This is a genomic window from Nocardia nepalensis (assembly GCF_048910785.1).
Classification (GTDB): Bacteria; Actinomycetota; Actinomycetes; order Mycobacteriales; family Mycobacteriaceae; genus Nocardia; species Nocardia nepalensis.
This window is the reverse complement of the sequence record NZ_JBKBET010000004.1, coordinates 60,964-117,861: the sequence shown is the minus strand read 5'-3', so window position 1 is coordinate 117,861 and position 56,898 is coordinate 60,964. Positions and strand designations below refer to the sequence as shown.

Annotated in this window: 51 protein-coding genes and 1 tRNA gene (2 of these 52 cut by a window edge); 27 read left to right on the top strand and 25 right to left on the bottom strand. The window is 66.5% G+C overall.

What is annotated here, in order from left to right; all coding sequences use genetic code 11:
- Nucleotides 1–294: the beginning of an oligoribonuclease gene (gene orn / locus ACHQ4I_RS03925; protein ID WP_420770279.1), read on the bottom strand. It extends 357 nt beyond the left edge of the window; the window shows 294 of its 651 coding nt (coding positions 1–294); its start codon is at nt 292–294; the stop codon falls past the left edge of the window.
- Nucleotides 295–527: 233 nt separating this feature from the next.
- Between orn and ACHQ4I_RS03920 the strand changes: the two genes are divergently transcribed.
- Together ACHQ4I_RS03920 and ACHQ4I_RS03915 are read left to right on the top strand one after the other, a co-directional pair.
- On the top strand, nt 528–2,363 hold the full coding sequence (locus ACHQ4I_RS03920; protein WP_420770278.1) for a helicase HerA-like domain-containing protein: 1,836 nt from the start codon (nt 528–530) through the stop codon (nt 2,361–2,363).
- A 145-nt stretch (nt 2,364–2,508) separates the two neighbouring features.
- The gene (locus ACHQ4I_RS03915; protein WP_420770277.1) at nt 2,509–4,152 is read left to right on the top strand and encodes a S8 family peptidase; all 1,644 of its coding nucleotides are present in this window, start codon (nt 2,509–2,511) and stop codon (nt 4,150–4,152) included.
- Between the two features lie 87 nt (nt 4,153–4,239).
- Here the strand turns inward: ACHQ4I_RS03915 and lysA are convergent, their stop codons facing one another.
- From lysA to ACHQ4I_RS03895, 4 genes are all read right to left on the bottom strand, one after another.
- Nucleotides 4,240–5,583, bottom strand: coding sequence for a diaminopimelate decarboxylase (gene lysA / locus ACHQ4I_RS03910; RefSeq protein ID WP_420770276.1), 1,344 nt, complete (start codon nt 5,581–5,583; stop codon nt 4,240–4,242).
- A 360-nt stretch (nt 5,584–5,943) separates the two neighbouring features.
- Nucleotides 5,944–6,747, bottom strand: a complete 804-nt coding sequence (cmrA, locus tag ACHQ4I_RS03905; RefSeq protein WP_420770275.1) for a mycolate reductase — start codon at nt 6,745–6,747, stop codon at nt 5,944–5,946.
- 199 nt (nt 6,748–6,946) lie between these two features.
- The gene (locus ACHQ4I_RS03900) at nt 6,947–8,977 is read right to left on the bottom strand and encodes an FAD-dependent oxidoreductase (protein WP_420770274.1); all 2,031 of its coding nucleotides are present in this window, start codon (nt 8,975–8,977) and stop codon (nt 6,947–6,949) included.
- Nucleotides 8,974–9,555 carry a PadR family transcriptional regulator gene (locus tag ACHQ4I_RS03895; RefSeq protein WP_420770273.1) on the bottom strand — a complete coding sequence of 194 codons (582 nt, stop codon included), beginning with the start codon at nt 9,553–9,555 and terminating at the stop codon, nt 8,974–8,976. The genes ACHQ4I_RS03900 and ACHQ4I_RS03895 overlap by 4 nt, the downstream gene beginning before the upstream one ends.
- A gap of 156 nt (nt 9,556–9,711) precedes the next feature.
- Between ACHQ4I_RS03895 and ACHQ4I_RS03890 the strand changes: the two genes are divergently transcribed.
- A complete protein-coding gene (locus ACHQ4I_RS03890; RefSeq protein ID WP_420770354.1) occupies nt 9,712–11,040 on the top strand; it encodes an MFS transporter in 1,329 nt (442 codons plus the stop codon).
- On the opposite strand, the gene ACHQ4I_RS03885 is transcribed toward ACHQ4I_RS03890, so the two are convergent.
- Nucleotides 11,037–11,657 (bottom strand): TetR family transcriptional regulator, encoded by a 621-nt coding sequence (locus ACHQ4I_RS03885; RefSeq protein WP_420770272.1) that lies wholly within the window; start codon nt 11,655–11,657, stop codon nt 11,037–11,039. The genes ACHQ4I_RS03890 and ACHQ4I_RS03885 overlap by 4 nt on opposite strands.
- 264 nt (nt 11,658–11,921) lie before the next feature.
- On the opposite strand from ACHQ4I_RS03885, the gene ACHQ4I_RS03880 reads away from it, so the two are divergent.
- Genes ACHQ4I_RS03880 through ACHQ4I_RS03870 form a run of 3 tightly spaced genes read left to right on the top strand, consistent with a single transcriptional unit; the run spans nt 11,922 to nt 14,491 of the window.
- On the top strand, nt 11,922–12,980 hold the full coding sequence (locus tag ACHQ4I_RS03880) for a ferredoxin reductase (protein WP_420770271.1): 1,059 nt from the start codon (nt 11,922–11,924) through the stop codon (nt 12,978–12,980).
- A gap of 20 nt (nt 12,981–13,000) precedes the next feature.
- Nucleotides 13,001–14,149, top strand: coding sequence for a fatty acid desaturase family protein (locus ACHQ4I_RS03875; protein WP_420770270.1), 1,149 nt, complete (start codon nt 13,001–13,003; stop codon nt 14,147–14,149).
- Nucleotides 14,150–14,191: 42 nt separating this feature from the next.
- Complete coding sequence (locus ACHQ4I_RS03870) at nt 14,192–14,491, top strand: hypothetical protein (protein WP_420770269.1); 300 nt, start codon at nt 14,192–14,194, stop codon at nt 14,489–14,491.
- On the opposite strand, the gene ACHQ4I_RS03865 is transcribed toward ACHQ4I_RS03870, so the two are convergent.
- Nucleotides 14,492–15,025, bottom strand: coding sequence for a DUF4254 domain-containing protein (locus ACHQ4I_RS03865; protein ID WP_420770268.1), 534 nt, complete (start codon nt 15,023–15,025; stop codon nt 14,492–14,494).
- Between the two features lie 391 nt (nt 15,026–15,416).
- Here ACHQ4I_RS03865 and ACHQ4I_RS03860 point away from each other — a divergent pair, with 391 nt between their 5' ends.
- Nucleotides 15,417–15,743, top strand: a complete 327-nt coding sequence (locus ACHQ4I_RS03860) for a hypothetical protein (RefSeq protein ID WP_397038820.1) — start codon at nt 15,417–15,419, stop codon at nt 15,741–15,743.
- Nucleotides 15,744–15,873: 130 nt separating this feature from the next.
- On the top strand, nt 15,874–16,548 hold the full coding sequence (locus tag ACHQ4I_RS03855; RefSeq protein WP_420770267.1) for a DUF4389 domain-containing protein: 675 nt from the start codon (nt 15,874–15,876) through the stop codon (nt 16,546–16,548).
- Between the two features lie 38 nt (nt 16,549–16,586).
- Here ACHQ4I_RS03855 and ACHQ4I_RS03850 read toward each other — a convergent pair whose 3' ends face one another.
- The 3 genes from ACHQ4I_RS03850 to ACHQ4I_RS03840 form a co-directional block, all read right to left on the bottom strand.
- On the bottom strand, nt 16,587–17,576 hold the full coding sequence (locus tag ACHQ4I_RS03850; protein ID WP_420770266.1) for an ABC transporter ATP-binding protein: 990 nt from the start codon (nt 17,574–17,576) through the stop codon (nt 16,587–16,589).
- Between the two features lie 2 nt (nt 17,577–17,578).
- Complete coding sequence (locus tag ACHQ4I_RS03845) at nt 17,579–18,337, bottom strand: ABC transporter permease (protein ID WP_420770353.1); 759 nt, start codon at nt 18,335–18,337, stop codon at nt 17,579–17,581.
- A 67-nt stretch (nt 18,338–18,404) separates the two neighbouring features.
- Nucleotides 18,405–19,259, bottom strand: a complete 855-nt coding sequence (locus ACHQ4I_RS03840) for an ABC transporter permease (protein WP_420770265.1) — start codon at nt 19,257–19,259, stop codon at nt 18,405–18,407.
- A 166-nt stretch (nt 19,260–19,425) separates the two neighbouring features.
- On the opposite strand from ACHQ4I_RS03840, the gene ectB reads away from it, so the two are divergent.
- Both ectB and ACHQ4I_RS03830 read left to right on the top strand, forming a co-directional pair.
- Entirely contained in the window at nt 19,426–20,682 is a 1,257-nt protein-coding gene (gene ectB / locus ACHQ4I_RS03835) for a diaminobutyrate--2-oxoglutarate transaminase (RefSeq protein WP_420770264.1), read from the top strand.
- A gap of 255 nt (nt 20,683–20,937) precedes the next feature.
- Nucleotides 20,938–21,537 carry an Rv1733c family protein gene (locus ACHQ4I_RS03830; RefSeq protein ID WP_420770263.1) on the top strand — a complete coding sequence of 200 codons (600 nt, stop codon included), beginning with the start codon at nt 20,938–20,940 and terminating at the stop codon, nt 21,535–21,537.
- A gap of 267 nt (nt 21,538–21,804) precedes the next feature.
- Here ACHQ4I_RS03830 and ACHQ4I_RS03825 read toward each other — a convergent pair.
- Nucleotides 21,805–21,878, bottom strand: a tRNA-Arg gene (locus tag ACHQ4I_RS03825).
- Between the two features lie 222 nt (nt 21,879–22,100).
- Between ACHQ4I_RS03825 and ACHQ4I_RS03820 the strand changes: the two genes are divergently transcribed.
- From ACHQ4I_RS03820 to ACHQ4I_RS03790, 7 genes are all read left to right on the top strand, one after another.
- A complete protein-coding gene (locus tag ACHQ4I_RS03820) occupies nt 22,101–24,140 on the top strand; it encodes a bifunctional copper resistance protein CopD/cytochrome c oxidase assembly protein (RefSeq protein ID WP_420770262.1) in 2,040 nt (679 codons plus the stop codon).
- 20 nt (nt 24,141–24,160) lie between these two features.
- Nucleotides 24,161–25,129, top strand: a complete 969-nt coding sequence (locus ACHQ4I_RS03815; protein ID WP_420770261.1) for a threonine/serine dehydratase — start codon at nt 24,161–24,163, stop codon at nt 25,127–25,129.
- A gap of 194 nt (nt 25,130–25,323) precedes the next feature.
- Nucleotides 25,324–25,848 (top strand): single-stranded DNA-binding protein, encoded by a 525-nt coding sequence (locus ACHQ4I_RS03810; protein WP_420770260.1) that lies wholly within the window; start codon nt 25,324–25,326, stop codon nt 25,846–25,848.
- Nucleotides 25,849–25,926: 78 nt separating this feature from the next.
- On the top strand, nt 25,927–27,603 hold the full coding sequence (gene ettA / locus ACHQ4I_RS03805; RefSeq protein ID WP_420770259.1) for an energy-dependent translational throttle protein EttA: 1,677 nt from the start codon (nt 25,927–25,929) through the stop codon (nt 27,601–27,603).
- A gap of 879 nt (nt 27,604–28,482) precedes the next feature.
- A complete protein-coding gene (locus tag ACHQ4I_RS03800; RefSeq protein ID WP_420770352.1) occupies nt 28,483–33,462 on the top strand; it encodes an NAD-glutamate dehydrogenase in 4,980 nt (1,659 codons plus the stop codon).
- Between the two features lie 23 nt (nt 33,463–33,485).
- Nucleotides 33,486–33,926 carry an acyl-CoA thioesterase gene (locus ACHQ4I_RS03795; protein WP_420770351.1) on the top strand — a complete coding sequence of 147 codons (441 nt, stop codon included), beginning with the start codon at nt 33,486–33,488 and terminating at the stop codon, nt 33,924–33,926.
- A gap of 135 nt (nt 33,927–34,061) precedes the next feature.
- On the top strand, nt 34,062–34,727 hold the full coding sequence (locus tag ACHQ4I_RS03790) for a DUF8185 domain-containing protein (protein ID WP_420770258.1): 666 nt from the start codon (nt 34,062–34,064) through the stop codon (nt 34,725–34,727).
- 288 nt (nt 34,728–35,015) lie between these two features.
- Here ACHQ4I_RS03790 and ACHQ4I_RS03785 read toward each other — a convergent pair whose 3' ends face one another.
- Both ACHQ4I_RS03785 and ACHQ4I_RS03780 read right to left on the bottom strand, forming a co-directional pair.
- On the bottom strand, nt 35,016–35,336 hold the full coding sequence (locus ACHQ4I_RS03785; RefSeq protein WP_420770257.1) for an AzlD domain-containing protein: 321 nt from the start codon (nt 35,334–35,336) through the stop codon (nt 35,016–35,018).
- A 49-nt stretch (nt 35,337–35,385) separates the two neighbouring features.
- Nucleotides 35,386–36,090 carry an AzlC family ABC transporter permease gene (locus ACHQ4I_RS03780; protein WP_420770256.1) on the bottom strand — a complete coding sequence of 235 codons (705 nt, stop codon included), beginning with the start codon at nt 36,088–36,090 and terminating at the stop codon, nt 35,386–35,388.
- 79 nt (nt 36,091–36,169) lie between these two features.
- On the opposite strand from ACHQ4I_RS03780, the gene ACHQ4I_RS03775 reads away from it, so the two are divergent.
- Nucleotides 36,170–36,730, top strand: a complete 561-nt coding sequence (locus tag ACHQ4I_RS03775) for a helix-turn-helix domain-containing protein (protein WP_420770255.1) — start codon at nt 36,170–36,172, stop codon at nt 36,728–36,730.
- Between the two features lie 105 nt (nt 36,731–36,835).
- On the opposite strand, the gene ACHQ4I_RS03770 is transcribed toward ACHQ4I_RS03775, so the two are convergent.
- Nucleotides 36,836–37,543 carry an HNH endonuclease gene (locus ACHQ4I_RS03770; RefSeq protein ID WP_420770254.1) on the bottom strand — a complete coding sequence of 236 codons (708 nt, stop codon included), beginning with the start codon at nt 37,541–37,543 and terminating at the stop codon, nt 36,836–36,838.
- A 226-nt stretch (nt 37,544–37,769) separates the two neighbouring features.
- Between ACHQ4I_RS03770 and ACHQ4I_RS03765 the strand changes: the two genes are divergently transcribed.
- From ACHQ4I_RS03765 to ACHQ4I_RS03750, 4 genes are all read left to right on the top strand, one after another.
- Nucleotides 37,770–38,174: a globin gene (locus ACHQ4I_RS03765; protein WP_420770253.1), complete on the top strand. Its 405-nt coding sequence runs from the start codon at nt 37,770–37,772 to the stop codon at nt 38,172–38,174.
- Nucleotides 38,175–38,307: 133 nt separating this feature from the next.
- A complete protein-coding gene (locus ACHQ4I_RS03760; protein WP_420770252.1) occupies nt 38,308–39,912 on the top strand; it encodes a glycoside hydrolase family 13 protein in 1,605 nt (534 codons plus the stop codon).
- 139 nt (nt 39,913–40,051) lie between these two features.
- Nucleotides 40,052–40,333, top strand: coding sequence for an aa3-type cytochrome oxidase subunit CtaJ (gene ctaJ, locus ACHQ4I_RS03755; RefSeq protein ID WP_420770251.1), 282 nt, complete (start codon nt 40,052–40,054; stop codon nt 40,331–40,333).
- Complete coding sequence (locus tag ACHQ4I_RS03750) at nt 40,320–40,784, top strand: DUF5130 domain-containing protein (RefSeq protein WP_420770250.1); 465 nt, start codon at nt 40,320–40,322, stop codon at nt 40,782–40,784. Before ctaJ ends, ACHQ4I_RS03750 begins: the two co-directional genes overlap by 14 nt.
- Nucleotides 40,785–40,955: 171 nt before the next feature.
- Here the strand turns inward: ACHQ4I_RS03750 and pepN are convergent, their stop codons facing one another.
- Nucleotides 40,956–43,538: an aminopeptidase N gene (gene pepN, locus ACHQ4I_RS03745; protein ID WP_420770249.1), complete on the bottom strand. Its 2,583-nt coding sequence runs from the start codon at nt 43,536–43,538 to the stop codon at nt 40,956–40,958.
- 139 nt (nt 43,539–43,677) lie between these two features.
- On the opposite strand from pepN, the gene ACHQ4I_RS03740 reads away from it, so the two are divergent.
- Nucleotides 43,678–44,514: a phosphoribosylaminoimidazolesuccinocarboxamide synthase gene (locus ACHQ4I_RS03740; protein ID WP_420770248.1), complete on the top strand. Its 837-nt coding sequence runs from the start codon at nt 43,678–43,680 to the stop codon at nt 44,512–44,514.
- 4 nt (nt 44,515–44,518) lie between these two features.
- Here the strand turns inward: ACHQ4I_RS03740 and ACHQ4I_RS03735 are convergent, their stop codons facing one another.
- From ACHQ4I_RS03735 to ACHQ4I_RS03720, 4 genes are all read right to left on the bottom strand, one after another.
- The gene (locus ACHQ4I_RS03735; RefSeq protein ID WP_420770247.1) at nt 44,519–44,995 is read right to left on the bottom strand and encodes an NUDIX hydrolase; all 477 of its coding nucleotides are present in this window, start codon (nt 44,993–44,995) and stop codon (nt 44,519–44,521) included.
- A gap of 49 nt (nt 44,996–45,044) precedes the next feature.
- Nucleotides 45,045–46,262, bottom strand: coding sequence for an RNA polymerase sigma factor (locus ACHQ4I_RS03730; RefSeq protein ID WP_420770246.1), 1,218 nt, complete (start codon nt 46,260–46,262; stop codon nt 45,045–45,047).
- A 6-nt stretch (nt 46,263–46,268) separates the two neighbouring features.
- The gene (locus tag ACHQ4I_RS03725; protein WP_420770245.1) at nt 46,269–46,670 is read right to left on the bottom strand and encodes a YciI family protein; all 402 of its coding nucleotides are present in this window, start codon (nt 46,668–46,670) and stop codon (nt 46,269–46,271) included.
- A 100-nt stretch (nt 46,671–46,770) separates the two neighbouring features.
- Nucleotides 46,771–47,994, bottom strand: a complete 1,224-nt coding sequence (locus ACHQ4I_RS03720; RefSeq protein WP_420770244.1) for an NAD(P)/FAD-dependent oxidoreductase — start codon at nt 47,992–47,994, stop codon at nt 46,771–46,773.
- A gap of 157 nt (nt 47,995–48,151) precedes the next feature.
- Here ACHQ4I_RS03720 and ACHQ4I_RS03715 point away from each other — a divergent pair, with 157 nt between their 5' ends.
- Nucleotides 48,152–48,814: a mycothiol-dependent nitroreductase Rv2466c family protein gene (locus ACHQ4I_RS03715; RefSeq protein WP_420770243.1), complete on the top strand. Its 663-nt coding sequence runs from the start codon at nt 48,152–48,154 to the stop codon at nt 48,812–48,814.
- 10 nt (nt 48,815–48,824) lie between these two features.
- Here the strand turns inward: ACHQ4I_RS03715 and ACHQ4I_RS03710 are convergent, their stop codons facing one another.
- On the bottom strand, nt 48,825–50,009 hold the full coding sequence (locus ACHQ4I_RS03710; RefSeq protein WP_420770242.1) for a M48 family metallopeptidase: 1,185 nt from the start codon (nt 50,007–50,009) through the stop codon (nt 48,825–48,827).
- 189 nt (nt 50,010–50,198) lie between these two features.
- Between ACHQ4I_RS03710 and ACHQ4I_RS03705 the strand changes: the two genes are divergently transcribed.
- Nucleotides 50,199–50,672 carry a ribose-5-phosphate isomerase gene (locus tag ACHQ4I_RS03705; protein ID WP_420770241.1) on the top strand — a complete coding sequence of 158 codons (474 nt, stop codon included), beginning with the start codon at nt 50,199–50,201 and terminating at the stop codon, nt 50,670–50,672.
- Between the two features lie 80 nt (nt 50,673–50,752).
- Nucleotides 50,753–51,568 carry an Fpg/Nei family DNA glycosylase gene (locus ACHQ4I_RS03700; protein WP_420770240.1) on the top strand — a complete coding sequence of 272 codons (816 nt, stop codon included), beginning with the start codon at nt 50,753–50,755 and terminating at the stop codon, nt 51,566–51,568.
- Between the two features lie 82 nt (nt 51,569–51,650).
- Here ACHQ4I_RS03700 and ACHQ4I_RS03695 read toward each other — a convergent pair whose 3' ends face one another.
- From ACHQ4I_RS03695 to ACHQ4I_RS03685, 3 genes are read right to left on the bottom strand one after another with little or no spacing between them, the layout of a single operon-like run.
- The gene (locus ACHQ4I_RS03695) at nt 51,651–52,019 is read right to left on the bottom strand and encodes a serine hydrolase domain-containing protein (RefSeq protein ID WP_420770350.1); all 369 of its coding nucleotides are present in this window, start codon (nt 52,017–52,019) and stop codon (nt 51,651–51,653) included.
- A complete protein-coding gene (locus ACHQ4I_RS03690; RefSeq protein WP_420770239.1) occupies nt 51,938–52,528 on the bottom strand; it encodes a serine hydrolase domain-containing protein in 591 nt (196 codons plus the stop codon). The genes ACHQ4I_RS03695 and ACHQ4I_RS03690 overlap by 82 nt, the downstream gene beginning before the upstream one ends.
- A gap of 19 nt (nt 52,529–52,547) precedes the next feature.
- Nucleotides 52,548–53,432, bottom strand: a complete 885-nt coding sequence (locus tag ACHQ4I_RS03685) for a LysR family transcriptional regulator (protein WP_420770238.1) — start codon at nt 53,430–53,432, stop codon at nt 52,548–52,550.
- Between the two features lie 273 nt (nt 53,433–53,705).
- On the opposite strand from ACHQ4I_RS03685, the gene ACHQ4I_RS03680 reads away from it, so the two are divergent.
- Nucleotides 53,706–54,053 carry a DoxX family protein gene (locus ACHQ4I_RS03680; RefSeq protein WP_420770237.1) on the top strand — a complete coding sequence of 116 codons (348 nt, stop codon included), beginning with the start codon at nt 53,706–53,708 and terminating at the stop codon, nt 54,051–54,053.
- A 69-nt stretch (nt 54,054–54,122) separates the two neighbouring features.
- Here the strand turns inward: ACHQ4I_RS03680 and ACHQ4I_RS03675 are convergent, their stop codons facing one another.
- Nucleotides 54,123–55,292 (bottom strand): FAD-dependent monooxygenase, encoded by a 1,170-nt coding sequence (locus tag ACHQ4I_RS03675; protein ID WP_420770236.1) that lies wholly within the window; start codon nt 55,290–55,292, stop codon nt 54,123–54,125.
- A 78-nt stretch (nt 55,293–55,370) separates the two neighbouring features.
- A protein-coding gene (locus ACHQ4I_RS03670; RefSeq protein ID WP_420770235.1) for a helix-turn-helix transcriptional regulator crosses the window boundary here: on the bottom strand, nt 55,371–56,898 show its 3' portion. It continues 1,223 nt past the right edge of the window; 1,528 of the gene's 2,751 nt are visible here — the last part of the coding sequence; its start codon lies off the right edge, out of view; the stop codon is at nt 55,371–55,373.

Genomic DNA, 56,898 nt, shown 5'->3' with positions numbered 1-56,898 from the left:
CGCGGTCGGGGCGTACTCGCGGATGTAGTCGAGTATCTGTTTTTCGGCCTCGGCGAGGGTGACGGTGGAGCGGCGCACCTCGTCGGTGAGGCCGGAGCGCGCGTGCATATCGGCGACCACCTGCGGCATGGCGGTCAGGGCCGCGTCGTCGGCGTGGATGACGATATCCACGCCCTCACCGAGAATGTTGAGGTCGCTGTCGGTCACGAGCGCGGCCACCTCGATCAGCTTGTCGCTGTCCAGGCGCAGGCCGGTCATCTCGCAATCCATCCACACCACGTATTTGTCGGACACCCCGGCAACATTAGCCGGGTTTGCCGACGAAGCCTGCGGCATCGGGTTTCGCGGCTCCCCGATGTCCGGCGTCCGAGCGTCCGCGACTGGCGACTTCATCGCATGCGCTGCGGGTTGAGCACTCTCGATGGGTGGCGGCGGCGATAGAGTTTGCGGAGATCGGCGTATGCGTTTTCGGCACGACAGCTAACACTGCGGAAGCAGTCACGGTCAGACCAGACGGAGGACGCGCGATGAATGCAGGATCGCGAAGCGATTCGATGGGGGGTGGTGGCCGCGAGACGGATGGGCCCACCCCTCAGGAGAAGGTGGTCGCGGCCAGGAAGGCGGCCGAGGAGGCGGCGCGCGTCGCCGAGGACGCAGAACGTGAGTTGGCCGAACAGCAGGCGGCGGCCGCGACCGCCGATCCGAATGCGGCGAATGCGGTGGCACAGGCCCGGGCCGCACAATCGAAGGTCGCCACGACGGCCGAGACCGCGGCCGCCAGCGCCGCCGCGGCGGAAACCGCTAAGGCAGCGGCGAACGAAACCGCCAAGGCCGCAGGACAATCGGCGGCGCAGGAGATCGCCGCCGGATATGCGTTCGACGGGGCCGCGCTGGAGCTGGGCACGATTGTCATCGACGGTGCCGTCGATTCGACCGCACGCGTGCGGATTCCGATGCGCACCATGAATCGGCACGGTCTGGTCGCCGGTGCGACGGGTACCGGTAAGACGAAGACATTGCAGGGCATCGCCGAACAGCTCTCGCGGGCCGGGGTGCCCGTGGTGCTCGCCGATATCAAGGGCGACCTGTCGGGGCTCGCACAGCCGGGTCAGGCGAATGACAAGCTGAGCGCCAGGGCGGCCGAAACCGGTGCGGCGGACTGGGCGCCGACCGGTTATCCGACCGAATTCGTCTCGCTCGGTACCGGCGGGGTCGGGGTGCCGATCCGCGCGACCATCACCGCATTCGGACCGGTGTTGCTCAGTAAGGTGCTGGGTCTCAACGAGACTCAGGAATCCACGCTCGGGCTGATCTTCCACTGGGCGGACAAGGCGGGGCTGGGTCTGCTGGATCTGAAGGATCTGCGCGCGGTCATCACCCATCTCACCAGTCCGCAGGGCAAGCAAGACCTCCAGGGCATCGGCGGGGTCTCGGCGGCGACCGCGGGTGTCATCCTGCGCGCCCTGGTGAATCTCGAGGCCGACGGCGGCGACACATTCTTCGGTGAGCCGGAATTGGATCCGGCGGATCTGCTGCGCACCGAGGGCGGCCAGGGCGTGATCACGCTGTTCGAACTCGGCGCGCAGGCGGCCCGTCCGGTGATGTTCTCCACCTTCCTGATGTGGGTGCTCGCCGATCTGTTCCAGACCCTGCCCGAGGTCGGTGACGTGGAGAAGCCCGAGCTGGTCTTCATTTTCGACGAGGCGCACCTGCTGTTCGCCGACGCATCGAAGGCATTCCTCGAGCAGGTGGAGCAGACGGTCAAGCTGATCCGCTCCAAGGGCGTCGGCGTCTTCTTCTGCACCCAGCTGCCCACCGATATCCCGAATCCTGTTCTCTCCCAACTAGGTGCGCGCATCCAGCACGCGTTGCGCGCCTTCACCCCCGACGATCAGAAGGCGCTGTCCAAGACGGTGCGCACCTACCCGAAGACCGGTGCCTATGACCTGGAGAAGGCGCTCACCTCACTGGGCACCGGTGAGGCGATCGTGACGGTGCTCTCGGAGCAGGGCGCTCCGACTCCCGTGGCGTGGACCAGAATTCAGCCACCGCGCTCGCTGATGAACACCATCGGCGATGAGCAGATCAAGTCGCGGGCGCTGTCCAGCGCGCTATCGGCCAAGTACGGCCAGACCATCGACCGAGAGTCGGCCTACGAGCTCCTGGCCGCGAAGGTCGCTGCGGCGCAACAAGAACCGGAGGTGGCTCCGGCGCCGGGGCGTTCCTCGAAGGCGACTCACGAGGAGGAGTCCGCGGCCGAGCGCATCATGAAGAATCCGGCGGTGAAGAGCTTCCTGCGCTCGGCGGCCGCGGCCGCGGGTCGTGAGATCAGCCGCACCATCTTCGGCACTCGCAGGCGCTGAGCGCGCTACTCGAGTCCGAAATTCGGACCGCCGACCACTCGGCGGCGGGTCCGGTCATTTTCGAGTAAGTCGATACTCGATACATCGCCGCAGGTCAGCGCTAATTTTATGGTGGTGTTCGGGCAGTGACAGATAAGGAGTGGTCATGCCTACCGCAAACTTCGGGACCAAGAATGATCCCGGTTTCGAATTGGAACAAAGTCCGGACCTGATCGCGGTCCGGACCGAGAACAGACGTCCGATTCCGCGCTCCATCGGGTCGGTCCGCACGCCGCTGAGCGGGGAACTGGATGACGCGGCGCTCGTGCTGTCCTATCCGGAGGCGGGCGTCCAGGTGTATCGGGTGCCGCCGGATTCGCGGTCGGTCGCCGCGCGCAAGTCGGTGCTGGCCGCCGCGCCGGAGGTGCGTTTCGCCGGTCATGTGCTCGTCGATCCGGTGAGCAACGAGCCGGTGCTGTACACCGAGAACATCTTCGTGAAGTTCACCGACGATACCGAGCCCGAGCAGTGTCTGAGGGTGCTCGACGAGGCTGGTCTGCGGATCAAGGAAACGGTCACCTATGCGACCAACGCGTACTTCACCGCCGCGGCCGAGGGGACCGGACAGCAGGTGTTCGATATCGCGAATGGGCTGCTGAGCCGCGACGATGTCGAGTATTGCCATCCCGAGCTGATCCGCCGTCGCGCCCGCAAGTCGATCTTCCCGCAGCAGTGGCATCTGAAGCCGACCACAATCGGCGGCGTCGAGATCAACGCGCACGCGAATGTGGAAGCCGCCCATGAGGTTACCCGCGGCGCCGGGGTGACGATCGCGCTCATCGACGACGGCGTCGATATCGACCATCCGGAATTCGCCGGGGCGGGCAAGGTGGTCGCACCGCGCGACGCGACCTTGCAGACCAGCGATCCGCGCCCGCGCGATACGCAGGGGACCGGACCCCGGGACGGCGATAATCACGGCACCGCATGCGCGGGTGTCGCCTGCGCCAACGGCACGCTCGGTGCCTCCGGCGTTGCTCCCGAGGCCCGGCTGATGCCGATTCGGCTCGCGTCACAACTGGGATCACAGGCGGAGGCGCGAGCCTTCCAGTGGGCCGCCGAGCACGGCGCCGATGTCATCTCGTGCAGTTGGGGTCCGGCCGACGGCCTCTGGTTCCGGCCGGAGGATCCGGCACACAATCAGGTGGTGCCGCTGCCGGCCAGTACCCGATTGGCGATCGAACACGCGGTGACCAACGGCCGCAATGGCAAGGGGTGCGTCGTGCTGTTCGCGGCGGGCAATGGCAACGAGTCCGTCGATAACGACGGCTACGCGAGCTTCCCGAAGGTTATCGCGGTCGCGGCCTGCAACGACACCGGAAAACGCAGTGTCTATAGCGATTTCGGCAAGGCGGTGTGGTGCGCGTTCCCGAGCAGCGACTTCGGTCATCCGCCGTTCCAACATCCCGACGCCCTGACACCCGGCATCTGGACCGTGGATCGGCGCGGGACCGCCGGATACAACGTCGGCACCACCGACGACGGCGACGCCGCCGGAAACTTCACCAATAGCTTCGGCGGCACCTCCAGTGCGTGTCCGGGGGCGGCCGGCGTTGTGGCATTGGTGTTGTCCGTGCACCCGGATCTGGCGTCGAAAGAGGTCAAGGACCTGTTGAGGCAGTCGTGCGACATGATCGATCCGCAGCACGGCGCGTACGGCGCGGACGGGCACAGCGTCAAATACGGTTTCGGCCGTCTCAACGCGCTCACCGCGGTGCAGACCGCGAAGAAGAAGCGGGGACCGAACTGAGCGTCAGGTCATGCTGCGGCGTCGCGCAATGCCGTCGCCGCGCTGCTCCCGGCCAGGGGGCATGGTGTGTATGGGGCTGTCGGCAGGTCAGTCGCCGATATCGCGGGCGAGCAGATCGGCGGTGGTTTCGCGGCGGACCAGTTGGCGAGCGCGACCGTCGTGCACCGCGATGACCGGTGGGCGGCCGACACTGTTATAGGACGATGCGAGGCTGTGGTGGTACGCGCCGGTGCACGGCACCGCCAGCACCTCGCCCGGGCGCAGGTCGGCGGGGAGGCGGATATCGGTGGCCAGCAGATCGCCCGCCTCGCAGTAGCGACCGGCCACCGTTGCGGTGATCTGTGGGCCACAGGGATGCCGATTGGCAACGACCACTTCGTAATTCGCGCCGTATAGCGCGACGCGGGCGTTATCGCCCATGCCGCCGTCGACGGTGACGTAGGTCCGTCCGCCGTCGATGTGCTTGACCGACAGCACCCGATACAGCGTGACCCCGGCGCGCGCCACGATCGCGCGACCGGGTTCCATGGCGATATTCGGGCGCGGGAAGTGGTGCCGGGCGCAGGCCGCGTCGAGGGCGTCTTCGATGATGTCGGCGAGTTCGGTCAGATTCATCTCGGCGTCGCCGCTGCGGTAGGCGATCGCATGCCCGCCGCCGAGGTCGAGATCGGTGAGGATGCGGCCGTAATCCTGTCGGACCCTGGCCATTTCGCCGACAATCCGGCGCACCGCCTCGCCGTAATTATCCGGATCGTAGATCTGCGAACCGAGGTGGCAGTGGAAGCCGATCAGCTCGAGATTCGGCTGGCGCAGCACGCGTTCGATCGCCTCGGTGGCCATCGCGCTGCCGAGCGGGAAGCCGAATTTCTGATCCAGCACACCGGTTTTCACGGCCGGATGTCCGTGCACATCTATGCCGGGGGACAGCCGCAGCAACACCTGCTGCGGGCGGGTTGTCAGTGTGGAGAGCAGGGTGATCTCGGTCAGCGAGTCGACCACGATCCGGCCGACGCCGCAGCGGACGGCGGCATCGAGCTCATCGTAGGACTTACCGTTGCCGTGCAGGACGATTCGCTTCGGATCGACACCGGCCGCGAGTGCGATGGCCAGCTCGCCGGCCGAGCAGACGTCAATCGAAAGTCCTTCCTGGGTAACCCATTGCGCGACCGCGCGAATCATCAGCGCCTTACCCGCGTAGATGATCTCGGCCTCCGGGAAGACCTTCTTGTAGGCGCGGCAGCGGGCGCGCACCTCCTGCTCGTCGAGCACGTAGGTGGCGGTGCCGTACTGGTCGGCGATATCGGCGAGGGCGACCCCGCCGAGGGTGATTCTGCCGTCGCCGTCGTAATGGGTATCCCGCGGCCAGACCGCGGCGTCGAGGCGCGAAGCCATTCCCGATTGCAACGACGGGAAGATTTCGAGCAGCGTCACGTGGTTCTCCTGGGTGTGCCCCCGCTTTCTCCGCATGCGGGGCCGATTCCAGGACTACGCCGCTTCCTGTTGATCATGGGAAATGCTGACGGAACCTTGACGGGTCGCAACAGGTTCCTGACGGGTTGCTGACCGAACCCGCTATAACCCGTGGCGCGGCCCGCACGCGAGCTGAGCCGGGACCGGATCCGGCGTTACCGCTGGTCCATGGTTCGGCGGGCCGGCCGGGTTCTGCTAGAACGCATCGACGATCGGCGTAGTGGGGAGCGGGTCGTCGCGGTCACGCTGTGGGGCCGTGTACAAGGGGCCGTGTGCAAGGGCCCTGCCTCCAGCCGTGCCCGATGGTGGTGGCCCGGAGCTTCAGCCGCCGAGTTTCTTGTAGAACGCACCGGCGATCGGGGCGGTGAGGGAGCGGGGGCCGTATTGGCCGGCGACGCTCATGCCCTTGCTGATCAGGCCGGGGACTACGCGCATCTTGTTGCGGGCCAGGGCGTCGATGGAGATCTTGGCGGTGTATTCGGAAGTGACCCACATGAAGTCGGGGACCATGCGGTCGACGATGGAGGCGTCGGCCGGGTCGGGGGTTTCGGTGCGTACCGGGCCGGGGGCGAGCAGGGTGACGTGTACGCCGGAGTCTTTGAGTTCGCCGCGCAGCGATTCGGAGAAGGTATTGGCGAAGGCCTTGCTCGCCGCGTAGGTCGCATTGTTCGGGATCGGCATATTGCCCGCCGCCGAGCCGCTGATCAGGATGCCGCCCCCGCCCCTGGCGATCATGCCGGGCAGCACGGCCAGCGTGAGGTCGTGCACCGCGACGGCATTGAGCTCCATCTGGGCGCGCTCGTAGGCCGGGTCCAGTTCGGCGACGGCGCCGAAGGTGGCGATGCCCGCGTTATTGCAGAGGATCGAGATATTGCGGGCGGCCAACTCCTCGACCAGCGCACCACGTGCGGTGCGATCGGACAGATCCACCGCCCGCACCTCGGCGGTGATGCCGTGCGCCAGCGTCAGCCGCTGCGCGAGTTCGGTCAGCACCTCACCGCGCCGCGCGACCAGGATCAACGAGTAGCCGCGTGCGGCGAGTTCGGCGGCCAGCGCGGTGCCGATGCCGGAGGAGGCACCGGTGACGACCGCGCGATTCTCGGAGGTAGGGGAGGGCAGGCTCACGAGTGGAGCCTAGGGGAAGGACGCGAGCACACCCGACACCGGACCGGGATCCCAGTGCCGTGTCCACAGAGCTTCTGCTGTACCGAGCGTTGGGTCCGGGGGAGTTCCGTCGAACGCAGTCGAATGGTGGTTGGCCACGCCACATTCGACTGCCGGATCAAATCACTACGCTCGGCAGGCAGCCGGAGTGGGTGGAGGCCTACAGGCGTGCCGCTAGGCGGGTGCCCTGGTCGATTGCGCGCTTGGCGTCGAGCTCTGCGGCCAGGTCGGCGCCGCCGATCAGGTGGATGTTGGCGCCTGCGGCGCGCAGCGGTTCTTCGAGTTCGCGTACGGATTCCTGGCCTGCGCAGATGATTACGTTGTCGACCGGGATCAGTTGGGGGCGGTGGCGTTTCTCGCCGAAGCTGATGTGTAGGCCGTTGTCGTCGATGCGCTCGTAGTTGACGCCGCCGACGTGCTCGACGCCCTTGGCCTTGAGAGCGGCGCGGTGCACCCAGCCGGAGGTCTTGCCGAGGTCCTTGCCGAAAGGGGTCGACTTGCGTTGCAGCAGTACGACTTCACGTGCGGCGGGGGCGGGTTTGGGCTCGGTGAGTTGGCCGGGGGCCTGTTCGTCTGCGGAGTCGACGCCCCACTCTTCCTTCCACTCGTCCAGCTTGAGTGTGGGATGTCCTTCGACGGTGAGGAATTCGCTCACGTCGTAGCCGATGCCGCCCGCGCCGATGACGGCGACGCGCTTGCCTACGGGGCGCTCCTCGCGCACCAGTTCGGCGTAGGAGAGCACCATCGGGTGGTCGATGCCCGGAATGTTCGGAATGCGCGGGCGCACACCGGTCGCCAGCACGATTTCGTCGTAGTTCCCCTCGATCAGCTCCACCGCGGTGACCCGCTTGTTCAGGTGCACGGTCACGCCGGAGACCTCGAGCATCCTGGTGTAGTAGCGGATCGACTCATTGAACTCTTCCTTGCCCGGAATGCGGCGGGCGATATCGAATTGCCCGCCGATCTTGTCATCGGCCTCGAAAAGGTCGACCCGGTGGCCGCGTTCGGCGAGGTTGACCGCCGCCGAGAGTCCGGCCGGGCCCGCGCCGACGACCGCGACGCGCTTGGTCCGCCTAGTCGGGAGCAGCTTCAGCACGGTCTCGTGGCCCGCGCGCGGATTCAGCAGGCAGGACACGGTCTTGTGCTGGAAGGCGTGGTCCAGGCAAGCCTGGTTGCAGGCAATGCAGGTGTTGATCTCGTCGACCCGGTTCGTCGCCGCCTTGTTGACCCATTCCGGATCGGTGAGGAACGGCCGGGCCAGCGAAACCAGCTGCGCGTCACCGCGAGTCAGGATTTCCTCGGCGATCTCGGGCATATTGATCCGGTTGGAGGCACAGACCGGGATGTCGACCTGTTCGGTGATCTTCGCGGTGAACTCTACGAAGGCCGCCCGCGGCACCGAGGTCACGATGGTCGGGACGCGCGCCTCGTGCCAGCCGATATCGGTATTCAGAATGCTCGCGCCCGCTGCTTCGAGTTCCTTTGCCAGCGCGACGATTTCATCGAAGGTCTGACCCTTCTCGACCAATTCGGCCATGGACAACCGGAACACGATGATGAAGTTCGGGCCCACCGCGGCGCGGGTGCGGCGCACGATCTCCACCGCGATCCGGCGCCGGTTCTGCGCCGAGCCACCCCACTTGTCGGTGCGCTTATTGGTCCGCGGCGCGAGAAACTGATTGATGAAATAGCCTTCACCGCCCATGATTTCGCAGCCGTCATAGCCGGCGAACTGGGCGAGCTTCGCGCAGCGGGCATAGTCCTCGATGGTCTGCTCGATGCCGCGCGCCGACAGCTTGCGCGGCCGGAACGGGTTGATCGGGGCCTTGATCGAGGACGCCGAAACACTGCCCGGCATATAGGAATAGCGGCCCGCGTGCAGGATCTGGATGGCGATCTTGCCACCCTCCTTGTGCACGGCCTTGGTGATCACCCGGTGCCGGTAGGCCTCGGTCTTATTGGTCAGCTTCGCGCCGAACGGCAACAGCCAGCCGGTGCGGTTCGGGGCGTAACCGCCGGTAATGATGAGACCCACACCGCCGCGGGCGCGTTCGGCGAAATAGGCGGCGAGCCGGTTGGTATCCCAGGCGCGATCCTCCAGACCGGTATGCATCGACCCCATGATCACGCGATTGCGCAGTGTGGTGAAGCCGAGATCGAGGGGCTCGAAAAGATGGGGGAACGAACTCATCGCTGAGTCTCACCTTTCTTCGGGTCCGCGTGCGGGGCTGTCGCCGTCGGTTGCAGGGCTTGCAGTACTTCGTCGCACCATTCGACGAATCCGGATTCCACGCGGATGCCCGCGCGCAGCACGAGGTACTGGTGCAGCGGGGTGCCGGAGAGCTGATCCGGTGCCGGGAAGTCACGCTTCTCGATGAGCCCGAACAGCTCCAAGCGCTGGTTGTGCTGATCGCGATGGCGGGCGACCTCGACGCAGAGCGCGCCGATATCGCCGTGCGCGGCGGCGCGGATCTTCACGCCGAGTTCGTTGCGCGGCACATCGGTATCGCTCGGCGCGGCGATCCAGCGCGCGAGTTCGGCGCGGCCCGCCTCGTTCACCGAATAGACCTTCTTATCGGGCCTGCCCTCCTGGGCCACTGTCTCGCTGCTCAACCAGCCGGATTCCTCCATGCGCTTGAGCACGCGGTAGATCTGCTGGTGGGTGGCGCGCCAGAAGAAGCCGATGGACTTGTCGAAGCGGCGCGCCAGCTCGTAACCCGAACCGGCGCGCTCGGTCAGCGATACCAGCAGCGCATGTTCGAGGGCCATGGCGCAAGGTTATCGTTACACCCAGTACTATGCAACTGAGTGCATAGTAGACCGGTTCGACCGTTGGGCCGCCTGCCGACGGGATCCGCATTAGGCTGCGCCCCATGAGGCGGCATCGCGCCGCGATTCGATGAGAGTGGTGGCCGGGTGACGGATGTGCCGGAGTTGGACGCGCGGGCGACCGTCGGACAGGCCGCCGGGCGCGGGCAAGTGGTGGCGTGGGGGTTGTGGGATTGGGGTTCCTCGGCGTTCAACGCCGTGATCCTGACCTTCGTCTTCTCGGTTTATCTGACCGATAAGGTCGGCGACGATCTGCCTGGCGGGGTGTCACCGAGCGCATGGCTGGGTTGGGCGCTCGGCATCGCCGGTTTCGTGGTCGCGCTCACCGCGCCGATCAGCGGGCAGCACTTCGACGCGAGCGCGAAACGTAAAGGCTCCCTGGGCGTATTGACCACGCTGACCATCCTGTCGATGGCGCTGATGTTCTTCGTGCACGACGATTACCGGTACTTCTGGCTAGGTCTGGTCCTGCTCGGCCTGGGCTCGGCGTTCTTTGAATTGGCCGGTGTGCCCTACAACGCGATGCTGCGTCAGGTCTCCACACCGGCCGATGTCGGCCGGGTCTCCGGATTCGGCTGGTCCATGGGCTATTTCGGCGGCATCTTCATCCTGCTGATCAGCTATTTCGGCTTCATCTCCGGTCACGGTGACAACCGCGGCCTGCTCGGCGTGCCCATCGATGACGGGACGAATATCCGGTTGGTCGCGATGCTGGCGGCGGTCTGGTTCGCGGCCTTCGCGCTGCCGGTGTTGTTGGTTGTGCCCGAATTGCCGCGCACCAATGCCGATCCGGGTGCGGCGAAGGCCGGATTCTTCGGCTCCTACCGGGTGCTGTGGCGGGATCTGCGCGAACTCTGGGCCGTCGATCGGCGCACCGTCGGCTTCCTGGTCGCCAGTGCGATCTTCCGGGACGGGCTGGCCGGGGTGTTCACCTTCGGTGCGATCCTGGCCGTGCGCGTCTACGGCATCGCCGATTCCGATGTGCTGCTGTTCGGCATTGCCGCGAATGTCGTCGCTGCGCTCGGTGCGGTCACCGCGGGCCGATTCGACGACCGGGTCGGCCCGAAGATCGTGATCGTCGTCTCGCTGATCGCCATGGTGATCTGCGGCATCGCGCTGTTGATCGTCTCCGGTCCGGTGATGTTCTGGGTCTTCGGTCTACTGCTCACCATCTTCGTCGGCCCCGCCCAATCCGCGGCCCGATCCTTCCTCACCCGGCTGGCCCCACCCGGGCGCGAAGGCCAGATGTTCGGCCTCTACACCACCACCGGTCGCGCCGTATCCTTCCTCGCCCCAGCCCTTTTCGGCTTCTTCGTCTGGGCCTTCGACGCCGACCGTGCGGGCATCGTCGGCATCCTCGCGGTCCTCGCCCTCGGCTTGGCGGCCTTGCTGCCGGTCCGCGGGCCGGACCGGACCGTCGCCTAACGGTCCTTCGCGGGCCACCAGGCGGCCATGCCGAGGGCGATGAGGCGGACCTGGCGGATGGTGCGGTCGATGATGGCGGGTTGGTCACGCGGGGTGGCGGCCACGTAGTCGGCGATGCAATCGGCGACCGTGGAGACGATCAGGTCGGCGGCCAGTTCCAGGTCTTCGGGCGACCACGAGTCCAGGTCCGGAATGCGGGAGAGGTCGACGACCAGTTCGCGGACGATCAATTGGAGCTCGAGCGCGATGGCGTGCTGCAGGGCGGCCGAACCGCCGCGGCGTTCGCGGGTGATGAAGCCGAACAGCGCGCGCTTGGTGGCGACCTGATCGAAGACAAACCGCACGGTCTCCGAAAGACGGGCATCGGGCGTGCGGCGCAATTGGCGCAGAGCCAGGCGCAGCGCGCGGATGCCCTCGTCGACCAGGGTCGCGCCGAGATCGTCGAGTGAGGAGAAATGCCGATAGAACGCGGTCGGCACAATGCCCGCGGAACGGGCGATTTCACGCAGGCTCAGCGCACCGAAGCCGCGCTCGGCGGCCAGTGCGAGTGTGCCGTCGAGCAGGGCCTGCCTGGTGCGCTCCTTGCGTTCTCCCCGGGTAGCTGCGGTCTCGGTCATCACAGTGAGCATACAGCCGTTCACCATTCGTCCGTTCCAAGGATGTAGTTCGGGTCACATCAATTGCTGGTTGACACTGGACCGGGTCCATCAGTCACACTTATTGAGTGTACAGGCGTGCACTGAAATCTCATCGAAGAGATTCAGGAGCACGCCGCAGCCCGACAAACAGAGGCATCCCGCGGCGTGAGCTCAGGGTCCGCAAGCGGCAGCCTGCGCGACCACGCCAGGACCCGCGCGCCGCGCATTGAATTGGAGAACCGCATGGTGGGACTTCTCGACCTGGTGCAAACCCTGACCACCCCACATCCACTCGACCGCTACCTGGAACTCGTCCGCCCGACGCTGACGGCTCGGGAGCTCCGCGCGGAGATCACCCACGTCCGTCGTTCGGTGCCGGGATCGGTGACGCTCACCCTGCGTCCCACCCGGCAGTGGCGTGGCCATTGCGCCGGGCAGTATGTGCAGATCGGCGTCGTGATCGACGGCATCCGGCACACCAGGTGCTACTCGCCGGTGAATCCGGAGGCCCGGCGCGACCGGCACATCGAACTGACGGTCAAGGCGCATCCGGGCGGACTGGTCTCGCAGTACCTGTACCGCAACGCCGTGCCGGGCATGGTCGTCACCCTGGAACCCGCTGACGGCGTCTTCCGACTGCCCGAGCCGCGCCCCGAACGGGTGCTGCTGATCAGCGGCGGCAGTGGCATCACGCCGGTGCTGTCCATGCTGCGCACCCTGGCGGAGGAGGGCTACCCGGGCGAACTCGCCTTCCTGCATTACGCGAAATCGCCGGACTCGGTGCCGCATCGCGCGGAGCTGGAGGCGATCGAGCAGGCGCACAAGAACTTCCGCATCGAAGTGTGCCATCCCGGTGACGGCTCCGGCTATTTCGACTACGACCAGCTCGAACGCATCGCGCCGTGGTTCGCCGACGGCGAGACCTATGTCTGCGGCCCGCAGGGCCTGATGGACGCGGTGCGCAAGATCTTCGAGGCCGAGCAGCTCGAGCACCGGCTGCACGCCGAGGAGTTCACCCTGTCCACGAAACCCGTCGACGCGGACGAGGCCTTCGGCACGGTCAGCTTCTCGGCCACCGGAAAGACCGCCGAGAACAACGGCGCGGTCCTGCTGGAGCAGGCCGAGGCCGCTGGCCTGACCCCGGAATACGGCTGCCGGATGGGCATCTGCTTCTCCTGCACCGCGGTTCGGCGCACTGGCTGCACCCGCAATGTGCGCACCGGCGAAATCGACAGCGATCCGGACCAGCCCATCCAGCTCTGCGTCAACGCGCCCGTCGGCGACGTCGAGATCGATATCTGACAAACAAGGGGACCACAGCAATGACAATTTTGACCGAAACGCAAGACGGCCCGCTGGTACTGACCCCGGACCAGGTCGAAGAACTCGGCCGGGCCCTGGATGACCTGCGCGCCCGCATTGTCGCCGACCTCGGCGACAGCGACCGTGCGTACATCTACTCGATCATCAAGGCGCAGCGCGGTTTCGAGGTCGCCGGTCGCGGCCTGATGTATCTCGGCTTCCTGCCGCCGTTCTGGCTGGCCGCCGTCGGCGCGCTGAGTGTGTCGAAGATCCTGGACAATATGGAGATCGGCCACAATGTCATGCACGGCCAGTACGACTGGATGCGTGAGCGCGGCCTGAATTCCCGTGAGTTCGAATGGGATACGGTCTGCCCGGCGGATCAGTGGAAGCATTCGCACAACTACATGCACCACACCTACACCAATATCCACGGCATGGACCGCGATATCGGCTACAGCATCCTGCGCATGGACGAGGCCCAGAAGTGGAATCTGCTGCGACTCGGGCAGCCGCTCTACGCCTTTGCGCTGATGGTGCTGTTCGAATGGGGCGTGATGGGCCATGACCTGGAGGCGGAGAACATCATCCGGGGCAAGAAGAGCTGGTCGGAAGTCAAGCGATTGCTGAAGGGTCAGTGGCGCAAGGCCGGTCGGCAGGTGCTCAAGGACTACCTCATCTTCCCTGCGCTGACCGGTCCGCTGTTCATCAGCACGCTCGCCGGGAACGCCGCCGCGAATCTGGTGCGCAACCTCTGGGCCTTCTCCATCATCTTCTGCGGCCACTTCCCTACGGGCGTACAGACGTTCACCGAAGAGGAGACCGCCGAGGAGACCCGCGGCGAGTGGTACGTCCGGCAGATGCTCGGCTCGGCCAACATCACCGGCGGCAAGCTGTTCCACATCATGTCCGGCAATTTGTCGCACCAGATCGAACACCACCTGTTCCCGGATCTGCCCGCGAACCGCTATCCGCAGATGGCGCCCGAGGTCAGGGAACTGTGTGAGAAGTACGGATTGCCGTACAACACCGGTTCGCTGGGTAAGCAAGTCGGATCGGTCTGGCTGAAGATTTTCAAGCTGGCGCTGCCGCCGTTCTTGGTCGGGAAGGAGTCCACGCCCGGTGTTATTGTGATGCGACAGCGGAACGCAACCGAAGTGGGCGTGTGAATGATCGGGAAATTCGAAAGTAACAAGGATCTAATTCAAGAATTGACTTCCTCGGGCGCGCGCCACGTCGGGAATATCGCCGGCATCATCACCGGCACCGTCGCGGAGGTCACCCGGGAGATCGGTGAGTGGATCACCGACGCCATCGAGATGAACGAGGCCGCAGCCGCCGCCCGTAAAGATGCCGAGGCGCAACGGGGCGACGAACTCGTCGACGACGACGATTTCACGGGCGCCGCCTCCCGGGACCGGGCCGATGTGTCCTATGACGCGGAGGTCGAGCCCAGCGCATCGTTCGTCGAGGCCGAGGTGGTCGAGCCGGAGGCCGAGAACCCCCGGTGATCACCACACCGGCAGCCTGCGCCGGTGTTCGGTCACGTCGGTGACCAGATCCTTGTATCCGTCGGCCGCCTCGGCCAACCGGCTCCACTGCAGCTGGGCGTCATCGTCCAGCGGTAGTGGATGCGGGTCGACCGGCGTCGACATACCCAAAGCATATTGTGCCGCAACCCATTTCGCCGCCATGCGATCGATGACGGTGCCGAGGGTCTCGGTGTGCAGCGAGGCGCCGGTCCGGTGCTGCACATGGGTCGCGACCCAATTGTCGATGCGGCCGACAAGTTCGGTTCGGCGCGCGTCGATATCGTCGACGCGCTGTAGGCACTGTGCGACGCAGCCGCTCGGCGCGTCCGGCGCATGCGCCGCCCGCAAGGCGCTGTTCCTGCGTTCATGGCATTCGACCAGCGTGCGTGCCGTGGCCAGCACACAGTGCCGGTGTTGATTCGGATCGTCGGGTTCGCGAAATGCGCGCAGTAGTGCCGCTGGCGATGGCAGCTCGTCGGCTCCGATACGGTCTGCGGCGTATTCGGTAGGCATGGTGCACGCCCCTGCGGTAACGATTGATGTGTTTGGATGCGCCAGGGCCGAGGAGGATTTCGGGGAGGGGCACCCCTCGGCTCCGGCGCAGCCCCGCACCCCGGACGCCCCCCACACAGTCCACCAGCACGGCAAAGAAACCGGGAAATCCGCGACGATGCGATGAGGAAGACGGCCCGAGAAAATCGGGACCTTTTCAGGAAAGCGCGATAGTCGAATCGGCGCAATAGTATGGTGTAGAAACAGATAAGCTGCCGGGAAATCGTTATGATCCGTTACGGATCGGTCACATGCTCGCCAACATTCACGCCTTCCCGGAATCTCTGAGCGCATGGGCAGCAACCACTTCCGGCGTGGAGTGCGCACGGCGTCGTTCGATGGACTAGCCTCGATGTTTGTGCCCGCATATGTGTCTTCGCCCGAGTTGACATTCGGGTTCATGTTCGCGCTGGAAGACCCCGAGCGAATCGCCGAGGTCGTGCGCACGCTCATCCTGCGCAAGACGGTGTCGGTGTTTCGACTCGCCCGCCTGTCCGACGATGACGGACCGCCCGAACGCTACGTCGTGAACTGGGCGGTGATTCCCCAGATTTCGATCACCACCAGCGCCCCCGACCCGGACGAGCTGGAGGCGGGCCAGATCATGCTGGTGAACGCCTTCCTCGGCGAGGAGGGTGAGGTCAGTCTGTACTCCGCCCAGGGGCAAGCGCCGGGATAGCCACTGCGAGGCACCTTTTCGTTGGCGAGTCGGTACCGGAACGTGGCTCGAGCGGATGTCCAGTACGGGACAATCAGGACATTCCTCACTCGTTGTCGACGCATCGAAGCGCCTGGAAGGAGCATCGATCATGGAGCCCGAGACCACCGTCAAGGCCGTGAGCCCGGTCAATCCGGTCCGTGTCCGAGGAGATCTGGACCCCGCGCTATCGCGGTGGATGTGGCTGGTCAAGTGGTTCCTGGCCATCCCGCACGCCATTATTCTGGTATTTCTGTACATCGCGTACCTAATAGTTTCGGTGGTCGCATTCTTCGCGATTCTGATCACCGGGCAGTATCCGCGCGCGCTGTTCGACTTCAATGTCGGTGTCATGCGCTGGGGTTGGCGGGTCGGCTTCTACGCCTACTCGGTGCTCGGCACCGACAAATACCCGCCGTTCAGTCTGCAGTCGGATCCCAATTATCCGGCGGACCTGGAGATCGACTATCCGGAGCAGCTGAGTCGTGGTCTGGCGCTGGTGAAGTGGTGGCTGCTGGCCATTCCGCACTACCTGATTCTGGCCGCGATCTTCAGTGCCGGTATGGGCGGCAGAGACGGCTGGGGCGGTTTCACGCTGTCCAATGTGCTGGTGCTGGTCGCCGTGGTGGCGCTGCTGTTCACGGCGGTGTACCCCAAGGGCCTGTTCGACTTCCTGCTCGGCGTGCATCGCTGGTCCATCCGGGTCGGCGCCTATGTCTCGCTGATGCGTGACGAATACCCACCGTTCCGGCTCGATCAGGGACCTCGTGAGCCCGAAAGTGTCTGAATAACAATAGAATCGCCGAGCCGGACAGCGAGTAGCGGTCACCAGGCGGATTCGTAGATTCGCCGGACCACATCCTCGATGTCCGGCTCTTCTATGGACAGGTCGCGCACCTCGGCGCGATCGGAGACGGCGGCGAGAACCTGTGCGGCCGTGGTGGCTTCGGCGTCGAAGGCCAATCGCTGCCGCATTCCGTCGCCCTCGCTGGTCAACAGTTCGGTACTCGGCAGATCATCGAGATTGCGGGTCGGTTCGACCAGATCGACGACCAGCACCCGCCGGGCGCCGACCCGCACCGCGAGTCCGGTCAGTGAACCGTCGTACACCAGACTGCCGCGGTCGACGACGAGCACGCGATCGCAGAGCCGTTCGATATCGCCCATATCGTGGGTGGTGAGCAGCAGCGTGGTGCCGCGCTCGGTGCGTTCGGCGCGTAGGAATTCGCGTAGTCGCTGTTTGGACAGCACATCCAGGCCGATGGTCGGCTCGTCGAGAATGACCAGTTCGGGGGAGTGCAGCAGCGCCGCGGCGACCTCGGCCCGCATGCGCTGGCCCAGCGAGAGCTGGCGCACCGGCGTATCCAGCGTCTCCGCCATCTCCAGCTGTTCGACCAACTCGTAGGTACGTTTTTGCGCGACATCGGATTCCAGCCGGTGGATGGCGGCCAGGATCGAAAACGACTCGCGCAGTGGCAGATCCCACCACAGCTGGGAGCGCTGGCCGAAGACCACCCCGATCCGGGCGGCGAGTTCGCGCCGCTGGCGCACCGGATCGAGTCCGCAGGTGCGCACGGTGCCCGCGGTCGGGACCAGGATGCCGGTCAGCATCTTGATCGTGGTGGATTTGCCCGCCCCGTTCGCCCCGATATAGCCCACCGCCGAGCCGCGTTCGACCCGAAACGTCATCCGATCGACCGCGGTGAGCGTCTCGCGGCGGCGTCGCCAGCGGTGTCCGTTCCTGCGGTGCAGGATGAATTGTCTTGTCAGATTCTCGATGTCGATGATCGAGTCCGATAACTCACTGTCCGCCATGCTTATCCGCCGCCTCCCTGATAGTGCCGAGTACCTAGTCGCCACAAGCCCAACGCGAGCAGCCACACCCACAGCGCCGCCAACGGTGTCAACCAGGCCAGCCAGGACGGCAGCAGCGGCGGGCCGGGTAGGTGCAGTAGTGCGATGGTCGGTAGATACGCCGTGAAGGCGACCGGAATGGCGAAGCCGAACACCAGCTTCAGCGACGTCGGGAACACCGAAGCGGGTTGCATGGCGGCGAAGGAGCCGCCGTAGGTGAAGCTGTTGGTCAGTTCCGCACCGTCGATCAGGTAGAACTGTGCGCCCGCGGCGCAGACGAACAGGCCGCCGAAGAGGGCGACACCACTCACCAGGGTAATCGCCAGGAGTGCGAAAGTTCGGGGCCCCCAAACGATATCGTTGCGAATCAGGCCCGATCCGAGCACGATGATCGCCACCGAGGCGCGCGCAAACCGGCGCAGGGAAATGTCGCTGGTAATGAGTTGCAGCAGTAGCGGTTGGGGGCGTAGATGGTAAGCGTCGAGCATACCGAGCCGGATGAGCGCCGGTAGCGAATCGAGGTGGCCGAACAGGACTTGGGCCAGTGCGAATCCGGTGTTGCTGAGGCCGAACAGCAATAGCGCGCCGTCCAGATCGAGTCCGCCGAGCACTCGGACGTTGTGGTAGATGACCCACACCTCGGCGAACTCGACAACGCCGATCAGGAAGGCACTGAATACCTCACTGGCGAAGGACAATCGGTAGGTGCGTTGGGCCCGCATCCGGGACCGCAACACGGCCGCGTACGGGGTGAACCAGGTTCCGGCCGGTACGGGCGTATACGGGGGCTCAGCCACCCTGCACCTCCAGCCTGCGGCGCCCGGCCGTCAACAGCCCCCGCCCGACGGCGCCGACCGTGAGAACCCAGAAAACCTGTGTGGCAACGACCGTCACGGCATCCACCCCGGTGACCCGGCCCGACAGGATGTCGATCGGCGACTGCAGGATCGCCGGGAACGGGGTGGCATGCGCGACGGTGCGCAGCCATGCCGGGAACATGTGGACCGGCACGAACAGCCCGGCCAGAAACGTGCCGCAAATCTGGTATAGCACCCGAATACCGCGGGTTTCCACTACCCAGAATCCGATCAATCCGACGGCGAAAAGGCATAGAAACGACAACGCAACGGCCAGAATCACACTGACCAGTCCGAGTAGGTAGGGCCCCGGCGTGTCGGGCATGGCGAGCCCGAAGGTGAGCACGCCGACCAGCACGCTCGGTGCGCCACGCGGCAGGATCGTGCAGGCGGCGCGGCCGAGATCGATAGTGAGATAACTGAATTGGACGTCGACCGGACGCAGGAAGTCGATCGCGATATCGCCGTTCTTGACCCGCTCCACCAATTCCAGTGGTGGTCCCATGAATTGGGTCGCGCCGAGCAGGCCCTGGGACAGCCAAACGTAGGCGCCGATCGATCCCGCGTCGTAACCGCCGAACCCGCCAGAGGCTCGCACGGCGGCCATCATGACCGCCGCGCGGACGAATCCGAAGACGCAGTTGGTGAACAATCCCGCGAACATCGCGAGTTTGTACTGGGATTGGCGCCGGAAACCCGCTCGGGCCAGATAGAGATACAACCGTGCGGTTCGTAAGGCGGGCAATGCTGCGGGCAGCAATCGGTCGCCCTCCGCTCTGCCGCGCACAAACGGTTAACTCTACGGCGAGCGAGCGGACGCGCGGTAGGTGTGCGCGCGATTTTTGAAAAAGTGCTACAAACCCGGTGCGCCGATGTTAGAAACACAGTCACTTCAGATTTGCCGTCGCATCGAGTGGGCGGAGTCGCTCGCGGCACGACAGGAAGGATCGTCGATGACTGTCGTCCAGATGACCGTTTTCGAGACGCTCGAGTCGAACGTGCGCGGGTACAGCCGAGCCTGGCCGACCGTCTTCGATACCGGCAGCGGCGCCTGGCTGCGCGATGAGAACGGCAAGGACTACCTGGACTTCTTCGCGGGCGCCGGCGCACTCAACTACGGCCACAACAATCCGATCCTCAAGCGGGCGCTGATCGAGTACATCGCCGGTGACGGGATCACCCACAGCCTCGACATGTCGACCGTCGCCAAGCGGGGACTGCTGGAGACCTTGCGCGACCGGATCTTCGTGCCGCGCGCACTGGACTACAAGGTGCAGTTTCCCGGTCCGACCGGCGCGAATGCCGTTGAGGCCGCGCTGAAGCTGGCCCGAAAGGTCACCGGACGCCAGACCGTACTCAACTTCACGAACGCCTTCCACGGCATGTCGCTCGGTGCGCTGTCGGTGACCGGCAATGCCGCCAAACGCGCCGGAGCCGGTGTGCCACTGGTGCATGTGACACCCATGCCCTACGACGGTTTCCTCGACGAGCACGACGACCTGCGCTGGATGCGGCGCGCACTGGACGATTCGTCCTCCGGTCTGGACAAGCCCGCCGCGGTGATCGTGGAGACGGTGCAGGGCGAGGGCGGGGTGAATGTCGCACGCGCGCAATGGCTGCGGCAGCTCGCCGAATTGTGTGCGGCGCGCGGCATTCTGCTGATCGTCGACGATGTGCAGATGGGTTGCGGACGGACCGGTGGGTTCTTCTCGTTCGAACTGGCCGATATCACGCCCGATATCGTGACCCTGTCCAAATCCATCGGCGGCTACGGATTGCCCATGGCGCTGGTGCTTTTCAAGCCCGAACTCGATCAGTGGGCGCCCGGTGAACACAACGGGACCTTCCGTGGCAACAATGCGGCATTCGTCACCGCGCGGGTGGCGCTCGAGCACTACTGGTCCGATAGTGCGCTCGAGTTCGCGACACTGGCCAAGGGTGAGCTCGTGGCGGGCGCCCTTGCCGAAATCGCGTCGGCGTTTCCCGGTGTATCGACTAGGGGGCGCGGGCTGGTGCACGGGCTGGTCTTCGAGGACGAGTCGCGCGCGGGCAAGGTATGCCAACTCGCCTTCGAGCGCGGACTGCTCGTCGAAACCTCGGGCTCGGCCGACGAGGTGGTAAAGCTGTTGCCGCCGTTGACCATTACCGAGGACGAGTTGGAGCGCGGGCTGGCGGTGCTCGCCGGTGCGGTCGAGGTCATCTGCGGATAGTCGGTTGCGCGCGGGGAGTTCGGTCCCGCCGTTCGGGTGCGCTCTGCGAACACCGCTGACAACTGGCTGCACCTCGGTCTCGGCATTGTCGCGCTCGGGGCTCGGATTGTCGGCCAAGAGGGCTGCCGCGGCCGAAGTCCGCCTCGATAGGTGCGAGATCGTTCGCAGGTGCATCAACTGGTGACTCCGGGGAATGCTCCAGGTAGGGGTCGCGGTTGCGCGCGAGCAGTGGCTCCGCCGTAGGAGGTGGTGAAGGTGTCGACGTTGCCGGTACGCATCTGGCGCATGCAGCCTTGGAATCCCAGTCCACTGATGCGGGGCTCGGATCGCGTGCAAGGGATCGTTCGGATTCTGGCAGTCCTGGTCCTGTTGATCGCCGTTCCGATCGCCGCGGCCGCGGGCACCGCCGCCTACGGCACGGCCGCGGCGCGGATCCGCGCCGAGAACGCGTCGAAAATCGCTGTGACAGCGACCATCACCGGCAGTCCGGCCCGGGTCGCCGCGCCGGTAGTGGACCGGAACGGTTCGATGGTCGACCACTTCCAGGCGCAGGTGTCCTGGACCCGCGACGGAAAGTCCGCGACCGCGATAGTCGGCGTCCCCGACAACGCACAGCCAGGTCAACCAGCCCCCATCTGGCTGGGCCCCGACGGACTCCCGACAACCGCCCCGCAGCGATCCAGCACCGCCGCCGTCCACGGCGTCGGCGTCGGCGCAGCCGTCCTACTGGAAATCTGGCTCGGCGTAGCAGCCCTCCTCTGCGCCACCGCCTGGGCCCTGGACCACCACCGCCACACCCGCTGGGACCGCGAGTGGCGCCAACTCGCCCATCCAACCGGCAAGGGCAGCCAATGACGCGTCAAGAAGTCTGATTCATCCGCCAGCAACTTTTTCGGATCTTCTCGCGACGGAACCGAGATCGGCTGCTCCGGAACGCACGCGACTTCATGGGTTGGCGGTCGCGTCGGGAATCGGTCTCGAAGTCGTCTAGTAGCTTCCCGCTGGCATCCAAAACCGCTGCCCTGCAGCGAGTTCGTGCGCACAATCCCCATGTGTTTAGGCCTTGCGCGGTATGGGTATCCCCGCTCTGACCCACGGTATTCGCAGGTCAGAGCGGCGCGGCGCCCCCGGCAGGAATCGAACCTGCGACCTAGGGATTAGAAGGCCCTTGCTCTATCCAACTGAGCTACGGAGGCAGTGGGTTCCACCATGGCCGACATTGGCCGTGCTGTCCAGCACGGCAAGTATAGCGACCGTCCAGATGACTAGGTTCTTAGCCTTAGCAACATTTCAGCCACCTGTCGCGGGTGAGCCAAGCGAGTCGCGGGATGATCGACATCGCACCTCCGATCCGCTAGCCACCCTATCGGCCCAAACCCCACCGGGCCACGCATTAACGGCCGACTACGCTCAGTCCCATGTCGTCACCGCAGGACCCGTCCGTCGTACCCGATCTCGAAACGGGTAAATCGGGCTCCGCGGCGACCTTCGCGACATTGACGGCGCTGGCCGGTGCGATCGCGGCCGTGGTCGCCGCCATGATCGTCGGGCTGTCGGCGGCGCAGGCATTGACCTTGCTCGGCATTCCGGATCCGGGATCGCTGACCACCTACGGCCTGCCCGCGGTGCGGGCGCTGGCCGATCTTTCCGCGGCGCTGACCGTCGGCTCGCTGCTGCTCGCCGCCTTCCTGGTGCCGCCGCAGTCGAATGGCCTGCTCGATGTCGGCGGGTACCGCGCGGTACGGCGCGCCTCGAATTTCGCCCTCAGCTGGGCATGCTGCGCGGCGCTGCTCATGCCGCTGACTGTGTCGGATACCACAGGGCAGCCGGTGAGTCGGATCTGGCGGCCGGAGCAGCTGTGGCACGCGATCGGCCAGGTGGATCTGGCCCAGGCCTGGCGTACGACGGCGGTCTTCGCGCTGATCGTCGCGGTGGGCTGTCGGCTGGCGCTGCGCTGGGGATGGGCCCCGGTGCTGTTCGGCGGCGCGATCGTGACCATGATGCCGCTGGCGCTGACCGGGCATTCATCCGCGGGCGGTGCGCACGACCTGGCGACCAATAGCCTCATCCTGCACCTGGTCTCGGCCGCGGTGTGGGTCGGTGGATTGTTCGCGGTGCTCGCATACGCCATGCGCGGCGGTGCGCACACCGATATCGCGGCCCGGCGGTTCTCGCTCACCGCCTCCATCGCCTTCGTCGTGATCGGCGTCAGCGGCGTGATCAACTCGTGGGTGCGGGTGCCGTGGAGCGACCTGTTCACCACCACCTACGGCCGATTGGTGATCGCCAAGGCCGGTGCGTTGGCGGTGCTCGGCTTAGTCGGATATCTGCAGCGTCGCGCCAGCCTGCCCGCCCTCGCCGCGAACCCGCGTGACCGGGCCGCGCTCATCCGATTCGGTGGTGTGGAGGCGCTGATCTTCGCCGCCACCATGGGTCTGGCCGTCGGGTTGGGGCGCACGCCGCCACCGCCGCCGACCAGCGTGCCGACCCCCGCCGAGGTCGAACTCGGCTACAACCTCGCCGGTCCGCCGACGGTATCGCGATTGCTCTTCGATTGGCGCTTCGACTTGATCTTCGGCACGCTGGCCATCGTGCTTGCGGTGCTGTACCTGATGGGGGTGCGGCGGTTGCGCGCGCGAGGGGACGCCTGGCCGGTCGGGCGGACCATCGCCTGGTTGTCGGCCTGCGCGATCCTGCTCTTCGCCACCTCGTCCGGGGTAGGGCGGTATTCGCCCGCGGTCTTCAGTGTGCACATGGGGCAGCACATGGCGTTATCGATGCTGGCGCCGATTCTGTTCGCGCTCGGCGGTGCGGTCACGCTGGCGCTGCGGGCACTGCCGGCGGCCGGGCGCAGCGGCGTCCCCGGTCCGCGGGAATGGATTCTGGCCGCGGTGCACAACCCGGTCTCGCGCTTTCTGACCCATCCGATCGTCGCATCGGTGATCTTCGTCGGCGGCTTCTACGCGCTGTACATGGGTGGTATCTACGACTCGTTCGTAGATTCCCATGCGGCGCATCTGATGATGAACCTGCACTTCCTGCTCAGCGGCTATCTGTTCTATTGGGTGGTCATCGGCATCGACCCGAAGCCGCGTCAGGTGCAGCCGCTGACAAAGCTGGGCATGGTGTTCGGCTCGCTGCCCTTCCACGCCTTCTTCGGCATCGCGCTGATGAGTATGACCACCGTGATGGGCGGGTGGTTCTTCCGCAGCCTCGCCCTCGGCTGGAACAACGACCTGCTCGGTGACCAGCGCACCGGCGGTAGCCTGGCGTGGGCGAGCGGTGAGGTGCCGTTGGTGGTCGTGATGCTGGCGCTGCTGATCCAGTGGTCGCGCAGCGACGCGAAACTCGCGAAGCGGACCGACCGGGCCGCCGACCGCGACCACGACGCGGAGCTGGCCGCCCACAATGCCATGTTCGCCGAATTGGCCAAGCGTGACCGAGGAATACGTAGTTGAGCTCCATCGAGGTGCAAAGCGTGAGTGAGCGGGGTGCCGCGGTGGTGGAGAACGGGCACACCCGACGGGTGTATCGATCCGATGTGCGTACGGCGCGCAGGCGGCTGGCCGGACAGGTGCGCAAGACGCCGGTATTCCATACCTCGATCGTGGGGCCGAACGGGCCCGTCCCGGTCACGCTGAAGCTCGAATACCTCCAGCATGGTGGGACATTCAAGGTGCGCGGTAGCTTCAACGCGCTCTTGGAATCGGCCCAGCACGTCGACCAGGTCGTCATCGCCTCCGGTGGCAACGCCGGGATCGCGGCCGCGCTGGCATCGGCGCGCCTCAGCAAGATGTGCACCGTGGTGGTCCCGGAGTCGGCACCGCATACCAAGGTGGCCGCGATGTGGTCCTATGGTGCCGAAGTGCTGTGGCACGGAACGACTTACGCCGAGGCTTATCGTTACGCGACCGAACTCGCGAACGAGCGGGGCGCAATGCAGTTGCACGCCTACGACCTGCCCGCGGTGGTCGCGGGTGCGGGGGTCGTCGGGCTGGAACTGGAGGAGCAGGTGCGTGGGCGCCCGCCGGTGCTGGTCGCGGTCGGTGGCGGCGGGTTGGTCGCCGGGATCGCGGCGGCGCTCGGGCGGCGGCAACAGGTGGTCGGTATCGAACCGGAGGGTATTCCGACACTGACCGCCGCGTTGCACGCTGACCGGCCGGTGGATGTGAATGTCTCCAGCATCGCCGCGGATTCCCTGGGCGCCAAACGGATCGGGGAAATCGCGCTGGATATCGCGCGTCGGTATGACGTGCGGTCGCTGTTGGTGACCGATGACGCCATCGCGACGGCTCGCGAGTATCTGTGGCGGGAGTTCCGGGTCGTGGTGGAACTGGCGGGGGCGACGGCGTTGGCCGCCGTGCAGAGCGGCGCGTATGTGCCTGCCGAGGGGGAGCGGCCCGTGATCGTGCTGTGTGGTGCGAATACCGACCTGGCGGGGCTGTAACTCACACCGGTTCGGCGGCTGGTCCGCGGCTCGGCGTGTGTGAAGCGATGGTTGTCCACATGCGACGGAGTTGTCCACACTCGGGAATCGGGGCCGCCGGATGGGTCCCCGAGCCGTCAGGCTGAAGGGGCCCTCATTTGCGAGGGAGGCACACCCGGAGCGGAACACGGATCGAAATGTAAAGGGGCGGAACGATGTTCGAGGCAATGGTGACCGTAATCGGCACAGTCGTCACCCATCCGATCAAGCGAGATCTGACCAATGGGGAACAGGTGGTGACCTTCCGGATGGCGAGCAATTCCCGGCGGTTCAACGCCGAGACCGGGGAGTGGGTGGACAACGGAACCCTGTACCTGACCGTCAGTTGCTGGCGCAGGCTGGTGCTCGGTGTCGACGCCTCCCTGCGCCGCGGCGATCCGATCATCGCGCACGGCCAGCTGCGCTCACACGAGTACCGGGGCCGGGACGGCGGGGAACGGCGCGACGTCGAGATGCGCGCCACCGCGATCGGCCCGGACCTGTCCCGCTGCACCGCGCAGGTCGTCCGGCGCGCGGTTGCGGGCGCGGCGTCCGGACCCAGTACCCTGGCACGGAATAGTTGTGACCGATCCAGCGCTGATGATCGTGCACGCGTCGACGGCGAGGAGCCGGGGGAGGGCGCGACGTCCCTGTCTTGCGAACCGCCCCGGCTCGCTGATCCCGAGCCCGTCGAAGCTTGACCGCACGACCGGATTCACCCGGCGACAGCGATGGCTCTGCTGCATTGCACCGATACCCACACCGATAGGCTTTCCTCCATGGCTGAGTTCATTTACCAGATGAAGAAGGTTCGTAAGGCGCACGGCGACAAGGTCGTGCTCGACGATGTCACCTTGAACTTCCTTCCCGGCGCGAAGATCGGCGTCGTCGGCCCCAACGGCGCGGGTAAATCCAGCGTGCTGAAGATCATGGCCGCACTGGACCAGCCGAATAACGGAGATGCCTTCCTTGCCCCGGGTGCCACCGTCGGCATCCTGCAGCAGGAGCCGCCGCTGAACGAGGAGAAGACGGTTCGCGGCAATGTCGAGGAGGGCCTCGGCGAGGTCAAGGTGAAGCTGGACCGCTTCAACGAGATCGCCGAACTCATGGCCACCGACTACTCCGATGAGCTCATGGACGAAATGGGCAAGCTGCAGGAGTACCTGGATCACGCCGATGCCTGGGATGTCGATTCCCAGCTCGAGCAGGCCATGGACGCACTGCGCTGCCCGCCGGCGGACGAGCCGGTCACCAACCTCTCCGGTGGTGAGCGCCGTCGCGTCGCACTGTGCAAGCTGCTGCTGAGCAAGCCCGATCTGCTGCTGCTCGACGAACCGACCAACCACCTCGACGCGGAGAGCGTGCTCTGGCTCGAGCAGCATCTGGCCTCCTACGCGGGCGCCGTGCTGGCCGTCACCCACGACCGGTACTTCCTCGACAATGTCGCCGAGTGGATCCTCGAACTCGACCGCGGCCGCGCCTACCCCTACGAGGGCAACTACTCCACCTACCTGGAGAAGAAGGCCCAGCGTCTCGAGGTCCAGGGCAAGAAGGACCAGAAGCTGCAGAAGCGCCTCAAGGAGGAGTTGGCCTGGGTGCGTTCCGGCGCCAAGGCCCGCCAGGCCAAGAACAAGGCCCGCCTCGGGCGGTACGAGGAGATGGCGGCCGAGGCCGAGAAGCACAGGAAGTTGGACTTCGAGGAGATCCAGATCCCGGCGGGTCCGCGCCTGGGCAATGTGGTCGTCGAGGTCGAACATCTGGACAAGGGCTTCGGCGACCGCCAGCTCATCAAGGATCTGTCGTTCACCTTGCCGCGCAACGGCATTGTCGGTGTGATCGGCCCCAACGGTGTCGGTAAGACCACGCTGTTCAAGACGATCGTCGGGCTCGAGTCGCCCGACAGCGGCGAGGTCAAGGTCGGCGAGACGGTCAAGCTGAGCTACGTCGACCAGAACCGCGCGGGCATCGACCCGAAGAAGAACGTCTGGCAGGTGGTCTCCGAGGGGCTGGACTTCATCGAGGTCGGCAACCAGGAGATGCCCTCGCGCGCCTATGTGAGCGCGTTCGGCTTCAAGGGTCCGGACCAGCAGAAGCCCGCCGGGGTGCTCTCCGGTGGTGAGCGCAACCGGCTGAACCTCGCGCTCACCCTCAAGCAGGGCGGCAACCTGATCCTGCTCGACGAGCCGACCAACGACCTCGACGTGGAAACGCTGAGTTCGCTGGAGAACGCGCTCGAGCAGTTCCCGGGCTGCGCCGTCGTCATCTCCCACGACCGCTGGTTCCTGGACCGGACCTGCACCCACATCCTGGCGTGGGAGGGCGATAGCGATAACGACGCCAACTGGTTCTGGTTCGAGGGCAACTTCGAGGCATACGAGGCCAATAAGATCGAGCGCCTCGGCATCGAAGCCGCCCGCCCGCACCGGGTGACGCACCGCAAGCTCACCCGCGACTGAGTTCGGCGCTCGGCAGGGCGGTTGTCGTATGGACTGCCCTGCCGGGCGTAGTAGGCGTCGCCGGTGCGGTACTGCTCATCGCGGTCCGGATGGCGCAGTCTCGGCAGTCCCGAGACCACACAGCTCCAATGGGCGCGGCGGCACCGATCGCTGGGTAAGCCATGGAGCTGCGGTGTTGCGTCGATATCGGCGCGGAATGTCTCGAATGCGACGGTGTACCCGTCGAGCTCGACGTAGCGTCCCTCGATCTCGGGTGCGTCGATCTGGACCGGCGCCTCTTGTGTGCTGATGTGTGGCATCGCGTTGATGGCCGGCCGATATCTCGATGTATCCCCTTCGCGAATAGGCGTGAGGTCCGGCGTCACGATGTGACTCGAGCATGAGTCACGGCGGTGCGCGCGCTCGATGGGAGGACGCCGAAAGCATGCGCGGGTGCAGTCCGAGCAACCCACCGCCGAAGGACATTCGGAACCGATCGGATCGCTGAACGCTCCCGAAGCGCCCGCATCCGCGCATCACGCCATCGAACGGTCGTTCCGCCGAAGGAATTGCGGAGAACACGCACCGGGCACTATCTCCATCGAAGGAAATACGGTCGACGCACACCCGGCCACAGATCTGACTATCGTGGGGAACGTGCATGCGCAGGCGCAGTCCGGGCATTGGGTCGCTACCACCGCGATCGCGTCTACCTGACGTTGCCGGTCCGATCGGGTGCTGTGCCGGGTTCATCGACCTCGGCAACCAAGCGGCGAACGCTACGGTATCGGTGAACACCCTGCATTTAGAAGGGATTTCACCCCCACGTCTGCAAGGCACAGCTACTCTCGGACCGGCGTCACTTTGTTGCGGAACCGAATCCGAGGAGTTGGCGAAAAAATGACGGTCTCGTCCGAATTGTCCGATGGGGGACGGCAGCCGGCGCAGCCGGCGGGGCGGGTGAACACAGCGGCGTGGGCCGCCGGGTTGCCGCAGTCGCTGCGCGGCGAGCTGGCGACTCTCGAGGAGGCGTATTTCCGCCACGTCGACGCGGGCGATGTGGACTGCGCGATCACCGGGATCACCCAGATCTTCCGGCGGCATATGGAGCTCGCGATGACCCGCCCGGCCGAGCGGGCCCTGGTGCGGGTGTATCACCCGGACGACGGATCCGGACTCGGCGCCGCGGTGCAGCTGGTCACCGACGATATGGCGCTGCTGGTGGAGTCGATCACCTCATCGCTGAGCCGGATGGGCGTCAGCGTGAGCGAGGTGATCCACCCGATCTTCGAGGTGACGCGCGATAAAGACGGACGGCTGACCAGCGCCGCACCGCACGAGGTCGACAGCAACGACACGACGGCACTGCGCGAATCGTGGATGCACCTGCAACTGCACCCGTCGACGAGCCGCGCCCTGCTCGACCGGATCGAGCAGTCGATGCCGGATGTGGTCGCCGACGTGCGCCAGGTCATCGGCGACACCGAGGCGATCAAACAGGTGCAGAGCAATCTGGCCGATGAACTCGAACACGCGGCCAAGTCCGGCCACGCGCCGTTCTCCGACACCGATCTGGTCGATACCGCGAATCTGTTGCGCTGGTTGGCCAGTGGCAATTTCACCGTGCTCGGCTATGCCCGCTACCAGCTCAGCGCCGACGGGGACCAGACGATCTCGAATCCGCTGCCCGGCACCTGCCTCGGCGTGCTGCGCCCGGATGTCGGCACCGATTTCCGGGTGCCGCTCAACGATGGCGACCGGCCGCTGCTCATGCTCACCCAGGGCCTGGTGCCCGCCACCGTGCACCGCTCGGTGTACCCGTATTTCATCGGTGTCGCGGACTTCGACGAATCCGGCACGATCGTCGGCGAGCACCTGTTCATCGGTGTGTTCACGGTGACCGCCGTGCACGAGAACGTCCTCGATATCCCGGTGATCGAGCGCCGGGTGCGCTCGGTCATCGAGGAGAGCGGCTTCGATCTGGACTCGTTCTCCGGTCAGGCCATGCTCGAGGTCATCCAGTCGTTCCCGCGCACCGAACTGTTCTCCTCCGATGCCGAGACCATGCGTCGCACCGCCACGGCGGTGCTGAATGTCGGTCTGCGCCGGCAGGTTCGGCTGTTCCTGCGCTCGGATGGTTACGGGCGATTCGTCGCGTGTCTGGTCTATCTGCCTCGGGATCGCTACACCACTCGGGTGCGGCTGGAGATGCAGGAAATCCTGGTGCGCGAACTCGGCGGCGTCTCCATCGACTATTCGGCGCGGGTCAGCGAAAGCGAGCTGGCCAGTGTGTATTTCACGGTGCGCATGCCGGAGGCGGAGTTCGGGGCTCCGCGCGAGGCCGTCGCCGTCGCCGACACCTCCGAGGCCAATCGGCTGCGCATCCAGAACCTGCTCGCCGAGGCCACCAACACCTGGGACGACCGCGTCAACGATGCGGTGAGCACCTCCACCGTGCTCGATCCGGCCGTCGTGCAGCGCTATGCCGAGGCATTTCCGGAGGCGTACAAACAGGATTTCGCCTCAGAGCGTGCTCTGGCCGACGTCGTCCGGCTGGGGCGCCTCACCACGGGCTCGATCGACCAATACCTGTACCGCCATGCGGATTCGGTGCCGGGTTCGTGGCGATTCACGCTCTACATCGGCGGCACCGGCATCTCGCTGAGCCAGGTGCTGCCGGTGCTGCAGAGTCTGGGCGTCGAAGTGGTCGACGAGCGGCCGTACCAGATCCTGTTGGATCCGGTGCCCGGCGATGAGGGCGGGGAACGCTGGATCTACGACTTCGGCCTGCTGGCTCGGCCGGAATTGCTGCGCAGTTCGCTGGACAGGGATTTGGATGCCGAACTGCTGGAGTCCTCGGCCAGGGCCGATGCGCTGGCGTCGGAGGAGCAGGGGCTGCACGATCGGTTCACCGCGGCATTCGAGGCGGCCTGGTACGGCCGCGCCGAGGCGGATGCGCTCAACGAACTCGTGCTGCGCGCCCGGCTGGGCTGGCGTGAGGTGTCGATCCTGCGGACGTACGCGAAGTACTTGCAGCAGGCCGATTTTCCGTACAGTCAGGCGAATATCGCCAGGGTGCTGCTCGCGTATCCCGATGTCGCGCGTCTGTTCGCCGACCTGTTCGCCGCGCGCTTCGATCCGGATACCGAATCCGCCGAGCACGCCGCCGAATTGGAGACCCGGGTGCGTGGCCGCATCGACGAGGTCGTCAGCCTGGACGCCGACCGCATCCTGCGCGCGATGCTGTCGCTGATCAAGGCGACACTGCGGACGAACTACTACGTGACCGACGCCGCGGGCAATTCGCGCGGGTACATCTCGGTGAAGGTCGAGCCGCGCGAGATCGCCGAATTGCCCAAGCCGAGGCCGCAATTCGAGATCTTCGTGTACTCGCCCCGGGTCGAGGGCGTGCATCTGCGCTTCGGTCCGGTGGCGCGTGGCGGGCTGCGCTGGTCCGACCGGCTGGAGGACTTCCGCACCGAGATCCTCGGTCTGGTGAAGGCGCAGGCGGTGAAGAACGCGGTCATCGTCCCGGTCGGTGCCAAGGGCGGTTTCGTGGTCAAGCAGCCGCCAGCGGCCACCGGTGATCCGACCGCGGATCGGCAGGCGCTCGGCGCGGAGGGCATCGAGTGCTACCGGACCTTCATCTCCGGTCTGCTCGATGTCACCGACAATGTGGACCGCGCGACCGGTGCCGTATTGCCGCCCGCGCGGGTGATCCGCCGCGACGGCGACGACACCTACCTGGTGGTGGCCGCCGACAAGGGCACCGCGACGTTCTCCGATATCGCCAACGATGTGGCCCAGCGCTACGGATTCTGGCTCGGTGACGCGTTCGCCTCCGGCGGCTCGGCCGGTTACGACCACAAGGCGATGGGCATCACCGCCAAGGGTGCGTGGGAGAGCGTGAAGCGCCACTTCCAGGAGATGGATATCGACACCCAGAGCGAGGATTTCACCGTGGTCGGGGTCGGCGATATGAGCGGCGATGTGTTCGGCAACGGCATGTTGCTGTCCGAGCACATCCGGTTGGTCGCGGCGTTCGACCATCGGCACATATTCCTGGATCCCGAGCCCGATTCGGCGACCTCGTTCCGGGAGCGGCAGCGGATGTTCGCGCTGCCGCGCTCGTCGTGGGCCGATTACGACACCTCGCTGATCAGTACCGGTGGTGGCGTCTGGGATCGCACCGTGAAGTCGGTGCCGATCAGCCCGCAGGCGCGAAAGGCGTTGGGGCTGGCCGATGATGTGGCGGCGCTGTCGCCACCGGAACTGGTGCGGGCGATCCTGCTCGCGCCGGTGCAACTGCTGTGGAACGGCGGTATCGGCACCTACATCAAGGCGAGCACCGAGACCAATGCCGAGGTCGGCGACAAGTCCAACGACGCGGTCCGGGTCAATGGAAACAAGTTGCGGGTCAAGGTGATCGGCGAGGGCGGTAACCTGGGCGCGACCGCGCTGGGCCGGATCGAGTTCTGCCGCAACGGCGGCAAGATGAACACCGACGCGTTGGACAACTCGGCCGGTGTCGACTGCTCCGACCACGAGGTCAATATCAAGGTGCTGCTCGACGGTGTGGTCAGCGCGGGCGGACTGCCCGAGGCCGAACGCAATCCGCTGCTCGCCTCGATGACCGATGAGGTCGCCCAGATGGTATTGCAGGACAACGTCTCCCAGAACTTCCTGATGGGCATCTCGCGGGCCGAGGCGCCCCGGATGCTGAATGTGCACCAGCGGCTCATCGAGGATCTGGAGGCGCGTCGCGGGGTGGACCGCGAGCTGGAGGCACTGCCGTCGGAGGTCGAGATCAAGCGCAGGCTCGAGGAGGGCACCGGCTTGGCCTCGCCCGAGCTGTCGAATCTCATGGCGCACGTGAAGCTTTCGCTCAAGGCCGATCTGCTCGAGACCGATCTGCCGGATATCGCGTACTTCGCCACTCGGCTGCCGCAGTACTTCCCGACACCGCTGCGGGCTCGTTTCGGCACCGCCATCAAGCGGCACCGGCTGCGTCGGGAGATCACCACCACGATGGTGGTGAACGAGATGGTCGACTACGGCGGCATCACCTACGCCCACCGGCTCAACGAGGAAGTCGGCGCCAGCGCGACCGATGCGGTGCGCGCGTTCGCGGCGGCAAGCGCGATCTTCGACCTGCACGAAATGTGGGCGCGGATCCGGGCCACCGACGCCGCGGTATCGGTGCGCGACGAACTCGAGCTGGAGACCAAGCGGGCGCTGGACCGGGCCTCGCGCTGGCTGTTGAGCAACCGCCCGCAGCCGATCGCGGTCGGCGCGGAGATCAACCGATACAACCGCGGTGTGCGGGAGTTGGCGCCGAAGGTGGCCGGTTGGCTGCGCGGACATCACGTCTCGACGCTGACCGATCAGTCCGCCGAAGTGATCGCCCGCGGCGCCCCGACCGACCTCGCCACCGAGGTCTTCGGGCTGCTGAATCTGTTCCCGCTGCTCGATGTGTTGGATATCGCAGATATCACCGATCGCAGCGGCGAGGAGGTCGGCTCGCTGTACTACGCGCTCAACGATCACCTCAAGATCGATTGGCTGTTGCAGGCGGTCAGCCACCTGGAACGCGGCGATCGCTGGCATGCGCTGGCCCGGCTCGCACTGCGCGACGATATGTACGGATCGCTGCGCTCGCTGACCCTCGACGTGCTCTCCGGCGGTGACCCCGAGGAGACAGCGGACGAGAAGATTGCATACTGGGAGTCGAAAAACCAGTCCCGGCTCGGGCGCGCTCGGGCGGCGCTGTCGGAGTTGTTCGAGTCCGGAACCCACGATCTCGCCACGCTGTCGGTTGCGGCGCGGCAAGTGCGAAGCATGGTGAGCGGGGTGGGCGCTCAATCGGAGGTACCACGTTGACGAGTTCATTGAACGGTGACGGAATGGCGCAGGGCGGCGCCCTGTTGCTGCCCAAGCGCTTCCACGCCAAGGTGGACGTCAGGTGGTCGGACATGGACGTGTTCCAGCACGTCAACCATGCCCGCATGGTGACGCTGCTGGAGGAGGCGCGGATTCCGTGGCTGTTCGAGGACGGGCGTCCGACCGCCCCGCTGCGTGAAGGCTGTGTGCTGGCGGACCTTCGGGTCCGCTACCGCGGCCAGCTGCGGCACGAGGACACTCCGCTCGATATCGCGATGTGGATCGAGCAGCTGCGGGCGGTCGACTTCACCATCGGTTACGAGGTCCGGGCCAATGGCGTCGCGCCGGACTCGCCGCCCGCGGTGGTCGCCTCCACGCAGATCGCGGCCTTCGATATGCGGTCGCAGCGCCTGCGTCGGCTCACCGATACCGAACGTGACTACCTCGCCGAGTGGAAAGAGTGACGGCGTCGCGAATCGACTCGACGAGGGGTGACGCCCGAGCGGCGGGCGGGTGTTCGGCTCGATCGCGGGGCAGTGGTGGAATGGTCGCGTGGTGATGGCTGAATCCGGTTGCGTCGCAAAGATGGTGGCGCGCTGATGTCGGGGCAACGGGTGCTCGACGTTTCCGATCCGGCGGAGCGCGAGAACCTGGCGACGTTTCTGACTCGGGCGCTACGCTTGGACCCCGCGGCGGTGGTGCGTCTGCGCCGTCGCGGGGAACGCTTTGTATCCGCCTGGGTGGCAACGGGTTTCGAGGCTCTTGCGGTGCGCACGGTGGTCGCTGAGCTCGGCGTCGACGATGTCACCGTCGGTGCCGATCTGGTGCTGGCCGGTTTGCCGTTCGGCAGTCCGATCGATCTCGGCTACTCGATGGATTCGGCTTGGCGCGGTGCGCTTCCGCCGGATGTCGGCTTCGAACATGTCGATGATGTGCCCGCGCGCACCCTCGTCGAACTCGCCGAACGGGGTGCGGCACTGGCCAAGGAACACGGCAGCAGTCACGGCCCACCCGCCTCGCTGCTGGACCAGACGGTACTCACGGTATCCGCGGCCGAAGCCCAGGTGCAGGTTCCGATGCGTGTCGTATTCGCCCTCACCGCAATGGATTTCATTCCACACTCCGGTGACAAGGCCGACCCGCGCCGCATTCCGCCCACCGAAATCGTCCGCGTTCGCGCCACCAAAACCTGGCTCCGCCTGGATGCCCGCTACGGCTCCGTCGCCCGCCGTCGAGGCGGCGGCATTCCCCTCACCCCAAGCTGACCTCAACACAGCGCCGCTGGCGCCGGTCGCGTGAACGGGCCTCACCTCGCACACGCTTTACGCCGTCTGCTGTCGAATTATCGCGGATTTTGGCTGTGATGCAGGTCATGCCGCTTTGACTGCCGCGCAATCGCGCTCACCCAAGGCGATTTGATCCCCCGCGTGTGACGTTGATGTGACCGAACAACGGCCCGGCGACGCATTCGGCGCTCTGCTGGAGTGCGAACGCTGAGAAAGAGTGCGGCTGATCGGATTCGGCGATGCCGATCCGACGTACCGAGCGTGGGGTCAGCTGACGCCGAGGAGGCGCAGGAGGGCGGTAGTGGCTGCGGCGGCGAGGATGACGACGAGCATGGGTTTGTTGCGCCAGGCCAGGAGACCGCCGACGAGAACGCCTGCGGGGAGGGCGAATCCGAGGTGGCCGGAGCCGGTGGGCAGGGTGGTGATGGCGACCATGGCGGCCAGCAGGACGACTGCGCCGATTTCCAGGAGCTTCGTCGCTCGCTCCGGGAAGCGGATGCGGTTGCGCAGGGCCGGGCCCGACGAACGGAAGGCATAGGTTCCGGCGGACAGTGCCGACATCGCCACGAGCAGGATCGGGGTGCTCATACCGGCGCCCCGCTCGATGCCGTCGTGGCTGGGTCGATATTTCGCTCGGTCATGAGGCTTGTTCCCCGGTGGCGCCCGACTCCTCGCCGTCATGCTTCGAGAGCGCGAAGAACAGTCCCAAGAGCGCGACGAGCACAGGCATTCCCGCGGGCAGGAACGGCGCGCTCGCCACGGCGGCAATCGCGCCGATCAGCGCGGCGCGCAGGGTGCCGCGCGCCCGCAACGCGGGCATGATCAGCGATAACAGCACCGCCGGGAACACCGCGTCCAACCCGATCGCACCGGTATCGGGCACCACGGTGCCGATCAGCGCACCGATCGCGGCACCGCCGGGCCAGGCGATGAGCACACCCAATCCGCTCACCCAATACGCGGCCCGCCTCCGCGCCATATCGGGCTGGGCCAGGGCCAGCGCGACGGATTCGTCGTTCATCACGTGTACGCCGATGCGCCGCCGCCATCCGGTACCGACCACATCGGGCACCGACAGCCCGTAGGGCAGATGCCGGGCATTGACCAGCAGTCCGGCCAGCACGGCCGCGATCGGGCTGCCGCCCGTCGCCATGATTCCGATGAACAGGAATTCCGCACCGCCCGCGAGCACGACGACCCCGAGCACAATCGGAACCCATAGCGGAAAACCGGAGGTGACCGCGGTAGCGCCGTAGGAAACACCGATCAGCCCGACCGCGAGCAAAACCGCCGCGATACCGGAGAGTGTGTCCCGATCGAGTGTTCGCCATATCGAACGCATGTAGCTTATAGTGAACATGGCGGGACGATTCGTCAATATGATTTTCTGTCCTGTCATCCCCGAGTCGACGGGAGCGGAAATGGAGCAGAGTCCGACGACGCCGCAGGCGGTGATCGCCGCTGCCCTGCGCCGCGAGCGCACCCGCGCCGGGCTATCGCTGAGCGAGGTCGCCAATCGCGCCGGTGTGGCGAAATCCACACTGTCCCACCTGGAATCGGGTACCGGCAATCCCAGTCTGGAGACCCTGTGGGCGCTGTGCGTCGCCCTCGATATGCCGTTTTCGCGGCTGCTCGACCCGCCGCGTCCCACCGTCCACGTCATCCGCGCGGGGGACGGCCCGGTGGTCGCCGCCGCGGAGTCCGAGTACCGCGCCACGCTGCTGGCGGCCGGTCCGGCCAATTCCCGCCGTGACCTGTTCCGGATCACCGCCGAACCCGGCCATGCGCGCAAATCGGAGCCGCATATCCCGGGCGTGGTCGAGCACGTACTCCTGGCCACCGGACGTGCGCTCGCCGGCCCGATCGATACACCGGTCGAACTAGCGCCCGGCGACTACATCGCCTACCCGGGTGACGCACCCCACGTCTTCGAAGCCCTCGAACCCGATACCTGGGCAACGCTGGTCGTCGAATACACGTGAGACCGTCGCACCTCGACCGAGGCGGCCGGAACCCTCATCTCTCGCCTGGACCGGGACGTCCGGATACCCCACAGACCGCACATTGCCCGCGCTGGCCGAAAGTCCTCAGGCCGCACCCTCGCCGAGATACTGCAACCACACGGGGTCCAGGTCGGCGGTCGTGGACAACAGCCGCCAGTGCGGTCCCTTCGGCGACACCAGTGGCGAACGCAACGTCCACCCCAGCTCGCTGAGCAGCTTGTCGGCCTTGCGATGGTTGCACGGCGCGCAGCTCGCGACGCAGTTCTCCCAGGAATGTTCACCGCCGCGGCTGCGCGGGATGACGTGGTCGATGGTCTCTGCCTTGCCACCGCAGTACCCGCAGCGATAGCGGTCGCGATGCATGAGGGCGGCTCGGGTCATCGGGACGCGGGCCCGATAGGGCACGTGTACGTAGCTGCGCAGCCGGATGACCGACGGAATCGTGACGGCGGATTCGGCGGAATGCACCACCGAACCATCGGGGTCGTGGTGGACGGTATCGGCTTTATCGCAGATGAGGAGCACCACGGCGCGGCGTGCGGACAGCGCGGTGAGCGGCTCGTAGGTGGCATTGAGAAGCAACACCCGGCGCTTCAACCAGTTGGCGGTCTCGTTTTGGACCGGCGTGAGGTGCGGATTGTGGTGAGCAGGCTCACCGGCGCGATGGGCACCCGGATAGTGATCGGACAAGATGTGCAGCGGAGTAGCCCCCGACCCACGATTGTGGACGTCGGCGGGCTGGAGTTGTCGGTGCGTCCTGGCCTCGTGTGATCGGCCGTGCCGCTGCTTCATGTGGACCCCGGTTTCATAGTTTTCAAGATCATGTGGTATCTCGGCAGAGACTGCCACCCAGTTGACCATGGAACGCGGCCTATTGCACGGTGATTTCGCACAATGTCGGATGAACTGTGGTTGAAGGGCCGCCCGTTCGTGACGCGGGCACAATGGAGTCGGCGCTGGCGATCGCGTGCGGGTCGCTCGAAACAACCAGCCATTGCCGACCGATCGAGAGGACCTGATGACATCCGGCGAGCAGACAGCGACGTCGTTCTACGAGGCGATCGGCGGGGCGGCGACGTTCCAGCGGATCATCGCGGCGTTCTATCGCGAGGTGGCGGCCGACGAGGTACTGCGCCCGCTGTACCCGGAACAGGATCTCGGACCGGCCGAGCGGCGGCTGCGCATGTTCCTGGAGCAGTACTGGGGCGGGCCGCGCACATACTCCGACGAGCGCGGCCATCCGCGGCTGCGGATGCGGCATATGCCGTTCAAGATCGGTCCGGTCGAGCGCGACGCGTGGCTGCGCTGCATGCGGATCGGCGTGGCGGAGATCGAACCGGAAATTCTGGATGATGAGCATCGCAAGGCGTTGCTCGATTACCTCGAGATGGCAGCGAATTCGCTGGTGAATGCCGCTTGGTGAGGTCGTTTCGGTCGAGTTCCCGGATACCCCAAGGTTTTCGGCTCGGGTCACGGCACGCTGGTTATTTGCCGATGTCATCGAACATCGCTGAGCCTGAGCGAATTTACCGAAAATCTTTGGCACTATTACGGATGTGACTGATACACCTGCCGTCCCGGCGCCGGTGGATCGCACCGCCCCACCCTGGTGGCGGTCGGCCGTGTTCTACCAGGTCTATCCGAGATCCTTCGCGGACTCCGACGGTGACGGGATCGGCGATCTCCGCGGAGTTCGCGACAAACTCGGCTATCTGGAACTACTCGGGATCGACGCGCTCTGGATCTGTCCGGTGATGCGTTCCCCGATGGCCGACGGCGGCTACGACGTGGCCGATCCGCGCGATATCGACCCGCTGTTCGGCGGGATGGCGGCGATGGACGAGCTCATTGCCGAGGCGCACGACCGCCGTCTCAAGGTCACCATGGATCTGGTGCCGAACCACACCAGCGATCAGCATCCGTGGTTCGCGGCGGCCCTGGCCGCCGCGCCCGGCAGCCGAGAGCGCGAACGCTACATCTTCCGCGACGGCCGCGGACCCGACGGCGCGACACCGCCGAACAACTGGCCGAGCATCTTCGGCGGGCCCGCCTGGACCCGCGTCACCGAGGCCGACGGCACGCCCGGCCAGTGGTACCTGCACATCTTCGCGCCCGAGCAACCGGATCTGAACTGGTCCGATCCCGAGGTCGCCGCCGATTTCGAGCAGACGCTGCGGTTCTGGCTGGATCGGGGCGTGGACGGGTTCCGCCTCGATGTCGCGCACGGTATGGCCAAACCGGACGGCCTGCCCGATATGGAACACGTCGACACCAGAATGCTCGTGCACGACGACAGCGATCCGCGCTTCAACAATCCCGCCGTGCACGAGATCCACCGCCGCATCCGCAAGGTGCTCGACGAGTATCCGCACGCGGTCTCGATCGGCGAGGTGTGGGTGGACGACAACACCCGCTTCGGCGAGTACGTCCGGCCCGACGAACTGCACCTGGCCTTCAATTTCCGTCTCGCCGAGACGCCGTTCAGCGCCGATACGGTCCGCGCCGCCATCGACAACTCGCTCGCGGCCGTCGCGCCGGTGGGCGCATCGCCCACCTGGACCCTGTCCAATCACGACATCGAACGTGAGGTCACCCGCTACGGCGGCGGTCCCGTCGGGGTGGCGCGGGCCCGCGCGATGATGCTGGTGGAGCTGGCGCTGCCCGGCGCGGTCTTCATCTACAACGGCGCGGAACTCGGGCTGCCGAATGTGGACGATCTGCCCGAGGCGGTACTGCAGGATCCGGTCTGGGAACGCTCCGGACATACCGAGCGCGGACGCGACGGTTGCCGGGTGCCGATGCCCTGGGAGGGCGCGGCAGCGCCGTTCGGCTTCACCACCGCCGAGCGGTCCTGGTTGCCGATGCCGCCGGAGTGGGCCGCGCTGTCGGTCGAGGCGCAGTTGGAGGCGTTGGGTTCCACGCTGTCGCTGTATCGGATGGCGATCGAATTGCGTGGTATCCGACCGGAATTCGCCGGTCCGCGGATCGAGTGGTACGGCAGTCCGGCCGGTTCCCTGGCCTTCCGGCGGCCCGGTGGACTGGTGTGTGTGCTGAACGCCTCGCCGGTGCCGATCTCCTTGCCGCCCGGTGAGGTACTGCTCGCCAGTGCACCGCCGGAGAACGGTCAGCTGCTCCCGAATGCCGCCGCCTGGTTGGTGTGACCGGACAACACGAGTTCGACCAGAGCGCGAACTACTACACACGATCGTCTAAATTGAGTTCCGTGAGTGAGCGAAGCGAGCGAACCATGTGCCAGCGCGCAATGCGCGCGACGGAGCCGAGCGTCAGCGAGGCGCAGTCGTGAGCATTCTCGAGACAGTGCTGATCTTCCTCGGCATTCCGCTGGTGATCTACGGCGCGATCGCCGGATTGTCGTTTCTCGGCAAGCCACTGCCCGGCGAGAAGCCGGTCCATTACGACCTCGGTCAGAAGTGGACCCAGCCTCCCGTGCTGTGGAGTGCTACCGACGAGGTGACCGGTTCGGGTCATCACGACACTGGAGAGTCGTCGCATGGTCACCATGCGGCAATCGAGTCCACCGCGGTGGAGCTGATCGGAGGCCGGGCAAGTGGCAAGTTCTAATTGGCCCGCGGTAGTCGAATCCGAACTGCCGCACGGTTCGGTGGTCACCAGCAGCGGCCGCGTTTCCGGCGTGCACGAGACCGGTGCGGTGTTCAAGGAAGCCCCGTTCAGCGATGACGAGCGGCTGGCCATGGACAACGTGCTCACCGAGGCGACCCGCGCGACCAAGGTGCGCTTCAACATCTACATCGGTGATCTGGGCGCGGATCCGGCCGCCGGTGCGGACGCGGTCTTCCCCGCGACCCCCGAGGCCGCGCGTTCGGTGCTCATCGCCGTCTCGCCCAACGACAAGGCCGTCGAGGTCCGCTCCGGCAAGGAGATCGCCGACCGCGCCAACGACCGCGTCTGCCAGCTCGGCGTCACCGCCGCCCTGAGTTCCTTCCGTCAGGGGCAGCTCATCGACGGTCTGATGTCCGCGGTCCGCGTGATGGCCGCCGCCATCGGTCGCTGATCACCGGCTGCATCACGGCGCGTTCACCTGCAAAGGTGGACGCGCCGTTTGCGTTCGGCCGCACGGAACATCGCGAGCCACGGCGGCCATAGCCTTCGGATGCGAACGGGGCGTGCTCATCACGGTGATGGGCACGCCCCGTTTCGATCAGCTGAGGTAGCCCTCAGTGCTTCAGCCCCGGGCGTCGAAGGCGCGGGCGCGCAGCGAGCGTTCGATGCCCGCCTTACCCTCGGTCACCAGGCGGCGCAGGGCGGGCGGGTGATCACCGGCGAGGAACTTGTCCGCCGTCGCGACGGCGTCCTCGCTGATGGCCCAGGCGGGGTACAGGCCGACGACGACGGTTTGCGCCACCTCGCTGGAGCGGCGCTCCCAGACGCCGGGCACCTCGGCGAAGTAGCGGTCGACGTAGGGCGCGAGCAACTCGCCCTGGCCCGCCGGCGCGAAGCCGCCGACGATCGCGCGGGCGGTGATATTGGGCACCGAATCGTCGGACATCACCGTGGTCCAGGCCCGCTCCTTCACCTCGGCGATCGGCCGGGCCGTCGCCGCGGCGGCGGCCTGGCGCTTACCCGCCGCGGTCGGGTCGTTCGCCAATTCCTGGTCGATGACCGGAGTGTCGAGGCCGTCGGCATCGATTTCACCCGCCGCCGCCAGCGCGGCGACGAGCCGCCAGCGCAGATCGGTGTCCACGACCAGACCGGCCAGACCGACGGTGGCGGGATCACCGTCGAGCAGTTCGCGCACCACCTCGGTGTGCCAGGCCTGCAGCCGCGCGCCGGTGAGCGCGTTGACGAAGGCGAGCTGATGATCCGAACCCGGCTCGGCCTCGCGGGCGAGCTCGAGCAGCCGGTTGGCGAATTCGGTCCAGCCGGTGGTGTTCGCCCATTCGGGATCGGCGTAGCTGCCGATCGCGGTATTGGCCTGCATCAGAAGCCGTTGCACCACGCCGATTTCGGTCTCGGCGCCGACACCGCGCTGCACCAGTGCGACGAAGTCGCGGGCCCGCATCTCGGCCTGCCTGGTCATCTCCCACGCGGCCGACCAGCACAGTGTGCGCGGCAGCGGTTCGACGATCTCGTGGATGCGGTGCAGCACCACATCGAGTGAATCGGGATCGAGGCGCACCGAGCAGTAGGTGAGATCGTCGTCGTTGATCAACACCAGCTGACCGCGTTCCACGCCGACGAGTTCGGGTACCTCGGTGCGTTCGGCGGCGTCGAGGTCGAGCTCGACGCGGTTGGTGCGGACCAGCTTTCCGTCCTGTTCGCCGTACACGCCGATCGCGAGGCGATGCACGCGACGCTCACCCGCGCCCGGTTCGGCGCCCTCTTGGACAACCGCGAACCTGGTGAACCGGCCGTCGGGATCGACCTCGAAGTCCGGACGCAGGATATTCAGTCCGGTGGTCTTGAGCCACTGCGCGCCCCAGCCGGACAGATCGCGGCCCGAGGACTTCTCCAGCGCCGACAGCAGATCGTCGAAAGTGGCGTTGTCATAGGCATGTTCGGTGAAGTAGTCACGCAGGCCCGCGAGGAACGGCTCCAGCCCGACGTACGCGACCAGCTGCTTGAGCACGGAAGCGCCCTTGGCATAGGTGATTCCGTCGAAGTTGACCTCGACCGCGTGCAGGTCCGGAATGTCCGCCGCGATCGGATGGGTGGAGGGCAACTGATCCTGCCGGTAGGCCCAGGACTTCTCCACATTCGCGAAAGTGGTCCAGGCACTGGTGTATTCGGTCGCCTCGGACTGGCACAGCACCGAGGCGAAGGTCGCGAACGATTCGTTCAACCACAGGTCGTCCCACCACTTCATGGTGACCAGATCGCCGAACCACATATGCGCCATCTCGTGCAGCACCGTCTCGGCACGCCGCTCATAGGACGCGCGGGTCACCTTGGACCGGAAGACGTAGTCCTCCAGGAAGGTAACGGCGCCGGCGTTCTCCATCGCGCCCGCGTTGAACTCCGGGACGAACAGCTGGTCGTACTTGCCGAAGGCATAGGGCACGCCGAAGTTCTTGTGGTAGAAGCCGAATCCCTGTTTGGTCTCGGTGAACAGCCGCTCGGCATCCATATGCTCGGCGAGCGAGGCGCGGCAGTAGATGCCGAGCGGGATGGTGCCGTGGTCGTCGGTGTAGGCGTCGGTCCACTCCGCGTACGGGCCCGCGATGAGCGCGACCAGGTAGGTGCTCATCTTCGGGGTGGTGCGGAACAGGTGCTTGCCCGGCTCGGCGATCAGCGTGTCGACGACCGCGCCGTTGGAGATGACCTTCCAGTTCGGCGCCGCGGTGACGTTGATATCGAAGGTGGCCTTGAGGTCGGGCTGGTCGAAGCAGGCGAACATGCGCTTGGCGTCGGCGGTTTCGAACTGCGAGTACAGGTAGACCGCGTCGTCGGTGGGGTCGACGAAGCGGTGCAGGCCCTCACCGGTATTGGAGTATTCGCAGTCGGCCTCGACGACGAGTTCGTTGCGCTCGGCCAGACCGGTCAGCGTGATGCCCTTGGATTCGTCATAGTCGGCGATGTCGATCGGTGCGCCGTTGAGCACGGCAGAGCGGACCCCGCGGGCGACGATATCGATGAACGTGCTCGCGCCCGCGGTCGCGGTGAAGGTGACCGTGCTGCGGGAGAAGAAGGTCTGCTCGCCCGGTTTCCCCGCCCCGTCGGTCAGGTCGAGGTCGATGCGATAGTTCTCGACCTGCACTGTCGAGGCGCGTTCGATCGCCTGGTCGCGAGTCAGGTTCGGTGCGGACATGGGACTCCTTCGTGGTTCGAAGAACATGCTCGGGCGGGCCGCCCGGCGGGCACAGCACTCACCACAATGCCACCTCGGTAAGGTTGCCCGCGCGGAAGTTTTTCCCATAAACCCTATCGACCAGGATCGGAGCTGCGACGTGAAGCACATCCACGCCGGAAAGGTGCGCGACCTCTACGAGGACGGCGATACGCTGCTGCTCGTGGCGTCGGACCGGGTGTCGGTCTACGACGTGGTGCTGCCGACGCCCATTCCGGATAAGGGCGCGCTGCTGACCCAGCTGTCGAACTGGTGGTTCGAGTACTTCACCGACGTGCCCAACCATGTGGTCTCCGCGACCGATGTGCCCGCCGAATTCGCCGGTCGCGGGATCCGGGTCAAGCCGCTGAAGATGGTGCAGGTGGAGTGCATCGCCCGCGGCTATCTGACCGGTTCGGGTCTCAAGGAATACGAGCAGACGGGCACGGTCTCCGGCGTCACACTGCCGTCGGGTCTGCGCGACGGCGACAAACTGCCCGAGCCGATCTTCACCCCGACCAGCAAGGCATCCGAGGGGCACGACGAGCCCATCACCTTCGCGGATGTGGTGAATCAGGAGGGGCGCGAGGTCGCCGAACAACTGCGCGACCTGACCCTGCGGATCTACACCCGGGGCGCCGCGCACGCCGCCGAGCGGGGCGTCATCGTCGCCGACACCAAGGTCGAATTCGGTTGGGACGGTGACATTCTCACCCTCGGCGATGAGGTGCTGACCTCGGACTCATCCCGCTTCTGGCCCGCCGCCGAATGGGTGCCCGGCCGCACGCAACGCTCCTTCGACAAGCAGTTCGTCCGCGACTGGTCCACCTCCACCGGCTGGAACAAGGAATACCCGGGTCCGGAGATCCCCGCGGATATCGTCGAAGCCACCCGCCAGAAGTACATGGAGGCCTACGAACTCATCACCGGGCAGACCTGGGGCGGCACGCCACGCTGACCGGTCAGCTGAGGTGTTCGGCGAGGCGGTCGAGGTAGGGGCGCTGGCCGGTGCCGAGCTTTTCGTGGGCGGTGGGCAGGTCGAACCAGGCGGCGCGGTCGATTTCCGGGAATGTGGCGAGGCGGCCGGATTTGGGCGGCCATTCCATCTCGAAGGTGCCGGGTACCACCTCGGCCGGGTCCAGATCGCCCTCGACGGCCCAGACGGTGAGGTTCTTGGTGGATTTGCCACTGCCGTAACGGACCTCGCCGAGCGGCACCCGTTCGCCCTCCGGCACCGGCAGGCCCAGTTCCTCGGTGAACTCGCGCGCCGCGGCGAGCTCGGAACTCTCGTGCTCCGGCTCGTATTCCCCTTTCGGAATCGACCAGGCCCCCGCATCCTTGCGTGCCCAGAACGGTCCACCCATATGCCCGATCAGGACCTCGACACTACCGGAGTTCCGGCGGAACAACAGAATCCCAGCACTGAATTTGCCTGCCACGACTAGCAGTCTGCCGCCTACCGGCAGTCCGGCGCACAGGACACGGCCATTACCGGCGGTGGCGCAGGTGGGCGGCACGCAGGGTGAGGTAGTCGTGTTCGGGTGAGCTGGTGGTGCGGTTGGCGGCGGTGTTGTAGCAGGCGATGGCGGCATCGAGATCGCCTGCCATTTCGTGTAGGTGGCCGCGGACCGCGTCGAGACGGTGGCTGCCCGCGAGCTGATCTTCGAGGGTGTCGGCGAGTTCGAGGCCCGCGGCGGGGCCGTGCACCATGGCGGTGGCGACGGCCCGGTTGAGGGTCACCATCGGGTTCTTCGAGATGCGCTCGATCATGTTGTACAGCGCCAGGATTCGCGTCCAGTCGGTGTCCTCGGCGCGCAGTGCCTGGGCGTGCAGCACCGCGATGGCGGCCTGGAGCTGATAGGGGCCGGTGCGGCCCGATGCGAGCGCGTCGGTCGTCAGCGTGATGCCCTCGATGATCAGCCCGCGATCCCACAGCGCCCGATTCTGCTCGGCGAGGGGAATCAACTCACCGTGCGCCCCGGTGCGTGCGGCCCGCCGGGAGTCGGTGAGCAGCATGAGCGCGAGCAGCCCGGTGACCTCGGTGTCCTCGGGGAGCAGCCGATGGATCGACCTGGCCAGACGGATCGCCTCGCTGGAGAGATCGGTCCGCTGCAGGTCGGGCCCCGAGGTGGTGGTGTGCCCCTCGTTGAAGATCAGGTACAGCACATGCAGCACCGAACCCAGTCGCTCGTGCCATTCTGCGTCACCGGGCCGGGCGAACGGGCGGTCGAGGGTGGCCAGTTTCTTCTTGGCGCGGGTAATCCGTTGCGCCATGGTCGCTTCCGGCAGCAGAAAGGCGTTGGCGATCTCGGCGGTTCCGAGCCCGCCGACGGCGCGCAGCGTCAGCGCGATGGCGCTCGCGGACGACAGCGCCGGATGGCAGCACAGGAAGAACATGGCGAGCGTGTCATCCCGATCGACGGCCTGCGCATCGGGTACATCGCGCTCGAAAACCGTTGTCTCCCTGCGCCGCCGAGCCACCTCGGCGCGAACCGTATCGGCCATCCGCCGTTGCGCGACCTGGATCAACCACCCGCGCGGATTGTCCGGCAACCCATCGGCGGGCCATTGGGTCGCGGCGGCCAGCATCGCCTCCTGCAGCGCATCCTCGGCGGTGTCGAAATCACCGAACCGCCGCACCAATGTGCCGAGGACCTGCGGCGCGAGTTCGCGCAACAGGCCCTCGATCGGAGGTCTCTCGTTCATCGATGGCTATTGTTCGGTGGCCGGCGCACCCATCACCGCGCGCACCTCGATGTACTCGCCGATCGGCTTGCCGCCCGGGCCCGGCGCCGCCGAAGCCTGCGCGGCGATCTGCAACGCGCGCTCCTCGGTGTCCACATCGACGATCCAATATCCGGCCAGGAACTCCTTGGTCTCCGGGAACGGCCCGTCGGTGATCACCGGCGCCGAGCGTCCGTCCGAACTGACCAGCCGCGCCTGCTCCGGCCCGGCCAGTCCCTGTGCGTCCACCAGCTCACCGTTCCTGGCCAGCTCCGCGCCCAGCGCCCGCTGGAAATCTATATGGGCCTGGATCTCTTCGGGCGTCCACTCGGTGATCGGGGTGTCGCAATTGGCGGCGGGCCCGTAGGTCTTGAGCAGCATGTACTTCATATCCGGTCTCCTAGCCCTCAGTGCGCCCGTCCGGCGCTCTCGCGATGAGGTCGGAGCCCGCCGGGCCGATTCGACACATTCTCGAATATCGTGATCCGCGTCACAATGGCGTGGCCGGATCGGCGAGCCGTTCGGGATCCACCTGCTGGCCGACCAATTCCTTGATCCGATCGGTCACATCCCAGACATTCACGTTCATGCCGGCCAATACCCGGTTGTCGGCGTCGAGCCAGAACGCGATGAACTCGCGCTTGGACTGATCGCCACGCACCACTACCTGCGCGTAGTCGCCGGGCGCTGCGTAGCCGTTGTATTCCATGCCCAGGTCGTACTGGTCGGTAAAGAAATAGGGCAGGCGCTCGTAGGAGGCCGGCTTGCCGAGCATGGTCTGCGCCGCGACGGCGGGCTGATTGAGCGCATTCGCCCAGTGCTCCACCCGAATTCGGCGGCCGAGCACCGGATGCTGCTGCTCGGCGATATCGCCGACGGCGACGATATCCGGATCGCTGGTGGCCAGGCCCGCATCGACGAGCACGCCGCCGTCGGTCGCGAGCCCGGCGGCCGCGGCGAGTTCGGTATTCGGACTCGCGCCGATCGCGACCAGTACCGCGTCACCCTCGATGACGGTGCCGTCGGCGAGGCGGACGCCGGTCGCCAGATCGGTCTCCACTTCGTGCGTGGTGATCTCGCGGACCTGCGCGCCGAATCGGAGGTCGACGCCGTGGTCGCGGTGGAGCTCCGCGAAGACCCGGCCCATTTCGGGCCCCAGCGCCGCCAAGAGCGGCTGTTCGGCGGCCTCGACGATGGTCACCTCGACCTGGGCGGCGCGCGCGGCGGCGGCGACCTCCAGACCGATCCAGCCCGCCCCGATGATGACCAGGCGGCGTGCGGTGCCGAACAGCTCGATCAGGGCGTCGGAATCGCCGATGGTGCGCAGCGTGTAGACGCGGCGCGCGTCCATGCCGGGAATCGGCAGCCGACGCGGTGTCGAGCCGGTCGCGAGCGCGAGCTTGTCATAGCCGAGCGTCGAACCATCAGGCAGTGTCACGGTTTTCGCGTTCGGATCGATCGCGCTGATCTCGGTGCCGAGCCGGACGTCGATGTGGTGATCGCGGTACCACTGTCCCGGATCCACGGTGAATTCCTCGAGCGACTTCTTTCCCAGCAGATGTTCCTTCGACAGCGGTGGTCGGTCGTAGGGCAGACAGTCCTCGGCGCTGATCAGCGTGACGGTTCCGGCGAAATCGTTGTCGCGCAGTGCTTCCGCCAGTTTGGCCGCGGCCAGGCCGCCACCGACGATGACGAAATGCTGATCAGAGGTCATTGCGGACTCCTTGTCGGGAGGGAACCGGATGCCTGCGTGTCAACCCTACTGGGACCCGACGCCGCCTTTCGGGAAATCGGCGACGGGAACGAATCGCGGGGTTCTGTGGTTGGCCACGAGTAGCGGTGCGCCGAGCCCACCGCGCTACGTGCATGCGATGGAGAGGAACAGGTCCTTGACCGAGACGACCACCAAGAACGTTGCCGATTTCTGGTTCGACCCGCTGTGCCCGTGGTGTTGGATCACCTCCCGCTGGATCCTGGAGGTCGAGCAGGTCCGTGATATCGAGGCCCGTTTCCACGTGATGAGCCTGTCGGTGCTCAACGAGGGCAAGGAAGGTCTGCCGCCGCAGTACGAGGAGTTGCTCGCCACCGGCTGGGCTCCGGTGCGGGTCGCCATCGCCGCCGCGCAGGAGCACGGTGACAAGGTGCTGTCCCCGCTCTACACCGCCATGGGCACCCGCATCCACAACCGTCGCGAGGAGTACACGCGCGACTCCCGCAAGGAGAGCCTGGCCGCGGTGATCGCGGATTCGCTCGTCGAGGTCGGCCTGCCCGCCGAACTCGCCGCCGCCGCCGAGAGCACCGAATTCGACGAGGCGCTGCGCAAGAGCCATCACGAGGGCATGGACAAGGTGGGGCCCGATGTCGGCACCCCGACCATCCACATCAACGGCAATGCCTTCTTCGGTCCGGTGCTGTCGCGTATCCCGCGCGGCGAGGAGGCCGGAAAGCTGTGGGACGCGGCGGTCACGCTGGCCGACTACCCGCACTTCTTCGAGCTGAAGCGGACCAGGACCGAGGATCCGGCCTTCGACTGAGTCCGGTGAGCTACGGCACGGGTTTCGGCGGCAGCGCCGGAACCTCGCCGTAGCTGCTCGGATACGGACCGGCCGGGGGCGCACCGGTCGGTCGGTTCGGTCGCCAGAACAGGCGGCCGTGCCTGCTGCGGTCGCGCAGCGCCCACATCCGCCAGGTCAGCACCGGATGCGAGGCCATGGCATTGATGACCCAGACGAAGAAGCCCTTCTCGACCGCGGCCCGGTCGGCCATCTCGTCGAAGCCGACCAGTTTGTTGAGATATTTGCCCGCCGCCAGGGTGCCCATGGCGGCCGGTGCACCCGCGTGTCGGTTGCAGTAGCCGTGGTTGTCGGCGGTGTACTCCTGGGACCGGATCAGCGAGCTGCCGATGATCGGCAGCGACGGCGCGACGAACATGCCGAGCTGACGCCAGTACGAGGTGTGCCCGGCCGCGATATGCCCGACCTCGTGGCCGATGATGAACGCGAGTGCGTCGGGTTCGCGTGCGGCGCCGCCGATTTCGAACAGATCGCTGTAGACCGCGACGTAGCGCCGGAACCCGTGCCCGGAGGCGAAGGCATTGATCTGACCGTTGCCGAGCACGACATAGGCATCCGGCACCTTGGCCAACCCGAATCGGGCCGCAGCCTCGACCACCAGCTGATAACCCTCGGGGAACTGGGTGGGTGACATCTTGACGCCATTGACCCGCTGGGCCGCGTAGCCCATACCGCGCAGGAACCAGACCACGATCGGCGCGAAGACCAGGATCACCAGGTACACGTTCGGCATCTTGCGATCCAGGACGAGATCGATGAACACCAGCAGCGCGAGCAGCAGCGCGAACGTGGTGATCACGCACACGACGACGAGCAGCGGAATCTCCCACGGATGCCGCGCGGGCATGCCGTACGGCGACAGGCCGCGCGGCTGACGCCGCGGTGGCGTCCCCGGCGGGACCGGAGCAACGCCGTAGGGTCCCTGGCCGTACGGCGCCGGGCCGTAGTGCGGCGTTGGGTACGGCAATCCCGGATAGGGCTGGGGTGTCGACGGGTATTGCGGCGTCGACGGGTATTGCGGCGAATCGTGTTGGGCGGAAACGTGCCCGCTCGGGGTGGCGGTCGCGTCCTGAGCCTGCGCCCACCCGCCCAATGTGGGATAGGGGTCGGCGGGTGGGCCCGCCAGCTGGGGCGGGTTGGATTCGGGCGGCTGCATGTGAAGAACTCTATTCATTTGCCGGGGACGACGTTCGATGCCGTTGGCGTGCGGTCGGGACCCGGGACCGCGAACACGGGTGGCATACCTGTCGATTCGCCGCGGCCGCCAACGGTGTTAATCGCGCTGGCGCGGCATCGTGTGTCCCCTCTCGCGGTCCCGCGAAACACGCCTGACACAATCGCAGCCATGCGCGTATACCTGGGTGCCGACCATGCCGGTTTCGAACTGAAGAATCACGTCAAGGCCCATCTGGAGCAGGCGGGCCACGAGGTCGTCGACTGCGGCGCCCTCGAGTACGACGCACTCGACGACTACCCCGCCTTCTGCATCGAGGCGGCCCGCCGCACCGTCGCCGACCCGGGCAGCCTGGGCCTGGTCTTCGGCGGCAGCGGCAACGGCGAGCAGATCGCCGCGAACAAGGTGCCCGGCGCCCGCTGCGCCCTGGCCTGGAGCGTGGAGACCGCCCAGCTGGCGCGTGAGCACAACAACGCCCAGCTGATCGGCATCGGCGGCCGCATGCACTCCACCGAGGAGGCGCTGGCGATCGTGGACGCGTTCGTCTCGACCAAGTGGTCCGAGGAGCCGCGCCACCAGCGCCGCATCGACATCCTGGCCGAGTACGAGAAGACCGGTGTGGCCCCGGCCGTTCCGGCCTACTGAGCGCGTAATCCGTCGTCCCGCAAGGCGACCCGGTGCACCGGGTCGCATGGGCGGCGGAACAGAGAGGGAGCCCGGCTCGGATGCCTGAGGGTCATACGCTGCACCGATTGGCGCGGCTGCATCAACGGCGCTTTGCCGGGGGAGTGGTGCGCGTCTCCAGTCCGCAGGGCAAGTTCGCCGCCGGTGCCGCTCGGGTCGACGGACAGGTGCTGACGCGGGCCGAGGCCTACGGCAAACACCTGCTGCACCATTACGAGTCGGGTCTGGTCGTACACGTGCACCTCGGGCTGTACGGCGTCTTCACCGAGGTGCCGCTGCCGATGGGCGAGCCGGTCGGGCAGGTGCGGATGCGGCTCGTCGGCGACGCGTCGGCCGATGATCGCCTGTACGGCAGCGACTTACGCGGGCCGACCGCCTGCGAGGTGTACACCCGCGCGGAGGTGACGGCGCTGACCGAGCGGCTCGGCCCGGATCCGCTGCGGCGCGGCGCCGATCCCGACCGTGCCTGGCGGCGAATTCATCGCTCGCGCCGGCCGATCGGCGCGCTCCTGATGGATCAACAGGTGCTCGCCGGTGTCGGCAATGTGTATCGCGCGGAAGTCCTTTTCCGCCATAACATTTCACCCGATCGCCCCGGCGCACTGCTGTCCTACGAGGAGTGGCAGGCGATCTGGTCCGACCTCGTCGACCTCATGAAAGTCGGCGTCCGCCGGGGCAAGATCGTGGTGGTCCGTCCCGAAGACGACCACGGCGCACCGGCTTACGCCAAGGACAAGCCCCGCACCTACGTCTACCGCCGCGCTGGCGAACCTTGCCGGTTGTGCGGCGCCACGGTCCTGCATTCCGTGCTGGACGCCCGAAACCTGTTCTGGTGCCCCGTCTGTCAGCCTCGATGATCTGACTGTGCCCCTCGCGTCCGGGGCTGGAAGCCTTGGCATTGTCGCTGGCCAAGCCATTGACGTTGTTTTCATGCGATTACTAAGGGAAGCCGAGTTCGCGGCGCACTGCGGCAACGACCTGGTCCACGCAGTCTTCCGGTCCGGCCGCGAGGCGGTTGTGAGTCACGGCGACCGCGAGGCCGTGCTCAGGGTCGGCGAAGGCGATGCTGCCGCCGGAACCGGTGTGGCCGAAGATGGTTGGACGTGTGCCCATGGGGGAGCCGGGGCCGCCGAGGAAGAAGCCGTGGGCCTTGGGGATGGGTGTGCCCAGGACACGGTCGGGGTCGGCCGTGCGCAGGGTGGTGGCCGCGCGCAGGGTGGCGGGGCTCAGGAGCTCGCCGGAGAGGGCGGCGGCGTAGATGCGGGCCGCACCGCGGGCGGTAACCGTCGCGGCGGCCGGGACGGCCAGGCGGCGGATCTCGGGGCGGTTGGCGAAATCGGCGACCGGGGCCACGTCGGGCGGGGCGACTCGGTGGAAGGCCGGGGCAGGTAATTTAGTACGGCGGACCAGTTTCCGTCGTAGAGGGTGGCGGCGGGGACACCATCGGGCAGGGCAAAATACAAGTGGCCCGCGATGCCGAGCGGAGTGGCGATCTCGTCGAGGACGTCGTCGATGGGCCGGCTGGTGGCGCGACGCGCGATCTCGGCTACCAGGTGTCCGTAGGTCCAGCCGTGGTAGCCGGTGGCGGTGCCGGGTTCCCACTCGGGGCGCTGTTCGGCCAGCCAGGCGGTGACCGTTGCGACGTCGGCGAACTGCTCGACGGTGATATCGGCGGGCAGGTACGGCAGGCCCGCCGTGTGGCTGAGTACGTGGCCGACGGTGATGGATTCCTTACCGTGCGTGCCGAACTCGGGCCAGTATTTGGTGACCGGGGCGGCGTAGTCGAGTACGCCGCGCTCCACCAGCACGGCGACCACGAGCCGTCGTGACCGGTTACTACCGGTCGCCGAGGTCCTGGATCACACGAGCGAGCGACCGAATGCGCTCGTTTTCGGCGTCGGTGCGCCACGCCAGGGCGTAGGGCAGCCGCGGGAGATCGGGGACGGGGATGAAGCGGATGTCCGGCAGCGACCAGTACTCGGTGACATGCGCGGGGAACAGGTGCACGAACTCGCCGCCCGCGATGAGCACCAGGGCGTCGTCGGGACTGGTGGCATAGGTGCCGCGGGGGATCGGGCGGCCACCGGGGGTATGGAACGGCAGGTAGGCGCTCTCCCAGTATTCGGGCCAATCGGCCCCGATAATGTGCGGGACGTCGGCGAGCGCCTCCGCCGGCAACGACTCCCGTTCAGCGAGTTCATGGTCTGCGGCTACGGCGAGCACACGGGTATCGCTGAACAGGACGGGGCCCACGGTCAGATCCGGTTCCCGGATCGGAGTCCAGACGACCAACACGTCGATGCTGTCGTCCCGGAGCGCGCTGAGCGGATCGGTGATGATGGCGGGACGGCGGATCTGCAGTTCCCACTGGGGGTGCCGGGTCCGGAACTCCTGCCAGTACGGGTGCAGCACCGATGTGTTGTACGGCATCAATCCGACGCGCAGTGGGGCGCTCGAGCCGCGGGCCGTCGTGCGGGCCTGCTGAACGCATGCCTGCAGCGCCAGGTAAGTCGGCTGTAGGTTGTCGCGCAGCTGCTCGCCGAGCGGGGTGAGCCGCACACTGCGGCTGGTTCGTTCGAACAGCGCCGCGCCGATCTCGCGTTCCTGTTTCTTGATCGCCTTGGTAATGCTCGCGGGCGTCACATGGAGCCGCTGGGCGGTCCGGCCGAAATGCAGTTCATCGGCCAGGGTCAGGAAGATCTCGATGTCGCGGAGCTCCACATCGTTCCTGTCGTCGGTGGCCGGTTGCGGTGCCGTCGGTGTCCGGATGCCGCCTGATCAGCAAATATTACTGGCTCGAGGGGCCGGGGCCGCCGATGGCCCGGGCCGGTCACGCCCCGCGCGCGCGGTTCGATCGTGAACCGCCGGGAAATGTTTGTTGCCCGATTCGGTCTTGTTCGGCGTCGGGCGAACGCGCACTCTGAATACCGTCACGCGGATCTGCTCCGTGACTCTCGCCGAAGTTCCTCGGCCCCAATGGGATTGGAGAAAGTGTTGTCGATCGCTCATGTCGTCGTCACCATCGTGGCGGCCGTGTGGGTCGCCTTCTCGGCGGTCTCGATGTATCAGAAGGCCAAGTGGGTGGTGGAGCCGCTGGCCGAATACGGAGTCCCGCAATCGTGGTGGCCGTGGCTGGCCACCGCCAAGGCCGCCGGGTCCGTAGGGCTGCTGGTCGGCCTCGTCGTCCCCGTGATCGGGATCGCGGCCGCGGCCGGTCTGGTGTTGTACTTCCTCGGCGCCGTGGTCACTGTGGTGCGGGCGCGCTCCTACAGCCACATTCCGTATCCGGTCATGTATCTGGTGCCCGTAGCCGCGGCAGTGGCGCTCGGGGCCGCGGCATGATCCACTGACGCCGCTCAGGGCCGGACACCCGGCCCTGAGCCGTGCGCGCGTCGGAAAGGTGTTGTCGCGTTAGTGGATTCGCTGCGGGTCCAGGCCCAGCTCGGACAGGTTCATGGCCATTTTGCGGTGGACCGCCGGGATCCAGTCCAGCGCGCGCAGCGCGGTATTGCGCACGCCGCGCAGGGGCGCGCTGCTGACGGTGGCGATGCGGGTCATCGTGTCGGTGAAGGCGACGACCTCCTCGGCGACGGGCCGCCGCTCGGTCTCGTAGGCGTCGAGGAGGTCGGCGGGGGCGCCTTCGCGGATCACCGCGGCCAGTTTGGCGGCCAGGTTCAGGGCGTCCTGCAGCCCGGTATTCATGCCCTGCCCGCCGGCGGGGCTGTGCACATGTGCGGCATCGCCGGCGAGGAAGATCCGGCCCGTCCGGTAGTGCTCGGCGAGACGATGGTGCACCCGGAATCGGGAGCTCCACACGATCTCCCGGACGATGACCGGATCCGCCTGCGGGCCGCGCGCGCTCAGCAGGTTCTGCACATGGTCGTGATCGGGTTCGGGTGGCGCCTCGTCCACCGTCGCCACGATCCGATGATGGCCGCCCGGCAGCGGCGCGAGGACGGTCACACCTTCGGGGGAGAAGTAGAGCCGGATCTCCGCTTCCGGCACATCCCCGTCCAGCATGGCATCGGCGAGGATGAACGACTGTGCGTAGGTATCGCCCCGGAAGCCGATGCCGGATTGCTCGCGAACCAGGCTGTGCATGCCGTCCGCGCCGACCGCGTAGCGTGCCCGGATCTGTTCGCCGGATGTGGTTGTCGCGGTGACTCCGTCGGTGTCCTGCGTGAGCGAAGTCAGTTCGCAGGGCCGGATCACACTCCCGCCGAGGCTCGACAACCGCCGCAGCAGAACGGCTTCGGTGATGTCCTGAGGAATCAGCAGCGTGTAGGGATAGTCGGTGGGCAGGTCGTCGAAGCCGACGTGCAGCAGGACACGGTCGCGTTCGCGGACCGTGGCGCGTGGCACGATGATGCCGCGCGCCACCAGTTCGTCGGTCACCTCGAGTTCGGTCAGCACCTCGAGGGTTCTGGCGTGCACTACCGCGGCGCGGGAGGTGTTCGCGCCTTCGGCCTGTTTGTCGATGAGCACCGCGGCAACGCCCTTGTCCGCCAGGGACGCCGCGAGTGCCATGCCGACCGGTCCGGCGCCGACGATGAGCACATCTGTATGGCTGGGAAGAGTCATGGCAGCGACGCTACGGACGCCCCGGTGTGGTCGCGTCCGTCAAATGACGGTAGTCGCCACCGTCTCCCGCCGCTCCGCCTAAGTCGTGACGTACCTGGCGAGTTCGGCCCGGGAGGAGACTCCGAGCTTCGGAAACGCCTTGTACAGGTGATAGGCGACCGTGCGTGCACTGAGGAACAGCCGAGTGCCGATTTCGCGATTGGTCGCGCCGGTCGCGGCCAGCCGGATCACCTGAAGTTCCTGTGGCGTCAATGCCGCCAGCGGATCCGAACCCCGAGTCTGACCGGCCGACGAGACTCCGGTCGCGCGCAATTCCGCCGCGGCGCGATCGGCCCACGGCGCCGCGCCCAACTGGTCGAAGGTGGACAGCGCGGACACGAGTTGGGCGCGCGCTTCGGCGCGTCGATTGTGCCGGCGGAGCCACTCGCCGTAGAGGAGTTCGGTGCGCGCCTGCTCGAAGGGCTGATCGCCGCGCTCATGCAGACTCAACGCTTGCTCATACAGGTCTGCGGCGTCGCCGTCGGTAAGCAAGGCGTAGCAGCGCTGCAGAACGGCCAGTGACCACGGATTCCCGGTCGCCCGAGCCCAATTCGCGAAGCGGGCCAGCATAGGGTCCGCTCGGTGCGGATCTCCCGTCCGCACGGCGGCCTCTACGTAATCCGGGTAGGCGTAGCGCCAGACGAATCCGTGCCGCGCTGGGCCGGTCGCGGCCTTGTCCAGCCGGGCCAGCACCTGCTGGTATCGGCCGAGCCCGGTGTCCAGGGCCACCAACGCCCAGGTTGCCCACGCGTGGCCGGTCATCCACGCGCCGCCCTCGGCCTTCGCTTCCGCGGCCAGGGCGTGGCATTGCTGTTCATCGCCGGCCACCGCGTACATCCAGGCGGCCACACCCGACAAGTAGTGCTTCCAATACGGTTGGCCGATATCCTCCGCCAGCAGCCGGGCCTCGAGAGCGGTGGATCGCGCGGCCCGGTGCCGGCCGCTGACGAGTTCGGCGATCGCGAGCATCATCATGGCCTGCGGCATGCGCCCGATCCGGCCCGCTGATCGGCACACGTCGACCGACCGCGTCGCATCCCGGACCATGGCGGTCACGTCGCCACGGGCAAAGCTGAGGTAGGCGGCCAGAACGTGCAGGTCGAAGGGGGCATCATCGAGTCGTCCGAGCCCGTACGGCGCGATGTTGACGGCGAGCCGATCGCCCTCCAAGAGCAGTCGAATGTCCTGGGTGAGCGCATGGACCGCGCCGAGTGGTCCGGGCACCGCCGGGGTAAGCCGCTCGGTCTGCCGTGCCAGTTCGATCTGATCCGGATGCGGGCGGCTGGACCAGGTGTAGATGGCCGCCCAGCCGAGCATCGTCATTCTCGTCACCTCATCGCGCGCCGACCCGCCCAGTGCCACGACACCCTCGTGAAGTAAGCGGGTGGCGTCGAGCGGCCGACCGGCGTCGAAGGCTAGCGCCGCTCGCACCCGGGCCAATTCGGCTGCGTCCGCGGCCTCGGCGGGCACAGTGCCGGTTGCCGCGTGTCGCACGAGTTCCGCCGCGCGCCCGGATATTCCAGCGTCCAAAGCAGCCGAAGCCGCTGCCGCCCAGCGCCGGACCGCC

What these genes read in the sequence shown, in the direction of transcription:
- ACHQ4I_RS03920 (WP_420770278.1), top strand. Translation starts at nt 528, where the DNA reads ATGAATGCAGGATCGCGAAGCGATTCGATGGGGGGTGGTGGCCGCGAG.
- ACHQ4I_RS03915 (WP_420770277.1), top strand. Translation starts at nt 2,509, where the DNA reads ATGCCTACCGCAAACTTCGGGACCAAGAATGATCCCGGTTTCGAATTG.
- ACHQ4I_RS03900 (WP_420770274.1), bottom strand. Translation starts at nt 8,977, where the DNA reads ATGAGTTCGTTCCCCCATCTTTTCGAGCCCCTCGATCTCGGCTTCACC.
- ACHQ4I_RS03895 (WP_420770273.1), bottom strand. Translation starts at nt 9,555, where the DNA reads ATGGCCCTCGAACATGCGCTGCTGGTATCGCTGACCGAGCGCGCCGGT.
- ACHQ4I_RS03885 (WP_420770272.1), bottom strand. Translation starts at nt 11,657, where the DNA reads ATGACCGAGACCGCAGCTACCCGGGGAGAACGCAAGGAGCGCACCAGG.
- ACHQ4I_RS03880 (WP_420770271.1), top strand. Translation starts at nt 11,922, where the DNA reads ATGGTGGGACTTCTCGACCTGGTGCAAACCCTGACCACCCCACATCCA.
- ACHQ4I_RS03875 (WP_420770270.1), top strand. Translation starts at nt 13,001, where the DNA reads ATGACAATTTTGACCGAAACGCAAGACGGCCCGCTGGTACTGACCCCG.
- ACHQ4I_RS03865 (WP_420770268.1), bottom strand. Translation starts at nt 15,025, where the DNA reads ATGCCTACCGAATACGCCGCAGACCGTATCGGAGCCGACGAGCTGCCA.
- ACHQ4I_RS03860 (WP_397038820.1), top strand. Translation starts at nt 15,417, where the DNA reads ATGTTTGTGCCCGCATATGTGTCTTCGCCCGAGTTGACATTCGGGTTC.
- ACHQ4I_RS03855 (WP_420770267.1), top strand. Translation starts at nt 15,874, where the DNA reads ATGGAGCCCGAGACCACCGTCAAGGCCGTGAGCCCGGTCAATCCGGTC.
- ACHQ4I_RS03850 (WP_420770266.1), bottom strand. Translation starts at nt 17,576, where the DNA reads ATGGCGGACAGTGAGTTATCGGACTCGATCATCGACATCGAGAATCTG.
- ACHQ4I_RS03845 (WP_420770353.1), bottom strand. Translation starts at nt 18,337, where the DNA reads ATGCGGGCCCAACGCACCTACCGATTGTCCTTCGCCAGTGAGGTATTC.
- ectB (WP_420770264.1), top strand. Translation starts at nt 19,426, where the DNA reads ATGACTGTCGTCCAGATGACCGTTTTCGAGACGCTCGAGTCGAACGTG.
- ACHQ4I_RS03820 (WP_420770262.1), top strand. Translation starts at nt 22,101, where the DNA reads ATGTCGTCACCGCAGGACCCGTCCGTCGTACCCGATCTCGAAACGGGT.
- ACHQ4I_RS03810 (WP_420770260.1), top strand. Translation starts at nt 25,324, where the DNA reads ATGTTCGAGGCAATGGTGACCGTAATCGGCACAGTCGTCACCCATCCG.
- ettA (WP_420770259.1), top strand. Translation starts at nt 25,927, where the DNA reads ATGGCTGAGTTCATTTACCAGATGAAGAAGGTTCGTAAGGCGCACGGC.
- ACHQ4I_RS03800 (WP_420770352.1), top strand. Translation starts at nt 28,483, where the DNA reads ATGACGGTCTCGTCCGAATTGTCCGATGGGGGACGGCAGCCGGCGCAG.
- ACHQ4I_RS03795 (WP_420770351.1), top strand. Translation starts at nt 33,486, where the DNA reads ATGGCGCAGGGCGGCGCCCTGTTGCTGCCCAAGCGCTTCCACGCCAAG.
- ACHQ4I_RS03790 (WP_420770258.1), top strand. Translation starts at nt 34,062, where the DNA reads ATGTCGGGGCAACGGGTGCTCGACGTTTCCGATCCGGCGGAGCGCGAG.
- ACHQ4I_RS03785 (WP_420770257.1), bottom strand. Translation starts at nt 35,336, where the DNA reads ATGAGCACCCCGATCCTGCTCGTGGCGATGTCGGCACTGTCCGCCGGA.
- ACHQ4I_RS03780 (WP_420770256.1), bottom strand. Translation starts at nt 36,090, where the DNA reads ATGCGTTCGATATGGCGAACACTCGATCGGGACACACTCTCCGGTATC.
- ACHQ4I_RS03775 (WP_420770255.1), top strand. Translation starts at nt 36,170, where the DNA reads ATGGAGCAGAGTCCGACGACGCCGCAGGCGGTGATCGCCGCTGCCCTG.
- ACHQ4I_RS03770 (WP_420770254.1), bottom strand. Translation starts at nt 37,543, where the DNA reads ATGAAGCAGCGGCACGGCCGATCACACGAGGCCAGGACGCACCGACAA.
- ACHQ4I_RS03765 (WP_420770253.1), top strand. Translation starts at nt 37,770, where the DNA reads ATGACATCCGGCGAGCAGACAGCGACGTCGTTCTACGAGGCGATCGGC.
- pepN (WP_420770249.1), bottom strand. Translation starts at nt 43,538, where the DNA reads ATGTCCGCACCGAACCTGACTCGCGACCAGGCGATCGAACGCGCCTCG.
- ACHQ4I_RS03730 (WP_420770246.1), bottom strand. Translation starts at nt 46,262, where the DNA reads ATGAACGAGAGACCTCCGATCGAGGGCCTGTTGCGCGAACTCGCGCCG.
- ACHQ4I_RS03725 (WP_420770245.1), bottom strand. Translation starts at nt 46,670, where the DNA reads ATGAAGTACATGCTGCTCAAGACCTACGGGCCCGCCGCCAATTGCGAC.
- ACHQ4I_RS03720 (WP_420770244.1), bottom strand. Translation starts at nt 47,994, where the DNA reads ATGACCTCTGATCAGCATTTCGTCATCGTCGGTGGCGGCCTGGCCGCG.
- ACHQ4I_RS03715 (WP_420770243.1), top strand. Translation starts at nt 48,152, where the DNA reads ATGGAGAGGAACAGGTCCTTGACCGAGACGACCACCAAGAACGTTGCC.
- ACHQ4I_RS03710 (WP_420770242.1), bottom strand. Translation starts at nt 50,009, where the DNA reads ATGCAGCCGCCCGAATCCAACCCGCCCCAGCTGGCGGGCCCACCCGCC.
- ACHQ4I_RS03705 (WP_420770241.1), top strand. Translation starts at nt 50,199, where the DNA reads ATGCGCGTATACCTGGGTGCCGACCATGCCGGTTTCGAACTGAAGAAT.
- ACHQ4I_RS03700 (WP_420770240.1), top strand. Translation starts at nt 50,753, where the DNA reads ATGCCTGAGGGTCATACGCTGCACCGATTGGCGCGGCTGCATCAACGG.
- ACHQ4I_RS03675 (WP_420770236.1), bottom strand. Translation starts at nt 55,292, where the DNA reads ATGACTCTTCCCAGCCATACAGATGTGCTCATCGTCGGCGCCGGACCG.